Source organism: Spirosoma terrae (assembly GCF_010435915.1).
Classification (GTDB): domain Bacteria; phylum Bacteroidota; class Bacteroidia; order Cytophagales; family Spirosomataceae; genus Spirosoma; species Spirosoma terrae.
In genome coordinates, this window is sequence record NZ_JAAFZH010000006.1 from 230687 (window position 1) to 288357 (window position 57671).

Annotated in this window: 42 protein-coding genes and 1 riboswitch (2 of these 43 running past the window's edge); of the genes, 17 read left to right on the plus strand and 25 right to left on the minus strand. The window is 50.2% G+C overall.

Annotated elements, in window-relative coordinates; translation table 11 throughout:
• Positions 1-2252, plus strand: the 3' portion of a protein-coding gene (gene polA, locus GK108_RS15770; protein WP_163950232.1) for a DNA polymerase I. 808 nt of this gene lie to the left of the window's left edge; 2252 of the gene's 3060 nt are visible here — the last part of the coding sequence; its start codon lies off the left edge, out of view; its stop codon occupies positions 2250-2252.
• A 66-nt stretch (positions 2253-2318) separates the two neighbouring features.
• On the opposite strand, the gene adhP is transcribed toward polA, so the two are convergent.
• The gene (gene adhP, locus GK108_RS15775; protein ID WP_212592813.1) at positions 2319-3404 is read right to left on the minus strand and encodes an alcohol dehydrogenase AdhP; all 1086 of its coding nucleotides are present in this window, start codon (positions 3402-3404) and stop codon (positions 2319-2321) included.
• Between the two features lie 307 nt (positions 3405-3711).
• Between adhP and GK108_RS15780 the strand changes: the two genes are divergently transcribed.
• Entirely contained in the window at positions 3712-4887 is a 1176-nt protein-coding gene (locus tag GK108_RS15780) for an MFS transporter (protein WP_163950235.1), read from the plus strand.
• A 90-nt stretch (positions 4888-4977) separates the two neighbouring features.
• Positions 4978-5931 (plus strand): SPFH domain-containing protein, encoded by a 954-nt coding sequence (locus GK108_RS15785; RefSeq protein WP_163950238.1) that lies wholly within the window; start codon positions 4978-4980, stop codon positions 5929-5931.
• Between the two features lie 69 nt (positions 5932-6000).
• Here the strand turns inward: GK108_RS15785 and GK108_RS15790 are convergent, their stop codons facing one another.
• Entirely contained in the window at positions 6001-6483 is a 483-nt protein-coding gene (locus tag GK108_RS15790; RefSeq protein ID WP_163950241.1) for a hypothetical protein, read from the minus strand.
• Between the two features lie 178 nt (positions 6484-6661).
• On the opposite strand from GK108_RS15790, the gene GK108_RS15795 reads away from it, so the two are divergent.
• The 4 genes from GK108_RS15795 to GK108_RS15810 all read left to right on the plus strand — a co-directional run bounded on the left by GK108_RS15795 (position 6662) and on the right by GK108_RS15810 (position 20145).
• A complete protein-coding gene (locus tag GK108_RS15795; RefSeq protein WP_163950244.1) occupies positions 6662-7390 on the plus strand; it encodes a universal stress protein in 729 nt (242 codons plus the stop codon).
• A gap of 261 nt (positions 7391-7651) precedes the next feature.
• Entirely contained in the window at positions 7652-11758 is a 4107-nt protein-coding gene (locus GK108_RS15800; RefSeq protein ID WP_163950247.1) for a hybrid sensor histidine kinase/response regulator transcription factor, read from the plus strand.
• 185 nt (positions 11759-11943) lie between these two features.
• Positions 11944-12348, plus strand: a complete 405-nt coding sequence (locus GK108_RS15805) for a LytR/AlgR family response regulator transcription factor (RefSeq protein WP_163950250.1) — start codon at positions 11944-11946, stop codon at positions 12346-12348.
• Positions 12349-12393: 45 nt separating this feature from the next.
• The gene (locus GK108_RS15810) at positions 12394-20145 is read left to right on the plus strand and encodes a beta strand repeat-containing protein (RefSeq protein WP_163950255.1); all 7752 of its coding nucleotides are present in this window, start codon (positions 12394-12396) and stop codon (positions 20143-20145) included.
• A gap of 41 nt (positions 20146-20186) precedes the next feature.
• On the opposite strand, the gene GK108_RS15815 is transcribed toward GK108_RS15810, so the two are convergent.
• The 4 genes from GK108_RS15815 to GK108_RS15830 are packed head-to-tail and all read right to left on the minus strand — an operon-like array spanning position 20187 to position 22301.
• Positions 20187-20669 carry an OsmC family protein gene (locus GK108_RS15815; RefSeq protein WP_163950258.1) on the minus strand — a complete coding sequence of 161 codons (483 nt, stop codon included), beginning with the start codon at positions 20667-20669 and terminating at the stop codon, positions 20187-20189.
• A gap of 14 nt (positions 20670-20683) precedes the next feature.
• Positions 20684-21019 carry a cupin domain-containing protein gene (locus tag GK108_RS15820; RefSeq protein ID WP_163950261.1) on the minus strand — a complete coding sequence of 112 codons (336 nt, stop codon included), beginning with the start codon at positions 21017-21019 and terminating at the stop codon, positions 20684-20686.
• 14 nt (positions 21020-21033) lie between these two features.
• The gene (locus tag GK108_RS15825) at positions 21034-21666 is read right to left on the minus strand and encodes a LysE family translocator (protein ID WP_163950267.1); all 633 of its coding nucleotides are present in this window, start codon (positions 21664-21666) and stop codon (positions 21034-21036) included.
• Positions 21663-22301: a pyridoxamine 5'-phosphate oxidase family protein gene (locus GK108_RS15830; protein ID WP_163950270.1), complete on the minus strand. Its 639-nt coding sequence runs from the start codon at positions 22299-22301 to the stop codon at positions 21663-21665. Before GK108_RS15830 ends, GK108_RS15825 begins: the two co-directional genes overlap by 4 nt.
• A gap of 243 nt (positions 22302-22544) precedes the next feature.
• On the opposite strand from GK108_RS15830, the gene GK108_RS15835 reads away from it, so the two are divergent.
• Complete coding sequence (locus GK108_RS15835; protein ID WP_246224920.1) at positions 22545-24083, plus strand: aminotransferase-like domain-containing protein; 1539 nt, start codon at positions 22545-22547, stop codon at positions 24081-24083.
• Positions 24084-24111: 28 nt separating this feature from the next.
• On the opposite strand, the gene GK108_RS15840 is transcribed toward GK108_RS15835, so the two are convergent.
• The 3 genes from GK108_RS15840 to GK108_RS15850 form a co-directional block, all read right to left on the minus strand.
• On the minus strand, positions 24112-24378 hold the full coding sequence (locus GK108_RS15840) for an Ada metal-binding domain-containing protein (protein ID WP_163950273.1): 267 nt from the start codon (positions 24376-24378) through the stop codon (positions 24112-24114).
• On the minus strand, positions 24375-25070 hold the full coding sequence (locus GK108_RS15845) for a 2OG-Fe(II) oxygenase (protein WP_163950278.1): 696 nt from the start codon (positions 25068-25070) through the stop codon (positions 24375-24377). Before GK108_RS15845 ends, GK108_RS15840 begins: the two co-directional genes overlap by 4 nt.
• 61 nt (positions 25071-25131) lie before the next feature.
• Positions 25132-25983, minus strand: a complete 852-nt coding sequence (locus tag GK108_RS15850; protein ID WP_163950281.1) for a methylated-DNA--[protein]-cysteine S-methyltransferase — start codon at positions 25981-25983, stop codon at positions 25132-25134.
• Positions 25984-26196: 213 nt separating this feature from the next.
• Between GK108_RS15850 and GK108_RS15855 the strand changes: the two genes are divergently transcribed.
• Positions 26197-26493: a YtxH domain-containing protein gene (locus GK108_RS15855; protein ID WP_163950285.1), complete on the plus strand. Its 297-nt coding sequence runs from the start codon at positions 26197-26199 to the stop codon at positions 26491-26493.
• An 87-nt stretch (positions 26494-26580) separates the two neighbouring features.
• Here GK108_RS15855 and katG read toward each other — a convergent pair whose 3' ends face one another.
• A complete protein-coding gene (katG, locus tag GK108_RS15860) occupies positions 26581-28875 on the minus strand; it encodes a catalase/peroxidase HPI (RefSeq protein WP_163950288.1) in 2295 nt (764 codons plus the stop codon).
• Between the two features lie 118 nt (positions 28876-28993).
• Positions 28994-29710: a lysoplasmalogenase gene (locus GK108_RS15865; RefSeq protein WP_317166535.1), complete on the minus strand. Its 717-nt coding sequence runs from the start codon at positions 29708-29710 to the stop codon at positions 28994-28996.
• Positions 29711-29945: 235 nt separating this feature from the next.
• Here GK108_RS15865 and GK108_RS15870 point away from each other — a divergent pair, with 235 nt between their 5' ends.
• From GK108_RS15870 to GK108_RS15880, 3 genes are all read left to right on the plus strand, one after another.
• The gene (locus GK108_RS15870; protein ID WP_163950291.1) at positions 29946-30248 is read left to right on the plus strand and encodes a hypothetical protein; all 303 of its coding nucleotides are present in this window, start codon (positions 29946-29948) and stop codon (positions 30246-30248) included.
• Between the two features lie 406 nt (positions 30249-30654).
• Positions 30655-31029, plus strand: coding sequence for a YtxH domain-containing protein (locus GK108_RS15875; protein ID WP_163950295.1), 375 nt, complete (start codon positions 30655-30657; stop codon positions 31027-31029).
• A 113-nt stretch (positions 31030-31142) separates the two neighbouring features.
• Positions 31143-32195 (plus strand): phage holin family protein, encoded by a 1053-nt coding sequence (locus tag GK108_RS15880; protein ID WP_163950297.1) that lies wholly within the window; start codon positions 31143-31145, stop codon positions 32193-32195.
• A gap of 117 nt (positions 32196-32312) precedes the next feature.
• On the opposite strand, the gene GK108_RS15885 is transcribed toward GK108_RS15880, so the two are convergent.
• From GK108_RS15885 to GK108_RS15900, 4 genes are all read right to left on the minus strand, one after another.
• Complete coding sequence (locus tag GK108_RS15885; protein WP_163950300.1) at positions 32313-32630, minus strand: DUF3817 domain-containing protein; 318 nt, start codon at positions 32628-32630, stop codon at positions 32313-32315.
• Positions 32631-32648: 18 nt separating this feature from the next.
• Entirely contained in the window at positions 32649-33116 is a 468-nt protein-coding gene (locus GK108_RS15890; RefSeq protein WP_163950303.1) for a hypothetical protein, read from the minus strand.
• A 91-nt stretch (positions 33117-33207) separates the two neighbouring features.
• Entirely contained in the window at positions 33208-34128 is a 921-nt protein-coding gene (locus GK108_RS15895) for a helix-turn-helix domain-containing protein (RefSeq protein ID WP_246224921.1), read from the minus strand.
• Positions 34125-36695, minus strand: coding sequence for a M1 family metallopeptidase (locus tag GK108_RS15900; protein WP_163950306.1), 2571 nt, complete (start codon positions 36693-36695; stop codon positions 34125-34127). The genes GK108_RS15895 and GK108_RS15900 overlap by 4 nt, the downstream gene beginning before the upstream one ends.
• An 87-nt stretch (positions 36696-36782) precedes the next feature.
• Between GK108_RS15900 and GK108_RS15905 the strand changes: the two genes are divergently transcribed.
• On the plus strand, positions 36783-38051 hold the full coding sequence (locus GK108_RS15905; protein WP_163950309.1) for an asparagine synthetase B: 1269 nt from the start codon (positions 36783-36785) through the stop codon (positions 38049-38051).
• Between the two features lie 61 nt (positions 38052-38112).
• Here GK108_RS15905 and GK108_RS15910 read toward each other — a convergent pair whose 3' ends face one another.
• The 3 genes from GK108_RS15910 to namA form a co-directional block, all read right to left on the minus strand.
• Positions 38113-38829, minus strand: coding sequence for a Bax inhibitor-1/YccA family protein (locus GK108_RS15910; RefSeq protein ID WP_163950312.1), 717 nt, complete (start codon positions 38827-38829; stop codon positions 38113-38115).
• Positions 38830-38964: 135 nt separating this feature from the next.
• Complete coding sequence (gene ypfJ / locus GK108_RS15915; RefSeq protein ID WP_163950315.1) at positions 38965-39828, minus strand: KPN_02809 family neutral zinc metallopeptidase; 864 nt, start codon at positions 39826-39828, stop codon at positions 38965-38967.
• A 163-nt stretch (positions 39829-39991) separates the two neighbouring features.
• Complete coding sequence (gene namA / locus GK108_RS15920) at positions 39992-41071, minus strand: NADPH dehydrogenase NamA (RefSeq protein WP_163950317.1); 1080 nt, start codon at positions 41069-41071, stop codon at positions 39992-39994.
• A gap of 183 nt (positions 41072-41254) precedes the next feature.
• Here namA and GK108_RS15925 point away from each other — a divergent pair, with 183 nt between their 5' ends.
• Positions 41255-41512, plus strand: coding sequence for a DUF6582 domain-containing protein (locus GK108_RS15925; protein WP_163950320.1), 258 nt, complete (start codon positions 41255-41257; stop codon positions 41510-41512).
• A gap of 98 nt (positions 41513-41610) precedes the next feature.
• Here the strand turns inward: GK108_RS15925 and GK108_RS15930 are convergent, their stop codons facing one another.
• From GK108_RS15930 to GK108_RS15955, 6 genes are all read right to left on the minus strand, one after another.
• Complete coding sequence (locus GK108_RS15930; protein ID WP_163950323.1) at positions 41611-42687, minus strand: alpha/beta hydrolase; 1077 nt, start codon at positions 42685-42687, stop codon at positions 41611-41613.
• A 70-nt stretch (positions 42688-42757) separates the two neighbouring features.
• Positions 42758-45523 carry a T9SS type A sorting domain-containing protein gene (locus GK108_RS15935; protein WP_163950326.1) on the minus strand — a complete coding sequence of 922 codons (2766 nt, stop codon included), beginning with the start codon at positions 45521-45523 and terminating at the stop codon, positions 42758-42760.
• A gap of 147 nt (positions 45524-45670) precedes the next feature.
• The gene (locus GK108_RS15940; RefSeq protein ID WP_163950328.1) at positions 45671-46066 is read right to left on the minus strand and encodes a DUF190 domain-containing protein; all 396 of its coding nucleotides are present in this window, start codon (positions 46064-46066) and stop codon (positions 45671-45673) included.
• Positions 46047-47399, minus strand: a complete 1353-nt coding sequence (locus GK108_RS15945) for a voltage-gated chloride channel family protein (RefSeq protein WP_163950331.1) — start codon at positions 47397-47399, stop codon at positions 46047-46049. Before GK108_RS15945 ends, GK108_RS15940 begins: the two co-directional genes overlap by 20 nt.
• A 37-nt stretch (positions 47400-47436) precedes the next feature.
• Positions 47437-47505, minus strand: a riboswitch (Fluoride riboswitch).
• Positions 47506-47705: 200 nt separating this feature from the next.
• Entirely contained in the window at positions 47706-50480 is a 2775-nt protein-coding gene (locus GK108_RS15950) for an outer membrane beta-barrel protein (protein ID WP_163950334.1), read from the minus strand.
• A 20-nt stretch (positions 50481-50500) separates the two neighbouring features.
• The gene (locus tag GK108_RS15955; RefSeq protein WP_163950337.1) at positions 50501-51307 is read right to left on the minus strand and encodes a GLPGLI family protein; all 807 of its coding nucleotides are present in this window, start codon (positions 51305-51307) and stop codon (positions 50501-50503) included.
• Positions 51308-51446: 139 nt separating this feature from the next.
• Between GK108_RS15955 and GK108_RS15960 the strand changes: the two genes are divergently transcribed.
• Both GK108_RS15960 and GK108_RS15965 read left to right on the plus strand, forming a co-directional pair.
• On the plus strand, positions 51447-52922 hold the full coding sequence (locus tag GK108_RS15960; RefSeq protein WP_163950340.1) for an ATP-binding protein: 1476 nt from the start codon (positions 51447-51449) through the stop codon (positions 52920-52922).
• Positions 52923-52930: 8 nt separating this feature from the next.
• On the plus strand, positions 52931-53614 hold the full coding sequence (locus GK108_RS15965) for a response regulator transcription factor (protein WP_163950342.1): 684 nt from the start codon (positions 52931-52933) through the stop codon (positions 53612-53614).
• 648 nt (positions 53615-54262) lie between these two features.
• Here GK108_RS15965 and GK108_RS15970 read toward each other — a convergent pair.
• Complete coding sequence (locus GK108_RS15970; protein WP_163950347.1) at positions 54263-54448, minus strand: hypothetical protein; 186 nt, start codon at positions 54446-54448, stop codon at positions 54263-54265.
• A gap of 569 nt (positions 54449-55017) precedes the next feature.
• On the opposite strand from GK108_RS15970, the gene GK108_RS15975 reads away from it, so the two are divergent.
• Positions 55018-57671 carry the 5' portion of a hybrid sensor histidine kinase/response regulator transcription factor gene (locus GK108_RS15975; protein ID WP_163950351.1) on the plus strand. Its footprint extends 1312 nt past the window's final position, so the window shows 2654 of its 3966 coding nt (coding positions 1-2654); it begins with the start codon at positions 55018-55020; its stop codon lies beyond the right edge, outside the window.

The following is a 57671-nucleotide window of genomic DNA, read 5'->3' on the forward strand; positions in this document are numbered from 1 at the left end:
ACAAACCCAAATTAGCCGCTCTGCTGGACGAACTGGAGTTTCGGCAGATGAAAACACGTCTGCTAGGGGCCAGTTATGACGAAAAACCATTGCCCGATGCCTTTAAAAAGTCTGCATCCGGGCAAATGAACCTGTTTGATTCGTCTGGAGCTTCCACTCCTGGCGCTGACTCCCCCGCCTTCTTACCGCTTCCCAATGCATCCGGAGCCGATGATTTACCGTTTGACTTCGGCTCTTCTACGTCCTCAGCCACTGGTAAGTCCAAAAGCAGGCAAACCACGGTCAAAACGCCAATAGCCTCAGGTTCAGAAGCTACTCCCGGCGTTGTAACCGATTCGACTTCTATTGAAGGCGGTGAGCGTGTTCAATCCGGTGATCAGCCTGGCTATCTGGACGTTTATCCCGATCAGGCCATCGACCCTGTTCAACCCGAACGTAGGCAAACTGTTCGTTCGGTCAGGCACGATTACCGGCTGGTCGATACACCCGAGTTACGCGCTAGTCTGGTGCATTACTTAAACTGTCAGGATAGTATTTGCTTCGACTCCGAAACGACGGCCATCGATCCCGTAGAAGCGGATTTAGTCGGCCTGTCGTTTGCCTATCGTACGGGCGAGGCTTACTACGTGCCTGTTCCTGAAGATCGCGCCGAAGCGCAGGCCATTGTCGATCAGTTCAAACCCGTTTTCGAAAATCCGAACATCGAAAAAATCGGTCAGAACCTGAAATACGATTTGCTGATGCTGAAAAAGTACGGCGTCGAGGTTCAGGGAAAAATGTTCGACACCATGCTCGCGCATTATCTCATCGAGCCGGAAATGCGCCATAATATGGACATTATGGCCATGACGTACCTTAACTATGAGCCGGTTGACATTGAGTCGCTGATCGGTAAAAAAGGGAAGGGGCAATTAACCATGCGCGACGTTGAGATCGAAAAGATTGTCGAATACGCAGCCGAAGATGCCGACGTAACGCTGCAACTCAAGGAAGTTTTTGCCCCCCGACTCGAAAAAGATAATCTCCATAAACTGTTCGATCAGGTTGAAATGCCACTGGTACGTGTGCTAACTGATCTGGAACTGGAAGGCGTAACCATAGATACTAACGCCCTGGCAGATCTGTCGGCCACGCTCGATACGGATATGAAGCAGGTTCAGCAGGAGATTTTCGAGATCGCCGGTAGTTCCTTTAACATCGGCTCACCTAAACAGCTGGGCGAAATTCTTTTCGACAGACTAAAGCTGGATAAGAACGCCAAGAAGACGAAAACGGGGCAATATGCTACGGGTGAGGAAGTGCTTTCGAAACTGGAAGAAGAGCACGAAATTGCCCGGAAAATTCTGGATTATCGTGAATTGATCAAGCTAAAAAATACGTATGTAGACGTATTACCAACGCTGATCAGCAAACGTACCGGCCGAATTCATACCTCCTTTAATCAGGCAGTAGCCGCTACGGGTCGATTGTCGTCGGTAAATCCGAACCTGCAAAACATTCCGATACGTACTCCCCGTGGTCAGGAAATCAGGAAAGCATTCGTGCCGCGAGGGCCGGAATTTCTGATTATGTCGGCCGATTATTCGCAGATAGAGCTACGGATCATGGCTGCGTTCAGTGGCGATAAAACCATGCTCGATGCGTTTAACAACGGCATCGATATTCATACCCAAACGGCCAGCAAAGTTTTCCACGTACCCGTTGGCGAGGTAACAGGCGATATGCGCCGGAAAGCCAAAACGATCAATTTTGGCATCATTTACGGCATTTCGTCATTTGGTCTGGCTCAGCGCCTGAAAATACCGCGCAAAGAAGCTGCCCAGATCATTGACGAGTATTTTGCGGAATTTCCGGCGGTGAAAGGTTTCATCGACATGAGTGTTGAGAAAGCACGCGGTTTTGGGTATGCCGAAACCATACTGGGCCGCCGTCGGTATCTGCGCGATATTAACTCCCGTAACCAGACCGATCGTATGTTTGCCGAACGTAACGCCGTCAACGCGCCCATTCAGGGTAGTGCCGCCGATATGTTGAAGATAGCGATGATACGTATCCACGAATTCATGCAGGCCGAACAGCTAAAGTCTAAAATGATTCTGACCGTGCATGACGAATTGGTCTTCGATGCTCACCGCGACGAAATAGCCCTGCTTAGCGAACGCGTTGATGACATCATGAAAAACGCCATTCCGATGGCGGTCCGCATGGAAACCGGTATTGGAACGGGAGAAAACTGGCTACTGGCCCACTAACGAATAGTGTTCAGTCATTCCGACGACAGAGCCGAAATGACTGAACACGCCCTGATTCTAACGCTATCAACTCAACTCCACTACGGTTGCAGGCTCAGACTGGGTTGCTGACAACGATTCCACGCCCTCCATCGTCAGCACAACGCGGCCGTCTATTTTCCCCTGGGTCATATCGGCCAGCACCTGATTGATATTGTCAAGTTGGTCGGTTCGGTAATGCACTTTTACCTTTCCGCTTGCTGCAAACTCGAGACTTTCGACAAGGTCTTGCCGGGTTCCTACAATAGACCCCCGAACTGTTTTCCGAGTTAGCACAATGTCGAAAATATTCAGGTCAAAATCACCGGGGGGTAATCCGACCAACGCAATTGTACCGTGACGACGTAGCATACCGACTCCCTGGGCAAAAGCAGATCGGGAAACTGCGGTAACCAAAACACCATGCGCCCCTTTTATTCGTTTCTGAATGACAGCAACCGGATCTTCTTCAGCTGCGTTAACGACCAGCTCAGCCCCTACTTGCTGGGCTAGCCGGAGCTTATCTTCCTGAATATCAACCGCAGCGACCCGCATCCCCATGGCTTTGGCATACTGCACAGCCAGATGACCTAGTCCACCAATGCCCGAAATAACAACCCATTGTCCGGGTTTCACTTCAGTCTCTTTCAATCCTTTATACACGGTGACGCCCGCGCAAAGAATAGGAGCCGCTTCCAGAAACGACAGTGAATCAGGCAAATGGCCTATATAGTTGGGGTCAGCCAAAACATATTCGGCATAACTCCCATGAACCGAATAGCCCGTATTCTGCTGGCTCTCACATAAGGTTTCCCAACCGGTAAAGCAGTGCTCGCAATGACCACAGGCGGAATAGAGCCAGGGCACACCCACTCGATCCCCGATATTGACTTGACTTACCCCTTCTCCTATCGCTACGACGGTACCGACACCTTCATGACCTGGAATAAGTGGCAGGGTTGCCTTAACAGGCCAGTCGCCATTGATAGCATGCAGGTCGGTATGACAAACGCCACAAGCCGCCACTTTAATTAACACCCGCCCTGGCGTAACAGAAGGGACTGGAACATCTTCGATCTGAAGAGGCTGACCATAAGCTCTCGCTACAGCCGCTTTCATGGTAGTTGGTATCATAGTCAATAGGGTAGTTTTGGACAATCTGCATGGAGTAGCAGACTCAATCAATAAGGCAAAAGTAGGGCTGGCCATCACAACGATTCATGAGGAAAATCAGTGGCAAAAAAAACTTTTGTCAGGCATTCAGAGCCGCTGCTACAGAGTCATATTGTATCTACACATCAATAAATTAGAACATTCATAGAAGCGGGAACAAATTTGTACTTTTTCCATTTCACCAATCATATACAACCTGTTTTAATAGCTGTATTGTGAATTTTCCAAGACAAAGATTCATAATCTGTTACTAGTAGAAAGCGGCAAAATGAAAAAGAGCTTATTACCTCTCACCATCGGAGGCTTCGGCATTGGGATGACCGAATTTGTTATGATGGGGATCTTACCGGACATCGCTAATTCATTACATATCTCCATTCCCGTTGCCGGACACCTTATCTCCTCGTATGCCCTTGGCGTCGTATTGGGAGCCCCGTTACTGGTGGCCATTGCCGGGAATTATCCGCCCAAAAAAATTCTGTTGGGCTTAATGGCTCTTTTCACCTTCTGTAATGCGCTGTCGTCATTCGCGCCGAACTACGAAGCCATGATGATCACCCGGCTTCTGTCGGGGCTCCCACACGGTGCCTTCTTCGGGGTGGGTGCGGTAGTTGCCAGCAGATTGGCGGGAAAAGGAAAAGAAGCGCAGGCAATATCGATGATGTTTGCCGGGCTAACTGTCGCTAACATTATCGGTGTTCCGCTCGGGACCTATATCGGGCATACTATGAGCTGGCGGATAACCTTTCTGATTATTGCCGCTGTAGGTCTGATTACGATGGCCAGCATTCAGAAATTCCTGCCCGCTATGCCGGTTGTTGGCGAGTCTAATCTACGTAAAGACCTGAAGCTGTTTACGCACGTTGAGCCCTGGATGATTCTGGGTATTACGGCCATTGGCACGGGCGGCTTATTCGCCTGGTTCAGCTACATAGCCCCTTTGTTGACCGAAGTAGCCCATTTTAGTAACAATCAGCTCACCTGGATTCTCGTACTGGCGGGTGTGGGGATGGCCGTTGGCAATCTGGTTTCCGGCCGCGTAGCCGACCTTATCTCCCCCATCAAAGCCACGGCATTATTCTTGCTACTGATGGCTACCAGCCTCGTGATTGTCTATTTCGTAGCGCCTTTCCAGGTACCGCTGCTCGTCATGACGTTTATTACGGGAGCCATTTCGTTCTCGTTGGGAGCTCCCATTCAGATTCTGATGATTCGGGCCTCCAATGGTTCCGATATGCTGGCGTCTTCCGTCAGTCAGGCCGGATTTAACATTGGCAATGCGTTGGGTGCTTACCTGGGCGGCTTACCCATTGCGGCCGGTATGGGCTACGCATCGCCCCAGTGGGTGGGTGCACTAATGGCCATTACGGGTTTCTTTATGGCAGTGATTATGTACTTCCGTCAGAAGAATGCCGTAGACTATGGATTGGCCACTGGTCACTAGATCTTACCGATCTGACAATATGTTAGGAAGTGTATGAACGGATTCTGTAATTTAACACAGAATCCGTTTTCTTTTTAATCCTAGCACCCTATGCCATTTCTCACCATTCTTTTCGTACTGCTGCTGGTTGTCGGCTTTCTGTCTATTGTTATCGTTCAGCAGGGCACCGTCGCTGTCATTACTGTTTTCGGTAAATACGCTCGTGTTATGGCCCCTGGCCTGAATTTCAAAATTCCGTTTATTGAGACGATTTACCGGCGTATCTCTATCCAGAATCGCTCCGTCGAATTGGCATTTCAGGCCATTACTGCCGACCAGGCCAATGTCAACTTCAAGGCAATGCTTGTGTATTCTGTGCTCAATCAGGCCGAAGAAACCATTAAGAACGTAGCGTTTAAGTTCATTGACGAAGCCTCATTCATGCAGGCGCTGGTACGTACCATCGAAGGATCGATCCGTAGTTTTGTTGCCACCAAACGGCAGTCGGAAATTCTGTCGTTACGTTCCGAAATCATCGAACACGTTAAATCTCAAATCGATACGTTGCTGGAGAGCTGGGGCTATCACCTGATTGATCTTCAGTTGAACGACATCGCTTTCGACGAAGTCATAATGCGGTCAATGGCGCAGGTGGTGGCCTCATCGAACCTGAAAGCAGCCGCCGAAAACGAAGGGCAGGCTTTGTTAATTACCAAAACAAAATCGGCCGAAGCGGAAGGGAATGCCATCAAAATTTCGGCCGAAGCCGAAAAAACTGCGTCGCAATTACGCGGACAGGGCGTAGCGTTGTTCCGGGAAGAAGTGGCCAAAGGGATGGCAGAGTCGGCCAAAGTCATGACTGAAGCCAACCTGGATGCGTCGTTGATCCTGTTTTCGATCTGGACCGAAGCGATCAAGCATTTTGCGGAGAACGGTAAAGGCAACGTAATATTTCTGGATGGCTCAACCGAATCGATGGATAAAACCATGCGGCAGTTACTGGCTATCGAGAAAATGAATAGTAATGCCGACGACGATCAGCAAAAAACTCCTCCTAAACGATAAAGCGGGAAAGTTTTGTGAGGTCAGATTTTCTAGTGATGCCGACTTTAAGAAATCGGCATCACTAGCTATTTACAGAAAACACAGCAAATGATCCCGCTGCGTGAAACGCCACGCGCCACGGGTCCTAAATCGCCCGCCATTAGGGTCCATGATATTGACATCGCCATTCGCCCCATTCTGGTTTAGGCTATGAATGATAACGGCATGAAAGCCACTCACTTCCGGCTCGTAATAACCTAACAATACGGGGCTCCGCGTCAGCTTATCTTTCACAAACCCTTTATCGAATTGTCGTTTCACGGTGTAGGTCATTCCAAACCGGTTATCGGCAACAATCTTGACCATATTTTCGGGGGAGACGGTCCCATATTCCGGTCCATCTTCCTGATTCCAGTAAGCACTGAAAACGTTGATCAGATCGAGTTGCGAAACAACGGTCCGAGCGGGCTGCATACTTCGTAACCACCATTCAAGGCTGGCAGCCCAGCAGGCGGTTGGATCAAATTGAGCCACAGGGCGTGGAAAGTTGACAGAGTTTGTTGGCCAGGCCATATAAAATTGATAGTCAAAGGTTAATAAATTAAACTTAATCGATTTGACAGGTTAGTCGCTAAATGAATCAGTGAGCGGAACAAAGGGTTGAGTGAACGGTAAAGGAGAACAAAAAGATAAAAGCTCGGGAACGTTGGGCGTTTTATTTGTTGATCTTACAAATCACTGTTCACGCAACATGACAAACCTGCTTTTTCCTACTGACTTTTCGTACAGTGCAACAGCAGCCCTTGAGTGGGCCCGGCTTTTTGCTCACAAAACCGGAGCAACCATTACGCTGCTGCACGTTTTTCAACCCATTATTCCCGACACTACGTTACCGACCGTTGGCGATCCTGGTCTGGGCATACTCGCTTCTCAGGAAGTAGAAGAAATTACCCGCCAGCGACTCAACAAACTGGCAACCGATCTCAGTGCGGAAGGCTTTTCCGTTCGGGCGGAGTGGCGTATTGGCCTGGTCGACGATGAAATTCTGGATCTCGCCAAAGAACTCATGGCCGACCTGATTGTGATGGGACGTAGTGATCTGAGTACGTTTTTTGATCGGCTGGCGGGAAGTGCCGCTACTGACGTAGCCGACGAAGCTGTTTGCCCGGTACTGATTGTTCCGATTCCACCCGAAGGACAGGCAGTGCATCCGGCTCAGGTCAGAACGATAGCCTACGCCATGCAGCCCCAAACGACCCAGAGTCTGGTATCAACACAAACCGATTCATTGGTGGAAGCATTCGACGCCGAGTTATTGATTTTAACGGATGAACAGCTCGACAACGCTCACCCCGATCTGATTGTCATGCAGCTTTATCCAGAAACAGGTTTCCTGGATAAATTGCTCCACCCCAACCATACGGCTCGGCTGATTGAAAAGTCTGAGGTTCCCGTATTGGTATACCACCAGCAGAAATAAAGAAGCAATTCTAAATTGCTACGTATCATTCAATACAGATCCAGAGCCGGCGCCCACGCGTCGGGTTTTGTTTTGTAGCCGGTATAACGTTTCAATAGTTGGCACTCATTCAACTCTGCATTCCAAAATAGTACGACTAACCTGTAACGAGCGAACTGATACGTTCAAGCGGACGTATCAAGCATAAATTACAAATACGGGTAAAGGAATCTAGTGTACTTCCTTTTACGTATTATTTTAGCAGTGAATTTACATGTACGAATGCCCTTCCTCTACGTATTAATACTTTTCTTTTTCCCTTTTTCTCTCTATGCCCAGCAAACGGGCTGGCAGGAACTTACTATTTCAGATGGTCTGTCGCAGGGGATGATTTTTGATCTGCTACAGGATCAAAAAGGGTTTATCTGGGTGGCTACCAAAGATGGCCTCAATCGCTATGATGGCCACAATTTCAAAGTTTTCACCCACGACCCCTACAATCAATACAGTATATCGGACAATAACTGCTCCGCACTTTTGCTCGATAGTAGAGGCTGGATATGGGTAGGAACCCCCAATGCTGGCCTCAACCTTTTCAACAGAAAGACGCAGCGTTTTTACCATATCCATATTCGCAGCAAGACAGCGGCCAAAGCGGGGAACTACGCTGTCGACCGAATTTTTGAAGACCCAGAAGGGAACATATGGGCAACAGAAAATGGGAACATACTGATTAAAATTACGATACCGGCTTCTCTTCAGAAGAGTTTTCCAGACAACGCACTGATCGCGACTCAATCGCAAACAGTCCAATTACCCATTGCGCTTCAGAGCAATAACTCTATTTCCAGCAACTATCTCAGTTTTCATAAAAACGGACAGGCACTAGCCATAGGCGAATTAGGCTCCTTTTCATTCAACTGGAAATCACCCAACCAACCAGGGCATTACCAACCCTACACGAATGAACTGGCGGGGCTAAATGGCCTCTACAATAATCTCCCTCAACAAAGTTTTATAGTCGCTTACGGCCAAAAACTCGTCTTTCAACTTCATAACCAGCGAAAAACAATTCAATTACCAACGGGGAATGAAGCGCATCTTGCTGTTAAAGCATTTGACGCAAAAACACTGGCCATTGCTACCGACAAATTCCTCTGGCTCATGACGCCCGAAGAATTATTCCGCCACGACAGCCTTACGGCGCATAATGCGTTCATAACCTTACCCCCCAATCTCTATGCTGTTACCAGCCTACTCCGCGATCAAACTGGTAACATCTGGGTAGGAACCAGTGGCTATGGTTTGCGTAAATTCAATCCTAAAGTCAAACAGTTCCACTCATCGCTTCCGAACAATACGCTTTCCTACCTATACGCCGACAAACAGAATCGGGTGTATGTGCGTCATGAGTTTGCTTATGATCAGCTCAATGCTACGGGCAATCAACTGAAGCCATTTCTGAGTAACAATTTATCGGCTGCGGACAAACGTGCCCGGTATATGATACAGGATCGGGAAGGTATATTTTGGGTGTCGAACACCAATTTCCAGACACAACAGATGAGCTTATTCAAGTTCTCCACGGACTGGAAACTGCTGAAAAAATACCCACTGCCCCCCAAAACTAGTTTTGGCTTCTATCAGAACCAGACCGTAGACGATACAACGGGCAACATCTGGATTGGCGCTACCAATGGCAAGTTGCTTCGGTTCAATCCTAAAACAGAAACGTACCGCGTTTTCTCCTACCAATCGGTACTCCCACAGAAAGGAGCCGACATTGAAACAACGGCTCTTTATTTCGATCAGTTGGGTACACTCTGGATCGGTACAACGGCGGGGTTACTACGTGCCGATCATCCGCTCAACAACCCCACCTTTTCGATCTATAAAAACAGTACGGCCAATCGCCAGAGCCTAAGTAGCAATCTGGTTTCCAGTGTCATCGACGACCCTTATCAACCCAATCGATATCTATGGGTAGGAACAAAGGGTAATGGGCTGGATCGGCTCGATAAGCAAACCGGCCAGTTCGACCACATCACCGAAGCGCAGGGGCTACCCAACAAAGTCGTATATGGGATTTTGTCCGACGAATTCAACAACCTGTGGCTGAGTACCAATCGCGGACTGGCTCAATTCAATCCCAAAACCCAGAAATCCCGAAACTTCACCAAAGCCGATGGGTTGCAGGATGACGAATTCAACACGGGCTCGTTTTTTAAAGCGCCGTCGGGCAAGCTACTATTCGGCGGAGTACACGGGCTAACAACCTTTAGAGCCTCTGATTTGATTCAATCGAAAAGCTCAGCTCCACAGGTAAACCTCATTGGTCTTAAAATCAACAATGAAACCGTTACCGTTGGTAGCCCCGATGGCATCCTGAACGAAGGGATCGACTACATCCAACGGATCGACCTGTCGCATACGCAGAATCTGCTGACACTCGAATTTAGCGTCATGGATTATGCAAACTCGGCTAAAAATCAATATCGGTATCGCTTACTGGGTATTGACGATAACTGGGTCGAGGCAGGCACCAACCGATTTGCTAATTATGCCCAGCTCCCTACAGGCCATTATACGTTTCAGGTTATGGGGTCCACCGACGGGCAGATTTGGAGCCAACCTACTACGTTACAGGTGCAGGTACATCCGCCCTTCTACCGAACCTGGTGGGCCTACCTGTTCTACGTCGTACTACTGGCGGCTGTGGTATGGCAGCTCTATCGGTTTCAGACGCAGCGACTGTTGCTCGAACAACGTTTTGCCTTTGAGCAGCAAGAAGCCAGCCGGCTGACCGAACTGGATGGATTAAAGACCCAGTTCTTCACCAATATTTCTCACGAAATCCGAACTCCGCTCACGCTGATTCTGGGGCCCATTGACCAAGCCGTTCAGGACTACGCACACGATGCCCGTTTTCCGCTCATTCAACGAAACGCTAATCGGCTGCTCAGCCTGATCAATCAATTACTCGACCTGAGTAAGTTGGAAGCGGGACAACTCAAAGCCGAGCTGGTCCCCGGCGATATGGCTACTTTTTTCCGCATCATTAGCAGCTCGTTTGAATCGCTGGCCCAAAGCCGCCAAATCAACTTCGTCTTTGAGCAATCGGCAACTGAGTGGTGGGCCAGCTTCGACCGCGACAAACTGGAAAAAATTGTCACGAATCTCCTATCAAATGCACTCAAGTTCACTCCACCCGGTAAGGAGGTTCGGATAACGGTTTATTACCCGGTAGACTCCGCTGGTGGAGATATGCGGTTTATAATTCAGGATACGGGCATCGGCATTGCTCCCGACCAGTTAAATCATATTTTCGAACGATTCTATCAGGTCGATGCTAAGATCAACCGAGCCTATGAAGGCACCGGTATTGGTCTGGCGCTGGTTAACGAGCTCGTCAAGGTCCTGAACGGAACGATTACCGTAGCCAGCACCGAGGGCCAGGGAACAACCTTCACCGTAACTCTTCCTATACACGTAACGAAAGTCGGACTCGCCGATTCTTCTGAGGAATCTAAAGAACTGTCTCTATCTACCCACGTAGTAAGTTCCACAACCGTATCAGCTACTGCCGCAACTCGTTTACCAGTCAGCGAAGATCAGCCGGTACTGCTCGTTATCGACGACAACGCCGACATTCGCGCCTACATACGTAGCATTTTTGAAACCGACTACCAGGTTATTGACGCTGTCGATGGCGAAGAAGGGTTACAGTTGGCCACCTCTACCCTACCCGATATTGTCATCTGCGATCTGATGATGCCCCGTCTCGATGGGTTTGGCTTCTGTCGGGCACTAAAAACACAGGAAGCGACAAGCCATGTTCCAGTAATCATGCTCACGGCTAAAGCAACCCTAGCCGACCGGATTGAAGGGTTTGGACTAGGGGCCGATGATTATATCACCAAACCATTTAACAAAGACGAATTAACCGTCAGAGTCCGTAATCTGATCCAACAGCGAAAACGACTCTATGACCGGTTCAGAACGAGTCAGCCTAACGAAACACCCGAGGAGCAGGCGCCCCCACTGCTCACTGCCGAACAGCAGTTTATCGAGCGTTTATCATCCGTTGTCTATCAGCACATAGACAACACGGCCTTCTCGGTCGAAGAGCTGGCCGAAGCCGTCCATTTAAGCCGCGTACAACTTCATCGCAAACTCAAGGCCGTTGCCAATACCACCGCGTCCCAGTTTATCCGCGACATCCGACTCGCCAAAGCCGCCCAACTCCTAACCGACGGTGAGCTCAGCGTAACCCAGGTGGCCTATGCGGTTGGCTTCGATAACCTCTCCTATTTCGCCAAAGTGTTTCAGGAACAATACCATGTTCTGCCTTCTCAATACGGCAAGCCAAATCTGCCCATCCCTAACTAATGTTTGTTGCATTGACGCCTAAAGCCTGATTTTTCAGGCTTTTTTTTGGGCATGTAACATGAGTGGTAACGAATGTAACGAGAGTGTTAGCGCGGGTCTGTAGGCTGCCGTTACTTAGCGGGCAATTCCGATCCGGCAGTCGAGCTACCTTACCGGCCTGATCGTTTCCCTTGACTCTTACAACCATGCTCCTCTGTCCACTCAACCAAGCCGCCCCGATGCTGCATATGCACATTACCAATACGGGCAAAATTAGCCTTCCCGTAACCAACCTGATTTACATCCAGGCCACGGGTAATTATAGCTGGCTTCACTGGAACGATGGCCAGCGTATACTAATGCCCCGCACCTTGAAATTCTATGAATCACAGCTGTCAGCTGGCTGGTTTGTGCGCACGCACCGCAAATGCCTGATTAACCTGCACTATATCGAACGGATGCAAGCCTATTATCCGGCCAACCGGGGCGGACTGATTTACCTGCGTTCGGGGGAGGTGCTGCCGGTGTCGCGTCGGCGATGGGTAGCCATCCGGGCCATTTATAAGCAACTGCCCAAGGCTACTCGCTACGTACCAACCGCTCAGGCTTGAGCTACCTAAAGTATACCTTACTCAATCTTAATACCTTCTTCTTTTATGAAACGATACGTATACCTTTTCTTCTCACTTATTACTTTAGTAAGTACGTTAGCTGAGGCTCAGACAACCTTCACGGTTACAAATACCAATAATGCGGGAACAGGCAGCTTACGGCAGGCTATGCTCGATGTAGCTGCATCAGGTTCGGCTGGCCCTTTCACCATCACGGCCAGCGTGAGCGGCACAATTAATACTACTTCGTCCCTGCCGCCCATCACTAAGAATCTAGCAATTGTTGGCCCAGGAGCCAATCAGCTCACCATTAGTGGACAGACCAATACCCACCAACTTTTTACTGTAGTTGGGGATAATTTATCTATTAGGTTTTCAGGACTAACGCTTACCAAAGGTGGGAGCGGCAACGGGAATGCTGCGGCTATTGAGATAAGTTCAATTACCACAGCATCTATTTCATCGCTATCGCTCATAGCCTGTAACCTGGACAATAATTCTGCATCCTTAGGGCAGATTTATGCCTACAAATGCAATTTGTTTATTCAAAATTCAACCATTAGTAACAACTCGGCAGGTGATGGCATTGATCTTGAATACGGACAAGCAACTGGTTTTTCAGTAGTCCTGGAAAACTCAACTATTAGCAACAATTCGTATGCGGGTATTTACCTGAATAATAATAATACAGTTTCTATAACTTCTACTAATTCGACATTTGCAGGCAATTCGCTGGGTTTTTATGCAGGCGGCAATACGGTATTCACTCTATATTTCAAAAACAGCATCTTAGCTAACAATATTCAATTTACCGGCGAAGGGACTAGCGTGATTGTATCACAGGGTAATAACATCTGTAGAGATGCTTCGTTGACACCTACTGCCTCGGGTGACCTGATCAATACAAATCCGCTACTCGCTCCGCTAGGCAACTACGGAGGTACGACCCAAACCCACGCCTTGCTGCCAGGTAGCCCAGCCATCAATGCCGGTACGTCCAGCGGTGCCCCCACTACTGACCAGCGCGGCATCAGCCGGGTGGGTACTACCGATATCGGATCATTTGAGTCGCGGGGCTTTAGTATGGTCTCAAGTAGTGGCAATAACCAGAGTGCTACGGTTAACACAGCTTTTGCCAATCCATTAGTGGTTACGGTGAGTAGTACCAACAGTGAGCCGGTTTCGGGCGGTGTTGTTACGTTTACGGGTCCAGGATCGGGGGCCAGTATCAACCCTGCTTCGCTGACAGCCAGTATTGCCGGAACAACAGCCTCACGCTCGGTGACAGCCAATGCGACGGCAGGAGGGGCTTATAACGTAGCGGCTACCACCAAAGGCGCTAGCCCAACCGTCAATTTTTCCCTCACTAATACAGTAGTTCCTCCCAGTTTCACGACTAACCCAACGACCAAAGCCGTCTGTACAGGCAATGGTACTACGTTTACAGTAGCCGCGTCAGGCTCGCCGACCTATCAATGGCAGGTAGATGCAGGGAGCGGCTTTACCAATCTATCCAACAGCGGAGTTTATTCGGGGGCAACCGATGCTACGTTGACTATCAGCAACGTAGCCGGGCTCAATGGTTATCTGTTTCGTTGTGTAGCTACCAATGATGGCGGATCGACTAATTCCAGCGCAGCTACGTTAACGGTCAGTTCGCTACCCACGGCGGGCGTTAGCCCTTCCAGCACCACCATCACCTGCGCTAACCCAACCGTGACCCTGACGGCCAGTGGTGGAACCACCTACCGCTGGGACAACAATACAACCAACGCCATACGGAGCGTTACTACTGGGGGTACTTATTCCGTCACCGTAACAAATGCCTCCGGCTGCACCGCCACCGCCAGTCAGACCATTACCACCAACACCACGCCCCCCACACCCGGTATCAGTCCATCCGGCACCACCATCACCTGCGCTAACCCAACGGTGACCCTGACCGCTTCGGGTGGCACTACCTACCGCTGGGATGACAACTCCACCAACGCGACTCGCAGTGTCACCACCGGCGGCACTTACTCGGTCACCGTAACAGCCGCCAACGGCTGTACCGCCACCGCCAGTCAGACCATTACCACCAACACCACGCCCCCCACGGCGGGCATCAGTCCATCCGGCACCACCATCACCTGCGCTAACCCAACGGTGACCTTAACGGCCAGTGGCGGAACCGCCTATCGCTGGGATGATAACTCCACCAACGCCATACGCAGTGTCACCACGGGCGGCACCTACTCGGTCACCGTAACAGCCGCCAATGGTTGTACCGCTACGGCTAGTCAAACCATTACCACCAACACCACGCCCCCCACACCCGGTATCAGTCCATCCAGCACCACCATCACCTGCGCCAACCCAACCGTGACCTTAACGGCCAGTGGCGGAACCGCCTATCGCTGGGATGACAACTCCACCAACGCCATACGGAGCGTCACCACAGGAGGTACCTACTCGGTCACCGTGACAAATGCTTCCGGCTGCACCGCCACGGCCAGTCAGACCATTACCACTAATACTACGCCCCCCACACCCGGTATTAGTCCTTCCGGCACCACCATCACCTGCGCTAACCCAACCGTGACACTCACCGCTTCGGGAGGCACCACCTACCGCTGGGATGACAACTCCACCAACGCCATACGGAGCGTCACCACAGGAGGTACCTACTCAGTCACCGTAACAGCCGCCAACGGTTGTACTGCTACGGCCAGTCAGACCATTACCACTAATACTACGCCCCCCACACCCGGCATTAGTCCATCCAGCACCACCATCACCTGCGCTAACCCAACCGTGACCTTAACGGCCAGTGGCGGAACCGCCTATCGCTGGAATGACAACTCTACCAACGCCATACGGAGCGTCACCACAGGAGGAACCTACTCGGTCACCGTGACAGCCGCCAACGGTTGTACCGCTACGGCCAGTCAGACTATTACTACCAACACCACCCCACCCACACCCGGTATTAGTCCATCCGGCACCACCATCACCTGCGCTAACCCAACGGTGACCCTCACCGCTTCGGGCGGGGTGAGCTACCGCTGGGATGATAACTCCACCAACACCATACGGAGCGTCACCACGGGGGGGACTTATTCCGTCACCGTAACGAATGCGTCCGGCTGTACGGCCACCGCCAGTCAGACCATTACCACCAACACCACCCCACCCACACCCGGTATTAGTCCTTCCAGCACCACCATCACCTGCGCCAACCCAACCGTGACCCTCACCGCTTCGGGAGGCACTACCTACCGCTGGGACAACAACTCCACCAATGCTATACGGAGCGTCACCACCGGCGGCACTTACTCGGTCACCGTAACAGCCGCCAACGGCTGTACCGCCACGGCTAGTCAAACCATTACCACCAACACCACCCCACCCACGGCGGGCATCAATCCATCCGGCACCATCATCACCTGCGCTAACCCAACGGTGACCTTAACGGCCAGTGGCGGAACCGCCTATCGCTGGGATGACAACTCCACCAACGCCATACGCAGTGTCACCACGGGCGGCACCTACTCGGTCACCGTGACAGCCGCCAATGGTTGTACCGCTACGGCCAGTCAAACCATTACCACCAACACCACGCCACCCACACCCGGCATTAGTCCTTCCAGCACCATCATCACCTGCGCCAACCCAACCGTGACACTCACCGCTTCGGGCGGGGTGAGCTACCGCTGGGATGACAACTCCACCAACGCCATACGCAACGTCTCAACGGGCGGAACCTACTCGGTCACCGTAACAGCCGCCAATGGTTGTACCGCTACGGCCAGTCAAACCATTACCACCAACACCATACCCCCCACACCCGGTATCAGTCCATCCAGCACCACCATCACCTGCGCTAACCCAACCGTGACGCTGACGGCCAGTGGCGGAGTGAGCTATCGCTGGGATGACAACTCCACCAACGCTATACGCAACGTCTCCACGGGCGGCACCTACTCGGTCACCGTGACAAATGCATCTGGCTGTACGGCCACAACCTCGGTGCTGATTCAGCAGGATAACACCGTGCCAACGGTCAGCATTTCACCCAACTCCGCTACGTTGACCTGCGCCAATCCAACGGTGACCTTGACGGCCAACGGCACCGGTACGTATCAGTGGAGCACCGGCGCTACCTCCCATACCATCACCGCTAGCTCGTCGGGAACTTACTCGGTAACAGTGACCAGTGATAACGGCTGCTTCGCTAGCGCATCTATCCAGATTCAGCAGGATAATTCCGTACCAACGGTGAGCATTTCGCCCACCTCCGCTACGCTCACCTGTACCAATCCAACGGTCACGTTGACGGCCAACGGCACCGGTACGTATCAGTGGAGCACCGGCGCTACCTCCCATACCATCACCGCTACGTCAGCCGCTCTCTATTCGGTTACACTGACAGGCAGTAACGGCTGTACCAATACCGCATCGATTTCGGTGGCCGCCGATCAGGCGACCCCACCCCTGAGCCTTACAGCCTCCCAGACGCTGCTGACCTGTGCCAGTCCAACCGCCAGCCTGACAGCGCTGGGGACGGGAACATGGCGCTGGTCGACAGGCTCGACTGACCCTCAAATTCAGGTCAGCACCGCAGGCACCTATTCGGTGACGCTGACAGCCCCCAGCGGTTGTACAACCTCGACCTCAATCACCATCAATCAGGATATTGACCTGCCAACGGTCAGTATCAGTCCTAGTTCTGCTACGTTGACCTGCGCTAACCCAAGCGTTACACTCACCGCAAATGGAACCGGTACGTATCAGTGGAGCACCGGCGCTACGTCTCAGACGATTACCGCTAGCTCGACCGGTACGTATTCAGTAACGCTGACAGGCAGTAACGGCTGTAGCAATACCGCATCGATTTCAGTAACGGCGGACCAAACCGCGCCTTCGCTCAGCATCAGTCCCAGCTCAGCGACACTTACCTGCGCCAACCCAACCGCTACGTTAACTGCGCTGGGCACGGGCTCAGTACGCTGGTCGACAGGCTCGACCGACCCCCAAATTCAGGTCAGCACCGCAGGCACCTATTCGGTAACGCTCACAACGCCGGGCGGCTGTACGGCCACCACCTCGGTGCTGATTCAGCAGGATAACACCGTACCAACAGTGAGCATTTCGCCCAACTCCGCTACCTTGACCTGCGCTAATCCAAGCGTTGCACTTACCGCCAATGGCATAGGTACATATCAGTGGAGCACGGGCGCTACCTCCCAGACCATCAACGCTAGCTCGGCCGCTACCTACTCGGTGACAGTGACCAGTGATAACGGCTGCTTCGCTAGCGCATCTATCCAGATTCAGCAAGATAATTCCGTACCAACGGTGAGCATTTCGCCCAACTCCGCTACGCTCACCTGTACCAATCCAACGGTCACGTTGACGGCCAACGGAACCGGTACGTATCAGTGGAACACCGGCGCTACCTCCCACACCATCACCGCTAGCTCGGCCGCTACCTACTCGGTGACGCTGACGGCTGACAATGGCTGCCAGGCTACGGCCAGTAGCACCATCGAGCAGGGAACCGATCAAACCATCGGCTTCAGCCAGCAGCCAGCCTCCACCTCGTCGGTCACCGTCGGTAGCACTGTCACCACCCAGGTCGTGGTTTCGGGACAACCCACCAGCTACCAGTGGTATAAGGACAACCTCAGCCAACCCCTGGCTAGTCAGACCGCGGCCCAACTCACACTCACCAATGTCCAGCTTAGTGACGCAGGGAGCTATTTCGTGGTGGTGACCGGCCCCTGCAACAGCCTGACCTCGACGGCCTTCACCCTCAGCGTCACCAACCCCGTTACATCGCTCTCGCTGACGGCTTCGGTGAGCCCCAATCCAGCTCAGGCCGGTCAGGTGGTTACCCTGACTGCAGCGGTAGTGGGCGGCACCAGCCCCTACAGCTATAGCTTTAGCGGGCCAGGCAGTATCAATCCGACGGGCAATACGGCCACCGTTTCAGGGCTGTCGGCCGGGGTCTATAGCTTCACCGTCAAAGCCTCCGACAGCGCCCTGCCGACCAACCAGCAGGCCACCAGTGTGGTCAGCCTGACGGTGACAGCGGTCGAAACGGCTCCCTTTGCCATCACCGGGGTGACCACCATCAGCTGTTCACCCATTACCCCCAACCGCTTTAGTGTCAGCTTTGATCCCCGCTACAGTGGTCTGAGCGGACAGCCCGTCAGCTTCTCAGTAGCCAATGAGATGCTGCCAACAACACAAGCGGGACCCTATACCATCCAGCTCTACACCGATAACCCCACCATCACCCTACAGGCCCGCCAGCAGGGGGCAACTACCAACTTCGGCTACAACTGGCTGGAGGCCTGTCGCACCTCGGAGAGCCCCAACACTCCCCCACGGGTGGTGAGTGGCTTACCGAGCCAGACGGCCAAAGTGGGCGACTACTTCACCTATGTCATTCCTGAAGGCACCTTCACCGATTCGGAGACACCCCTGAGCCTACGCCTGTCAGCCACAGGTTTACCGGCGGGACTGAGCTTCTCAGGGGCTACGGTGAGTGGTACGCCTTCGACCACGGTGGGCTCCCCCTTCACCGTCAGCATCACGGCCACCGATCCGGGCGGACTCTCAGTGAGCACCCCGCTGGTAATCACTGTGCTACCTGCCACCGGTCCCGTTGAGCCAACCGCTCCCTTTGCCATCACGGGGGTGACCACCATCAGCTGTACACCCATCGCCAATCGGATCAACATCAGCTTCGCTCCGCTCTATAGTGGACTGAACGGCCAGCCGATTGCCTTCGAAGTCGTCAATGAGCGGGCACCCACCACCGATCCGGCTCCTTACTCGCTGACCTTATATCGGGATAATCCCGTGATCACCCTGCGGGCTCGTCAGACCGGCAGTGCACAGGTGGCTAGTTTCAGTTATAACTGGCTGGCGGCCTGTTCGACGGCGGGTCAGGACAACACCCCTCCAAGGCTGAACAGTCCGGTGGGCTCCCAGACGGCCACGGTGGGCAAATCGTTTAACCTGAATCTGGCCAACACGTTTGCCGATCAGGAGACCCCCAACCAGCTCACCCTATCGGCGCAAGGGTTGCCAGCGGGTCTGGTATTGGTGGGGACTGCCATCAGTGGTACGCCCTCGGTGAGCGGGGTCTCGACCGTGGTGTTGACGGCGACCGATGGGGGTGGCTTGAACAACACGACCAGTTTCGAATTGACGGTGAGCCCCGCCAGTTCGACGACGGTGACCCCGCCCACTGGTTTTGCCATCACAGGCGTGCAGACACTGAGTTGTGTAGCGGTGAGTGGGGGCTTGCGATCAGTAACCTTCCAGCCCCAGTATGCAGGTGTAACTGGCCAGGCCATCAGTTTCCGGGTAGAGAATGAGCTGGCGGCCACCACGGCGTCAGGTCCCTACACGCTGAATCTGTACACGGATAATCCGGCCATTACCTTGAAGGCTCAGCAGGCGGGCAGTGGTGGTGAGGTTAGCTACCGCTACAACTGGCTGGCGGCTTGTTCAGCTCCCGCGCGGGTAGGTACCGGTGAGCCAGAACACGGTCTGGAGGTGACCGTATTGGGCAACCCGGTGGAAGGTGAGTTTGTGGAGATCGAGATTCGGGGTGCTGCCCGGCAACCCATCCATCTGGATGTCACGGATCTGCAAGGCAATCGGATCAGTCACAAAACCATAGACTCCGAACTTGGCCAGCAACGGGTATCGGTACGGCTTGGCTCCGAGATAGGAACCTATCTGCTGCGGGTTAGTACCCCCACTCAGCAGCAAACCATTAAAATTATCCGACACTAGTTTAAAAAGGCCCATCTCCAATTGAGATGGGCCTTTTTAAATCAATCCATTTTTTCTACAACCCGGCAACTGGGTACGTGATGTACAGGAAAATTGCAGGAGTTGGCGATGAAACAAAGTTTGTTGGCCTGGTAGTGTAATTCATTGGCTTTTTCGATCATCGATACGTCAGCAACCACTACTTCAGGATAAAGCGTTACGTGGCTAAAATGGCCGCCACCATCGGCTGTTTCAACCATCGTGCCCGTTGCTTTGTCGGTGTAATCAACCACCACAATTCCCGCTTCGGAACACAAATGCAGATACCAAAGCATATGACAGGACGATAACGAGGCAACCAGCAGCTCCTCAGGATTATACCGGGTTTTATTGCCCCGAAACGATGGGTCCGATGAGCCCGGAATGTCGGGTTTATTGTCGGCCATCAATACGTGGTCGCGGTCGTAGGCGCGGTAATTTCGGGTGCCTTCGCCTTTGTTGCCCGTCCATTTGGTCGTCAATACGTAGTGATGTTCTTTGGCCATAAAACGAGGTGTCGTTAAACAGATGATGATTTTTCTCCGCCAACCGGGCCGTAAAATAAGACCCACGTAGCGAAATCGTCGGTAAAGCCCTCAAAACGGTGGTCGACACCAGCCGGTACAAATAGCAAATCGCCCGATTTAAATGGTGTTCGTTCACCATCGTAAACAAACGTACCACTTCCCGACGTAACGACGTATACTTCATCGCGTTTGTGGGGCTGCTGGCGATCAATTTTGTCGGGTTTGTAATATTCGACAACCAGACTGCCATGCGCAAGCAACGTAACAAACTCAGTCGGAACGCTCTTCAGTAACGTAGCACCTTCCTGTGGCGTAAATTGAATTTTCATGCTTGAACGGCAAATTACTTTCCTTTATCCAGTGCCATACGTACTGCCAAACCGGTCAGTATGCTGGCCATCAGCCATTTTTGGATTCGAACATATACGGGTCGGGCCTGAAACCAGTTGGCCATCCGGGCTGCCGACAGAATGATTACCGTGTTTACCAACGCGCTGATTGTGAGCTGCGTCAGACCAAGCTGGATGTTCTGAAGGAACAACGAACCGTATTCTGGATGGGTAAACTGCGGAAAAAACGACAGATAAAACACCGCTACTTTCGGGTTGAGTGCATTGGTTAGAAAGCCCATCCGAAACAATTTACCATCTGAATCATGCGCAAGCTGGCGCGTTTGAAACGGCGATACACTGCCCGGCCGAACGGCTTCCCAGGCCAGATACAGCAGGTAAAGAACACCTAGCCAACGCAGTAGCTCATAGGCCAGCGGAATGGCCATAAACACCGCCGTAAGCCCAAACGATACAAGCAAAATATGGCCAAGAAAGCCGACCACTACGCCTAGTAACGAGATAAGCCCAGCCCGTTTTCCCTGCGTAATTGATCTCGAAATCAGATAAATCATGTTGGGTCCTGGACTCAAGACGAGTCCTAAGGCGGCTAAGGCAAAAAGGAGCCATTCCTGAGTGGGTATCATGTATTCTGTGGGTTGATTAAGTAATCGGGCAGTGGCGTATCGTTGTTGTAAGGAGCCGGAACAGGTGTTTGACGTACCGTTTGCAAAGGAATTACCCCCGCCCAGGTGGGTCGGTTTTCGTCGTCGGGATCGTCGCTGGGACCACCAGCACGCAATTTAGCCGACGCTTCGGCCAGCGAAAAAACCAGTACGGTAGTTTTCCGCATTTCGCTGGCGGTTGTTGGGCGAAGATCGTCCCAACGGCCCGGAATCAGATGATCGGTAATCAACGCCAGGGCTTCCATACACTCAGCCTCGTCGGTGACCTTTTCGGCGTTGGCAAAAATCACAACCGAACGATAGTTTACCGAGTGATGAAACGCTGATTTGGCCAGCACCAGTCCATCGGCCAGCATCACCGAAATGCAAACGGGCGCACCATTTTCGATCGTACGAATAAAATGACTACCCACGGAGCCGTGAATATACAATTTGTTGCCTTTCCGGGCGAAAGCGGTCGGTATCGCCATCGGCTGGCCATCAACGGCAAAGCTAACGGTGCAGAATAGGGCTTCGTCCAGAATTGGGTGAATGGTGGCTTCGTCGTAATGAGCACGTTTCGCTAAACGGCTTGGCGTTGTACGCGTAGTTTGCATAGGATTTTTAGAGAATGGAATATACCCCGCCCTACGGGCTAATCTTGTAAGGGTTTCACGCGGGTGGTAAATTTGGTTTCTTTTACGCTATTTACCACCCCCAACCCCCTCCTAAAACAGGAGGGGGCTTTAGACTCTAGAGCTTTTTTTAGCCCCCTCCTGTTTTAGGAGGGGGTTGGGGGTGGTCAGATTGAAACTCATACAAGATTAGCCCGTCGAGGTTGGGGTTCTTTTTCAAAACAAATGTCGAATTTTGCCGGACTATGCAAATCGTCCGATTTTAAGAATATAGCTAGTCCGGTTATGATTCCTTTTAAGTCGTTAATTCAGATAGATAAGTCATCGGCAGTGCCTGTATTTTTACAGGTGAGTAACCAACTGGCGCACTTTATTCGGGCCGGAACGTTGCTGGCGGGCCAACGATTGCCGGGAACACGCCAATTGGCTGAACTGTTGACTTTAAACCGCCAGACAATCGTAGCGGCTTATGACGAAGGGTTAGCGCAGGGCTGGCTCGAAAGCAAAACGGGCAGCGGTACCTACGTAGCGGCCCATTTCCCGGAAGTAAAACCTCAGGCTCTGACACTAGATTCTACCGCGCCTTCTCCTCAAACAATAGCCAGCAAAACACCCGGCTATACGTTTGAGTCCATTCCTTTTTTGCATCGGCCTATTCTGACGCAAACCACGGGTCTACATCTCGACGATGGCTTTCCGGATATTAGACTGGCTCCGATGGACGAACTAAGTCGGGCCTATCGCTCCTATTTCCGCTGGGGAAATCCGCAGGCGCATTTTGGCTATGGCGACACCAAAGGGCATTTGCTGCTGCGTGAACAATTATCAGCCCACCTCAATGAAACCCGTGGGCTACGTACTACGTCCGATAACATCCTGATTACGAGAGGCAGTATTATGGGTGTACATCTGGCGAGTCAGGTGCTGCTACGTCCGGGCGACGTAGTGGTAACGGGCGAAACCAATTATGTGGGTGCTACGATGAATTTTCAACGAGCGGGTGCTACGTTGGTCACGGTTCCGGTTGATCAGCATGGGCTGGATGTTGAAGCACTCGCTCAGGTTTGCGCCCAGCAAAAGTCGATACGCATGGTCTTTGTGACGCCCCATCATCATTACCCTACCACCGTTACGTTACGTCCTGATCGGCGCATCCGACTCTTGCAACTGGCTGAACAGTATGGCTTTATTGTACTGGAAGATGATTACGACTACGATTTTCATTACCTCAGCCGCCCAATTTTACCACTGGCCAGCGCCGACCCCAAAGGCATGGTCGTTTATATTGGTTCGCTGACCAAGTCGGTGGCGCCCGCTTTCCGAATCGGCTACGTAGTGGCTCCGTCCGAGCTGATTGACGAACTGGCCCGACTCCGACGGATCATCGACCGGCAGGGCGACCCCATGCTCGAATTTGCCGTCGGGCAACTGTTTAAAACCGGCGATCTGAAACGGCATTTCCGCAAAGCGTTACGTACCTATCAGGCCCGGCGTGACCGTTTCTGCGACTTGCTCACGAACGAACTGGCTCAGTACGTTCAATTCGCCAAACCCGATGGCGGCATGGCGGTCTGGGCACGTTTCGACCCGGCAATCGATCTGGAAAAACTGGCGCTACGTGCCGGGCAACAAGGATTATTTTTCTCGAATGGTGTCTCGCATAATCCGCCGGGACAACGCTTAAACTGCACCCGATTTGGCTTTGCCTCAAGCACCGAAGATGAGCTGGAACTTAGCATAAGAGTATTAAAGAAAATTCTTTGAAAAACGTCAATTGGTTGGGTGCTGTTTACTAAGTAGCGCAAGCCCCTTTCCACGCCCGATATTGCTTTGGCAGACAAACGGCACAGGGGCGATAACCCTGCTGCTTCGCTTCGGTTTCGTCCCGAAAAAAGATCCGGTTCGTCAACTTCATTCGTTTACCAGCTCGGCAATCCAGCCGACCGTAAATTTTGCCGGGACGATGGCCACCAAGCGAAATCTGGCCTGCGTGTATTAAGGCAACTAGCTTACGATTTCGGGCGAAATCAGTGATACCCAGGTCGAGATGACGTATCATGCGGCATCGTGAAAAATTAGCCCCAGATTGATCCGTTGCCCCGTATGAACGTCACTGACGCCGTGGCGCATCGCTGTTCTGTAATACCCTCGGGCGCTTTTGGCAGGTCTGTATCTGGTGGTAAACACCAGAATCTGCCCCTGATGGGGCTGCAAAACCGTTGCTTTCGATTGCATTCGTGGACGCTGTTCTGTCATTATAAACTCGCCACCCGTGTAGTCGACGCCGGGCTGACTCAGAAACAAAACAGCCTGAAAAGGGAAATACAACTCACCGTATAGATCCTGATGAAGCGCGTTCCAGTCGCCGGGGCCGTATTTCAGCATGAGCGGAGTTGGTCGATTTTGCCCGGCTTGGTGGCAGGTTTCCAGCCATTCGTCGAGGTTGTCCGGATAACGTAGCGGAAGGCCCAGCCTTGCATTCCAGTCGTTGGCAACGGGAGCCAGTTGCGTAAACAAATCATGACGTAGCTGATCGACAAGGGGCGGTAATGGATAGCTGAAATACTTGTATTCGCCACTGCCGTACCCATGTTGCTGCATCACAATTGTTTTGCGATACAACTCAGTCGCATCGAACAAGTCGGCTAATTCCTGGCATTCTTTTTTTTGCAGGATCGATGGCAACAAGCCAAACCCTGTTTCGGCTAGGTTCGCCTGGTACGTAGGCCGGTCGAGGTTAGTAAGAATCATTTTGAGGAGTTATAAACTAACGTTGACAAAGTTCAAAACTTTGTCAACGTTGATCGTTGAATTATTGGTCAACGCGGGCGGCTTCCCAACCCAGCATGGCCTGCTTGCGGTCGGAACCCCACCGATACCCACCGAATAAGCCCGTCTTTTTGATAACCCGGTGGCAGGGAATCAAATAACCAACCGGATTCGAACCAATGGCCGTCCCGACGGCGCGTGAAGCAGTGGGCTGGCCGATGGCTTCGGCAATCTGGTCGTAACTCGCCAGTTGGCCTTCCGGTATTTTCAACAATGCTTCCCAGACTTTCAATTGAAACACTGACCCACGCAACAATACCGGTAAAGGCTTCGTAGGTAGCTGGCTGAATTCGCCCATAACCGGAAAAATCTGATCGGCCAGTGGTTTTATTACGTCCGGTTCGTTCCGTAACGTAGCTTCGGGCCATGCTATTTTCAGGATTGTTTCGGGTTCGTCAACGTCGTTCAGGAAGTGCAGCAACGCGATTTTTCCGTTTATGGCCCCCAGCACGTAACGCCCAAACGGACTATCGAACAGGCCATACGACAGCACTAAACCCGAACCAGCCTGCTTGAACTGACCCGGTGTTACGCCTTCGATGGTGACGAATAAATCGTGCAGACGCCCCGTTCCCGAAAGCCCTGACTCATGTGCTACGTCGATCAGCGGAGCACCACTACGTAGTTTGTTCTTGGCATGTTCGAGGGTCAGGTACTGGCTGAACTTTTTGGGGCTCACACCCGCCCATTCGGTGAAGAGTCGCTGAAAATGGAACTCGCTCAGGTTGGCTTTGTCGGCTAATTCGTTCAGTGATGGCTGTTCGCGAAAATTGGCGGTGAGATGCTCAATCGCTCGTGCAATCTGCTGATAGGTGTAGGTGCTGTTGGTTGTCATTGTAGTTGCCGTTTAGTGATACAAAAGTCGCTATTCCTGCTGTGCCGTAAAACCCGATTCTTGCGGAGTTTTCGGCATTTCATTATGGTAAAGCACACCATTCAGCGCCTTGAATCTGCCGTATAAATAACGTAGCATCTGCCGATGTATTTCCGAATCGTTTTCGGGAAAATGTTGGTTAGCTTTCGCCCAGCAACATAACCTGCTACAACAATGTCAGTAAACGCAAAACACTTAGCAACATTCATTCTGGGCGCGGCTGCCGGCGTAGCGCTTAATAAATACGCCCAAACCGAAGAAGGTCAGAAAATGGTGGCCGATCTGAAAGAAAAAGGATTGCAACTGAAATCAGAGGCCGAAGAAGCGGTCGATAATGCGCCCGAGTATTTCGAGAAGTTAAAAAATCAACTTGCCGAGATGCTGAAGACCAATTTTCCGGATGCCGAAGCGACCATCAATGACGTACTGGGCAGAAAACCCAATCCATCACAACCCGAAAATCAGGGGTAATCATAGCAAAAAGTAACGTAGTAACGTAACAAGGCCCGACTGTACAGCCGGGCCTTGTTACGTTACTACGTGTTGACAGCTTGTCTATTAAGCCAGTTCAAAGCGGTCAAGGTTCATCACTTTAGCCCAGGTCGCTACGAAATCCTTCACGAATTTCTCCTGAGCATCTGAACTGGCGTACACTTCAGCCACGGCCCGCAGCTCTGAGTTTGAGCCAAACACAAGGTCAGCGCGGGTGCCCGTCCATTTAACGTCGCCCGTTTTACGGTCGCGGCCTTCAAATACTTCTTTATGATCGGCAACAGCTTTCCAGGCCGTGCTCATATCGAGCAGGTTAACGAAGAAGTCGTTGGTCAACTGGCCCGGACGGTCGGTAAAGATACCCAGATTCGAGCCGTCAAAGTTTGCATTCAGGGCTCGCAACCCACCGATCAGAACCGTTAGTTCTGGCGCCGTCAGCGTTAGCAGTTGTGCTTTATCGATGAGCATTTCTTCCGTCGATACGGTTAGTTTGGCTTTCAGGTAGTTCCGGAAACCGTCGGCCAACGGCTCCATGACGGCAAACGATTCTACGTCGGTCTCCTCCTGCGAAGCATCCATCCGGCCCGGTGTAAACGGAACCGTTACGTCCTGACCAGCATCTTTAGCCGCTTTCTCGACACCAGCGTTACCCGCCAGTACAATCAGATCGGCCAGCGACACTTTTTTACCAGCCGACTGGGTGCTGTTAAATTCTTCCTGGATGCTCTCCAGAATACCCAGCACCTTAGCCAGTTGCGTTGGATTGTTTACCGCCCAATCCTTCTGGGGAGCCAGACGAACACGGGCACCGTTGGCACCACCGCGTTTATCAGAACCACGGAACGTAGAGGCCGACGCCCAGGCTGTTGATACCAATTCAGAAACCGACAAACCAGACGCCAGAATATTCGCTTTCAGCGCAGCCGCGTCGTTCTCGTCAATCAACGCATGATCAACGGCTGGAATTGGATCTTGCCAGATCAGAATTTCTTCTGGCACTTCTGGACCCAGATAACGGGCACGAGGGCCCATATCGCGGTGCGTCAGTTTGAACCAGGCACGGGCAAACGCATCGGCAAACTCATCTGGGTTTTCAAAGAAACGTCTCGAAATTTTTTCGTAAGCCGGATCGAAACGTAGTGCCAGGTCGGTTGTTAGCATGGTAGGCCGATGGCTTTTCGACGAATCATGCGCATCGGGAATGATGTTACCAGCATCTTTCGCTACCCACTGGTGTGCACCACCGGGGCTTTTGGTCAGTTCCCAATCGAAACCGAACAGGTTCTGAAAGAAGCCGTTGCCCCACTGCGTTGGCGTAGTCGTCCAGGTAACTTCCAGACCGCTGGTGATGGTGTCACCGCCTTTACCCGAACCGAAGCTATTGCTCCAGCCGAAGCCCTGCAATTCAATAGCAGCACCTTCTGGTTCTGGACCAACATGGTCGGAGGTAGATGCACCGTGGGTTTTACCGAACGTATGACCACCGGCAATCAGCGCCACCGTTTCTTCGTCGTTCATAGCCATGCGGCCGAACGTATCCCGAATATCTTTAGCCGCCTTAACTGGATCGGGATTACCGTCTGGTCCTTCGGGGTTTACGTAGATAAGCCCCATCTGCACAGCCGCCAGCGGATTTTCCAGATTCCGTGAGTGAACATCGCCGTCGGCATTATCGTCAGAGACCAGTACACCGCCGTCTTTTTCGACGCCATCAGAGCCATGTGCGTAGCGAATGTCGCCACCCAGCCAGGTCCGCTCAGCGCCCCAGTACACGTCGAGTTCAGGTTCCCAAACGTCTTCGCGACCACCCGCAAACCCGAACGTTTTGAAGCCCATCGACTCCAGTGCTACGTTGCCGGTCAGAATCATCAGGTCGGCCCAGGAGATTTTCTTACCGTATTTCTGCTTGATCGGCCACAGCAAGCGACGTGCTTTATCGAGGCTCACGTTGTCGGGCCAGCTATTGAGGGGTGCAAAACGCTGTTGACCAGCACCCGCACCACCACGGCCATCGCCCGTCCGATACGTTCCGGCACTATGCCACGCCATCCGAATGAATAAAGGACCGTAATGGCCAAAATCGGCAGGCCACCAGTCCTGAGAGTCGGTCATCAGGGCGTGTAAGTCTTTTTTTACGGCCTCCAGATCAAGGCTTTTAAATTCTTCAGCATAGTTGAACTGCTCCCCCATCGGGTTCGACAGCGACGAGTTCTGACGAAGAATATTAACTTTTAACTGATTGGGCCACCAATCGCTGTTTTGGGTTCCGTTACCAGCGACACTAATTTTCTGCGCTTCACCATTTTTAGGCGTTCCGCTGTGAAATGGACACTTGCTAATGTCACCTGAATAATTTTCCATAGAAAGATAAATAGAGTTAAAAGGGTTACGAACCAATTTGCACCTGCAAGATTAACCAGTGTTCAACTATAAATCAAATTGATTTAATTTATAATCTAATCGATAAACACTATAAGACTTATGGATGGATAGACACGCGATGGGCTACCGACTGTTCCTGCTCAACCACACCTGTAACGATCAGGTACTGGGCGGCCGCATACGTAGTCATGATGATCCAGGTAGCAGCCGGAACAGGCTGAAGAAACTTATCGACCGCAATGGCTGAATCAGAGAGAATAAAGAGCACCGCCCCAATTGCCACCTGATCGATACGGGGCGAGCGGCTGCGCAGAAAAGCCAGGATACCCATCAGACTTAAACAAAAAACATAGGCGACTACAGGCCACCAGAGCGGGGTCAAATCCGAATTCCGGAAAAACGGGCGCTTGAGCAGGAATAAGAAAACGCCATCGTACAGCACAAATGGTATGGCCGTCAGGGAAATGGTTCGTGGGCGAATCACTGCGTTACGTTCCCGCATTGACAACCAGAAAGACCGGCTGTAACAAAGCTGCATGATCAGAAATGAGCCCAAGCCCAGCGCAAACAGATCGACCTCCCGAATCATCAGAAATACATCGCCCAGGAGGGCAAACGCCATACCTACAGTTAGCCAACGTAGTGTGGCGGTAAAGTTTCCCGCGTGGGCTCGTTGCCAGACATAAACTAGCAACAATCCCATAATCAACGGTTTACAGGCGTAGTGCAACCAGGTTATAGCTAACGTATCGCCCAGCATTTCGAGCAACGTAACGCTCACAAATAGCAGGATAAACGTACGGGACGAATTCACAAACGTATTGGTTTAGGCAGTCGGGCATCGCGCCCGTCAGCAAGATTAACAAAAATGGTTTAGGCCTCCAAGACGATCGGTTTATCGAAACGTTACGTTCATCCAATTGTCTACCCTTGAACTACTGGTAAGTCGCATTGATTGGTAGCAAAACCTAATAAATCAGAGAAATTTAAAACCTTTGATGTACCGTTTAGTTTATAATTGAGCACTCAACAAAAATTGAATTACCATTATGGATAAGGCACAGAAATTTGAGTTAATGAACAAAGTAGTTCGTGAACTGGAAGATCTTCAGAATAGCCAGACGGCGCTCATTACCAAAATTAGCCAGATCGAAGTCGATAATATGAATGGGCTAAACGACAGCCGACTGGAAAAAGATTTAAGTGAAATGCATTCTAAAATTGCGGAAAACAATGATGCTATCACGGAAATCTTTGCCTACTTCGAAAACAAACGGGATGAATATGGCGAGAAAAATGGCGCAGCCATTGCCGCTATTGAGGCAGCAGCCGCTGTTGAAGCCGTGAAATAAGTATAGATTTTGTTTTAAACGGGGCAGGCCGGGCGTATAGTCCGGCCTGCCCCGTTTTTGTATATAGCTACGCTACGTAACCAGTTTAGGCCTGCTCAGCCGTGGCGGGCAGATGTAAAGATCTTCCTGTAATAAATCAACTCCATGTTTATCGGTTTACTACAAAACTTTTAATTAAGTCTTCCGGCACATCAATCCATCCCCTAAGAAGTATCTGCATTAGCGTGATGAGTAATTACTACACAATTGAGTAAAATTACCTACAAACTATAGATCAACCAGAAACTCCGTTTCTTTTAATCACCTAATAACCAGCACCTTAAAACACTATTATTTTTGGCCTGATTTTTTAGTAAGTGAAAGAAAGTATATTTTTTTAGTCAAAGCATATAAACTTATTACTACAATGTTTTCACTACGTAACAATTATCCCCAGGACTACTTCAAGGATCAATCGTATTTGACAGGCGTTCTGACAGGTCTGGATGCTGGCCTGGCCATTGGTTTTTTGCTAGCTCCCCGATCAGGGAAAAAACTGCGTAAGCAAATTTCCGGCGTTTTAGGCGACCAGACTAAAAAAGCAAAAAAGCACTGGGATAACACCAAACATGAGACCAAACATGCTGCCCGGGATTTGAAAAATAGTGTGATTTCAGCGGCCGATAAGGCAGAAGATGGCATTAGTGAATATGCTCATCAGGCAGAAAAAAAAGCCGGGCAACTTACTGATACTCTTAGGAATGGTCTTGACAAAGCAAAAGAAGCGACCGGTCTGAGCTAATTAGGCGCTTCTGTCAATTTTCTTGTTGAGGTGGCAAACTTACCTCAACGAGAACAAACAAACTTACCAACGTACTGACAAGCTTTTCTTTTCAACTCAACAAAACCACTAAAATGGAAGGTGAATACTTACATTCGAATGCGTTCATTAACGAACGAAATGGCTTAATGAAACGCATTTCCTGGGGCGCTGTTTTTGCGGGCGTTCTGATTGCCATTGTGACCCAAATTCTGCTGTCGCTATTGGGCGTAGGTATTGGACTGGGAACAATCGATGCCATCGAAGAACAGAACCCAACGGCTGGCCTGGGTATAGGAAGCGCTGTCTGGTATATAATCAGCAGTTTGCTGGCACTTTTTCTGAGTGGCTGGGCAGCCGGTCGACTGGCTAGTGCTCCCCGCCTGTTCGATGGCGTCATTCATGGCGTTCTTACATGGAGTCTGGCCACCCTGCTGACTATTTATTTCCTGACAACAACCATCGGTAGTCTGATTGGCGGAGCAAGCCGACTGATGGGTAGCCTCGTCCGTACGGCAGGTTCTGCTGCGGGTACGGTTGTTTCGGCGGCTGGTCCCGAGCTAGGGCAGGCCGTAAAAGATAAACTGGCCGAAAACGGCGTAGACATTAGCAACGTTGATTTAGGCGATCTGCGTCGCGAAGTGGATACAATTCTGCGTCAAACGGGCAACCCCGCGCTAAACCCCGATCGGCTGGAACGCAAGGCCGAACAAGCTGGCGATCAGGCTAAATCAGCCGCTGGCAAAGCGGCCGAAAATCCACAGGCAGCCGATGACCTGGCGGGCGGTCTGTTTGACCGACTTTTCAGACAGGGTCAGGCTACGGTTAACAGCGTAGATCGGGACGATGCTATCAACGTAGTGATGAAGCGAACGGGAAAAAGCCGGGCCGAATCCGAGCAAATTGTCGACAACTGGATAAACTCCTATAAACAGGCAGTAGTAAAATTCGAACAGACCAAGAAAGAGGCAGAACTAAAGGCGCGACAAGCCGCTGATGCAACGGCCTCGGCCGCTTCTAAAGCGGCTATTTTCGGATTCTTTGGTTTGCTGATCGGCGTTGTAGCTGCCGGATACGGAGCCAAAATGGGAACGGAGTCACAAGATGATTATAACCGCTACGACCGTCCTGTAGGAGCTGGTCGATAAGCGAAAAGGATTGCTTAGCAATTAAACTGGGGGTGTTTTGATGAGTTTTCAACTCATCAAAACACCCCCAGTTTATAGAGAGCATGTATATCTAGTGATTAGATAGTTAACACACTTTTATGCCTGTTCAGACGTAGCTGGCAAATCGCGGAAAACTTTGTAGTCGGCGTAGAACGTACCGAAAGGAATGATGGACGCTAGCAGGGCCATAAATGTTTTGCCCGCGGGCCAGTTGTATTCGGTTTTAGCCTGAATAATGGTCAGTACGTAGAGCACAAACAGCAAGCCATGGATTGGCCCCAGAATCTGCACCGCTTCCGGGTGGCCGCCAATTCGTTTTAGGGGAACAGCGATGAATAATAGCAAAATATAAGACAGACCTTCGCCGAAGCTGATCAGACGGAGTCGAATTTTAGGGGAGTTAAAAAAGTGCATGGTCAGTACGTTGACGGTTTACAATGTGCGATACAAAGGTCGGGTTGCCAGCGGAGAAAACGGCCACGGAATGGCTATAAAAATAATCACCAGCGCAATGGCAAAGTAAATTACCGTTGTCTTAAACTTCTCAGAAGCCAGTTTCTGGCGTTTTGCCTTGCTCGAACCAATCGTCATAATGACAACGGCAGCAATCATCAGACTGATATGAATCAGGCTGAAAAATGGAAATTCCTGGGCGTCAGCAAAGGTTGGATGCGCTTTCCAGTAATAGCTCACAATGGGACTTTTGGCATACAGATAAAATCCCACCAGGAGCTGCGTATGCGCAATAGACGTAGCAACAACACGTAGCGTCTGGTCAAGTGGTTGATAAGTTCGCTGACGTACTAGCCCGGAAAAACTCATTCCGAGCGAAGCCAGCAAACTGCCGACAACTAGCCAGCGTAGTGCATTATGAATAACGAGTAGAATTGAATAAATCATTGAATCGATACTCAACATTGATCGCTGCAAAGTTCGGAAGGACGTCTGAAATTCGATTCGTCGCAAACCGGCCAAAACTCGTCAAAATCAATCATTCGAACGTAGCATCGACGTACTGATTCCGGAAAGCGGTGGGGCTCATCTGAGCGTACTTCCGAAAAAGCTTCCCAAAGGTCGACGGATCACTAAAACCCATCTCCTGCGCAATCTGCGTTACGGTCAGATCGGATTGAAACAACAACACCTTTGCTTCCAGCACAACCCGTTCATCGATCCAGACCGAGGGCGATTTACCCGTGCGACTTTTTACCACTTTATTCAGATGATTGGGGCTCACATTCAGCCAATCAGCAAATTGACTAGCCGAACGGGTTTCGCGAATACGGATCGTGAGCAAATCCATAAAGCGCTGCACGAGCCGGTCTCCTGCGTCGGTTGTGGCAGTTATCGTACCGACGTAAACCCGATTGATTTCGGCAAAAAGGGCCAGTAAATACGGACGAATCAGGTCAGTCCGGGCGGCACCACTCTCCTGATAATCAATCACAAGCCGATTCAGAATCGTTTTAACGTAGTGTGTCTGCGCATCCGGTAACGTCACGTGCGGATTGCCGGTCAGCTTCAGAAAGTCGAAATCGCTTTCTCCCGACGTAGTGAGCAGCAACTCCTGACTAATGAAACTCATGAACCCAATGGAATCTTCCCGAATGGCATGAATCGTAAAAATTTGCAGGGCAGGTACAATGACCAGTTCCTGCGACCTCAGCGTATAGGCCTGATGGCCAACCGTTACGTCGACCTGTCCGCTTTCGACCACAATCAGCGCATGATTACGGGTGCGCGAAGGCGGCAAGGGCAGTTTAATCACCGGCCAGCTGTATTCAAGCGGAGCAATGATAAACTGGTTGAAATTTTCCTTAAATCGCTCGGCCCACGATGCATCTTTGATCAGAAAACGCTCACGGGCCATTTCGGGACTTATGGCCGGGAAAAAGTCACTGGGTGTCATCATTTATACAACAACGTACTGGCCCGGAACGTAGCGTCGGCCGCCTGCAACAACTTGGCTCTTAAACGCGGGTTGTACGTGGGGCGGTCAGACAGAAATTTGCGAACGAGTTGCGTTACGTTCGGCGTCTGGTAGCTCGACAAGGTCGACCGGAGCCACGATTCGGGGAAGAAAATATCGCCGGTACGCTGTATTTCTTCCAGTAATTCCAGACTTTTCGGTAGGTACTTAACCGAGGTTTCGGCCCGTAGCGGGTGGTGCAGATAGCCGAGTGCAGCCGTTACCCAGGCCTCGCGTTCGCGATTGCTGTCCTGAGCCAGCGACGCAAAAAACTGATCACGTTCCGCTACGTTTCCCGACAAGGCAGGCATCATAAATTCCAGCCGCTTTTTCCGATCCGGGTTTTTGATACGTAGCAACTGTTTCGCTAGAATTCCTTCGGCCGGATAGTCGCGGACGGCCAATGCCAGTGCTAAACTCGTGTAATCGTCTTCGGTCAACGTAACACCGGTTGGCGCTTTCTGATCGTTCCAGATGGCGTAAAGCCGATCGCGGGCTTCCTGACTCAATGCTACGTTCTGATACAATCGAAATAAAAGCTTTTTCTTACCGGGCGTCGGCTCTGCTTCCATGGCCTGCCATGCGGCCTGTTCAACGCTATTTGCCAGCGCCGAACGATTGGCTGGGAGCGTATAATTCCAGACAATATCCGACAGCTGACTCGTCAGTAACCGAAGATTTAGCTCTTCTGATTCATTACCAAGTACTTGTTGATAAACCGCTGCCAGTCGGGCGGGCGAAATTACCTGACCAGCCAGCATATTTTCGTAGAGATTGATATACGTAGCGGCCCGCGTTACGGGATTTTTCAGCGAGCCCAACTGCGTAATCATCGCCGTATCGACCGGAAACACGCCGTAACCCTGCCCGGATGAATTAAATACAACAAATTGTGGAGCTGGTTTGCCAACCGCTTCTGGTAACGTAACTCGAGCCTGATTCATGTTCACCGTCAATTCCTCTACGTGGTCGGGATACACCAGCGCGACCTCAAAGCCCTGCGGCCACACTCGGCTGGACCCATCTTCGCCTTTCTGCTCAATTACGAACCGGCTGATTTTATCGCCCTGTTTTTCCAGTTGATACGTAAACCTGGGTCGGCCTGTTTCGCTTACCCATACTCGGTTCCAGGTCGCCAGATCAAACGGTGTTCGCGCGTCCAGAATCGCAATCAGATCGGCCCACGTAGCGTTGCTGAATGCGTATTTTTTAAGGTATTCACGCAGGCCATCACGGAGCGCCGGTTTGCCCATCAGTCGTTCTAGTTGCCGCATCATAATCGGGGCTTTGTGGTAGATAATACCGCCATAGAGCGTTCCGGCTTCCTGCAAATTGGCTAGCGGCTGACCAATCGGATTAGCGCCTTCGGTACGGTCGACGCCATAGGCCGCCGGAAAATGATCGACCACAAACTGAAGATCGTAGTTAGCGTCAGGACTCGATACTTCCGTGATTTTGTCGGCCATGAAGTTGGCGAATACTTCCTTCAGCCACACATCGTCGAACCACCGCATCGTCACCATATCGCCAAACCACATGTGCGCCGTTTCGTGCGAGATCAACGTAGCACGCGATAATTTCTGGTCGCGGGTGGCCCCATTGTCCAGAAACAGACTCGCCAGCTTATAATCAATAGCCCCAACGTGCTCCATGCCACCGTATTGAAAATCGGGAATTGCCGCGAAATCGAACTTTTGAAATGGATACGGAATCTGCGTGTATTCTTCCAGAAACGTCATCGCATCGGCGTGCAGGTTGAAAATCGGGTCGAGGCTCAGCCGGATTTTAGTGGTATCGGTTTCGCGGTGCAGCAACGTCATTAGTCGCTTCCCCATTTGCCGACTAATAGCTGTGAACTTTCCGGCTACAAACGAGAACAGATACGTAGGAATCACTTCTGACTGACGAAAGTTAATCGTGATCCGTTGGCCGGTTACGGTGGAGTCTTTCACGGCTGCATTAGTCATGGCCTGCCACCCGTTGGGCACCGTGAGCGACAGTTGAAATTTCGCTTTCAGATCCGGCTGGTCAAAGCACGGAAACACCGTTCGGGCGCGGTCAGGAACAAGCAGCGTGTACAGAAAATCGTCGTTCCGATTGAGTGATAAATTACCAGCCGTAAACTGAATCGAAATTGTATTACGTCCGGGGGTTAAAAAAGCAGTAGAAATCAGTATATGTTCGTTTTGAAAAACAATAGGAACCATTTTCTGATTAACCGAAACAGCCTGCAAATGAGATCGTTCCTCTTTAAAATCAAGTTGCAGAGAGGATGCATTTTTGACCCAGTCGAACGTTATTGATTCAGTGGCTGGAATAGGCTGGTTTTTTTGCGCCGGAATGTCGAACTTTAACGTATATGCCAGATTACTAATCGTTTTCTTTCGGGCCTTAGCCAGAATCTGCGATACGCCCGTTTCGACAGAAGTGTAGTTGGAGGGAGTAAGCTGGGCGTTGCCGCTCATGGTCAGAAAAAATAATAGGATTGCCGTAATACCGTAACGAGTCATAAGAGCGAGTAGCAGGGTGGTTGTTAGTCTCAATCAGGGGCCGTCAACCGGAAGTTTGTGAGTCTTAGGTCAAAAATAAGGTTCGAAATGAAACAGCACCTATCTTTTTTACTGGTATTACTGGCCGTGCTCAGTCAGGCAACACCAAACTGGGCCAGTTCCATCCTGATTCCGATGGATGATCAACAATCCAATCACCTCAAAGCGTATGGTATTGCCTACAAAATTCTGAAAGATGACATGGAGGTCGACTGGCTGCTGAACTACCGGGGCGGCAGCTTTATGGTTAAACAAACCCAGGCGGCAGAAACAGAATGTCGTGTTCGTGGCGTTTCGTTCGAAGTCATTTCAGATGCCAAAGCCGCTTCCATCAAGCAGCAGCTGGCCGACCCCGACCTGAATATGAACGTAGTGACACTCCAGAAAGCGGCCAAGATCATTGTCTACTCTCCCATCAAGGTCAGTCCTGCCGAATTTGAAAATACAGATGCCGTGTTGCTGGTGCTTACATACGCCGAAATTCCGTACGAAGTCATTTACGATGAAGAAGTGCTGAAAGGCGATTTACCGAAATACGACTGGCTCCACCTGCATCACGAAGATTTTACGGGCCAATACGGCCGGAATATACACCGGCAATCGCTGGCCGACATTAAGGTACAGGAAGATATTGCCCGCAAGTATGGCTATTCGAAAGTTTCCCAGATGAAGCTGGCTGTTGCGAAAGGAATTAAAGAATTCTGCGCAGGGGGCGGCTATTTGTTTGCGATGTGTTCGGCGGCCGAAACACTCGATATTGCGCTGGCGGCCGAAGGCGTAGACATTGTTAGCAGCGCCTACGATGGCGATGGTGTTGATCCTGATGCGCAGGAGAAACTTGATTTTACGAAGACACTGGCCTTTGGCAATTTTACGCTCGAAGCGGATAACGGGTATCGGGGCTTTTCGACTTTTTCGGATATTAACTCCGCCGGTGCCCGTGGTTACGATCAGCCGAGCGGCTTTTTCGAACTGTTCAATTTTTCGGCCAAATGGGACGTAATACCATCCATGCTAACCCAGAACCACGAAAATATCATTAAAGAGTTTTTCGGGCAAACAACCGCTTTCCGCAAAGGAGCCGTTAAGCCAAGTAGTCTGGTGATGGGCGAAGGCAAAACCTCGGATCGGTATATCTACGGCGAAGTGGGCCGTGGCCAATGGACATTCTACGGCGGTCACGATCCCGAAGGTACGCGCGGAGGAGGATTTCGGAACCCAACGGATTTAAAACTACATCCGCACTCGGCGGGCTACCGATTGATTCTTAACAACGTATTATTCCCATCAGCCCGCAAAAAGAAGCGCAAGACGTAGCACCAGTCAAAAAAAAAGCACTCCGGTAAGAGTGCCTTTTTTTTTGACTGGCTATTGAATTCTATCGACGGCGACCAAACAAACGTAATAGATAAAGAAACATATTGATAAAGTCCAGATAGAGACGTAGTGCGCCCATGATGGCTTCTTTCCGATCTTCGTCCGTTCCGGCATTACCGATGATATTCATCTCCTTGATTTTCTGCGTATCATAGGCGGTCAGTCCAACAAAAATCAACACGCCCGCATAGGTCGAAACCCAGTAGAGCGTTTCATTCTGCCAGAACAGATTGACGAGCGATGCAATGATCAGTCCGATCAACCCCATTAACAGAAACCCGCCTAACGACGTCAAATCCCGTTTTGTAAAATAGCCATAGGCGCTCATAGCTCCGAACGTACCGGCCGTCACAAAAAAGGTAGACGCAATAGATCCGCCAGTATAGAGCAGAAAAATAGAGGCCAGCGTAAGCCCATTCATGATCGCATACCCTAAGAACATAAGCGTTGCGGTACGAGCCGACACCCGCTGCACGGCCGCTGACAATGACATTACCAGCACGAACTCACCAATTAATAAACCGTAAAAAACCAATCGATTGCCAAAGATCAACTCCAGAGCCGTAGGCGAGTTAGCTACCCAAATGGATACAGTCGCTGTCACCAACAGCGCTACGGTCATCCAGCCGTAGACCTGGGTCATAAAAGCAGCTTGCTCCTGCTTTACTTGTTCGGCCGTTAGAAAATGGTGTTTTTCAGGATAGGATTGTGATTCCATAGAAGCATATCAGTTTAGGCCAGAAAGTAAGCTAAACATCAGAATATACGCAAGTACACGGCCAACAATGGCAAAAGCCGGAACATGACTAGTTCCGGCTTTTACCATTATTAATAGACTTTGTGTTGCTTTCTGTTATTGCAGATTAGCGTCTTCGCGGCTGTTGAACGTATCACCCTGATTCAGATCACCCGTTTTAAGACCTTTTTTGAACCAGTAAACGCGCTGAGCCGACGAACCATGGGTAAAGGCATCGGGCACAACACGTCCCTGCGTTTCTTCCTGGATTTTATCGTCGCCGATCGCGTTAGCTGCCGTAATAGCCGACTCTACATCGTTGGCATCGAGCACAAAGCTTTGGCCCTGCGCGTGATTGGCCCAAACACCAGCAAAGAAATCGGCCTGTAATTCCAGCCGGACAGATACTTTGTTGTAATCCCGCTGACTCAGCCGATCCCGCAATGCATCGGTTTTTTTCATGATGCCGAGTTGATTTTGCACATGGTGGCCAATTTCATGGGCGATTACGTAAGCCATGGCAAACTCGCCCGGCGCCTGAAAGCGTTCCGCCAGCAAATCATAGAACGAAAGATCGATATATACTTTCTGATCGAGGGGGCAATAAAAAGGGCCCATTGCTTCCTGAGCCGTCCCGCAACCCGATGTTGTTGTGCCCCGGTACATGACCAGAACCGGTTTACGATACTGGGCTCCATTCTGAGCAAATATCTCCGTCCAGACCTTTTCGGTACTAGCCAATACTTGTCGCGTAAAGCGGGCAGCCTCATCATCGGCCTGTGGCCCAGTTGGCGCCTGACTAGCCGTTTGCGACTCATCGGGGGCCGTCTGATTGAGAATATCGGACGGGTTTCCGCCCAACAGCATCACAATGATGGCAATGACAACCGTTCCTATGCCTCCGCCAACAACTAGGCCGCCCCTACCACCGCCCCGGCGGTCGTCGACGTTTTCGCTTTCATCCTGATTTAACCAACGCATGGTAGCTACTAAATTTTAATGATGTTTAACTAGTTCGATGTTTGACATGTTGGCCGCTCTATAAATCCAGAAAATCAATAGATTAAACAGCGAAATCACGAAGCAAACAGATTTTATGTATGTAACATCAAAGTAAATAAATCGGCTTATTTCTACGATAATTTTACTTATGCATCTTTGGTTTTGCTCGTTCATACTGCAACGGCCAGGCAATATCTTCGCCCAGATCATGAGCCGCATGAAGCGGGAAATAAGGGTCTCTCAGAAACTCACGAGCCAGCAATATCAGATCGGCCTGCCCCTGCTCCAGAATAGCCTCTGCCTGGTTTGCGTCTGTAATCAGTCCAACAGCGCCGGTCATGATCTGCGCTTCTTTTTTCACTTTTTCGGCAAACTGAACCTGATAGCCGGGCCCCACCGGAATCCTGGCATGCGCTACGTTACCGCCCGTAGAACAATCGACAACATCAACACCTTTGCTTTTCAGGATCGACGCCAGCGCTACAGAGTCATCATCCGTCCAGCCCCCTTCGGTCCAGTCGGTAGCTGAAATACGAACAAAGAGCGGATATTCTTCCGGCCAGACAGCTTTTACGCACTCCACAATGTCCAGCACCAGGCGAATGCGGTTTTCAAACGAACCGCCATACTCATCGGTACGCTGATTGCTCAGTGGCGATAAAAACTGATGCAGCAAGTAGCCATGAGCCGCATGAATTTCAGCGACCTGAAACCCGGCCTCTACAGCCCGCCGGGTGGCCGCCTGAAAATCAGCCACTACGTTCTGAATGCCTTCTTTCGTTAGCGTCAGTGGCGCAGGATCTACCTCACTGAAGGGTATGGAACTTGGCGCGACGGTTTCCCATCCATTGGCTTCGCCCGAGGTAATGGCTTTGCCGCCATCCCAGGGACGATGGTGGCTAGCCTTACGTCCGGCATGGGCCAGTTGAATACCGGCAATTGAGCCCTGCTGATTTATAAATTGCGTAATGCGCTTCAGTCCTGGAATATGGCTATCGTTCCAGATGCCGAGGTCATGTGGCGATATACGTCCTTCGGGCGATACGGCAGCGGCTTCAGTAATGATCAGCCCGGCCCCGCCAACAGCCCGGCTTCCCAGATGAACCAGATGCCAGTCAGTGGCCAGCCCGTTCTCACTCGAATACTGGCACATGGGCGATACGACAATACGGTTTTTGAGCTGTATGCCCCGAATGGTAATGGGCGAAAAGAGTAATGACATAGATGAATTGTGTATGATCGGACGTCAGATCGGTTGATCAGAATCGAGATAATCTCCGGTTAAGCAACAAGCAGCCATAGGGCTTGGTTTGTGCCGACGCCCATTTTCTCACATGTAGCCGCCTGAAAAAACAGTTTCCAGCACAGACGGTTGATTTTACCAGAACAAACCAGCTCAACGATTATGACAAAAGACCCGAAAATTGATCGGCGTGACGACGTCAGGCCGAGCGAAGGACAGCACAAATACGGAGACGTGGATTTTGCGGATCGAACTAATAATAAATACCCAATCGATACCCCGGAGCACGTTCGGGCGGCATGGAGCTACATTAACCACAAAGACAATGCAGCGAAATACGATGCCAGTGAGGTTAAGGTTATAAAAGAACGGATACGGCAGGCAGCCAAGAAGCACCACGTCGATATTGACAGTGATTAATCGTTCAATCTTCCCGATGAGAAAAGCCGCCAGACGTAGCTCGATCTGGCGGCTTTTCTGTCTTACAGTACCAGCAAGTATGTAGCAACGTAGTAAAACTACTTATTGAGAAATCCACGAACGGCTTTCTTTACATTGTCTTCTTCGCAGGACGTCGCCAGATGACCACATTCGCCGGTAAGCTCTACGAATGGGACATGCAGGAAGGTAGCCAGTTCGGTAGCCATGCCGGGCGTTACCATGTGATCCTGCTTAGCCACTATAATCATCAGATTTGCTTTAATTGTAGCTTTCAGCTCGGCCATTGATTTTCCCCGGTAAATGTCCTGACCGATCATGGCCCGCAGCTGCGACGCCCAATTGTAGGGATTGGTGTTAGCATAACCGTTCTCTTTCTGCTGCACAAAGCTGGGTTCATCTTCCGGCTTCAGATGGCCCATAAAATAACCGGGTGTCGTCAGATTCAGCTCGTGTAAATCACCAACCGTTTTCATTGACTCGGGCGAAAAACTGCCCCGCTCCAGAATCGTCAGTTGCGTTCCCCAGAATAACCGGTCATAGCTGCTTTGCTTCGGCGTTCCGACAATTGGTACGACCTTATCCATAAAATCGGGGTACGATACCATCCACTCAAACGACTGCATCCCGCCCATCGAAATACCCATTACGGCAAACAAATGAGTCAAGCCCAAGTGCTTCGTTACCAGCTCATACTCCGAACGTACCATATCCCGGATCGTAAACTGCGGGAACTGAGCCCCAGCCTGCGCAGCACTGTTCGACGGCGACGACGAAACACCATTGCCCAATGCATCGACAACAATGGTAAAGTACTGAGTACTATCGGCAATACCGCCCGGATTAGCCACAAATGCTTTCTGCTGCGACGTACCGCCAAACCAGGTTGGTACCAAAATAGCGTTTGAACGATTCGCGTTTAAACGCCCAAACGTCCGGTAGCCCAGCCGACAATTCTGAATAACCTGCCCACTCTCCAGCTGAAAATTGCCCAACTCGACAAAGCGTTGCTGGGCAATAGCCGGAGAAACAACAAAGAGATAAATAAATGCAAAGAATAGTTGTCTGGATTGATACCGATACATGGAGGCTACTTTTAGCTGATAAGCCAGTAACGCTACGTTCTTACTTTTAGATCGCAGATTTGTTATAACCATGCATAAGTGTCACCCCGGTCAAAAGTCTGTAATGAATACCCAGCTGATAGGCCCGGTAGTATCTATACTATTAATTTCCTACTCCGATCAGGACACGTTTTGCGACAGAAAATGAGGGCGAACGAACCCAAAGTACGTAGACACCAGAGGATAAGTTGGGAAGGTCAATGACTTTTTGTTCATTCAGATTACCTACCGCAAAGAAAGCTACCTCCTGGCCAGTCATGGTATAGATTCGAATTTCTGCATTCGTCAGTTCCTCTTGAGTTTCAATCGTTATTCGTTTCGTCAGACTGGGGTTCGGGTAAATGCTAAGTCCCTGATTGGTTTCGTCAAGTGTAAAGAGAAAGTCGGCGGAAAAAGAGGAAGCACAAACCAGCGACGAATCATAGCGAATAAATGCCTGAGCAGAATACGTACCCGTCCGGGTAGCTCTCAGTTTAGTCGATTGCCGGGTGATTGTATCCTGATCGATTTGCCACCCATAATACTCACCGGGCAGTGTTCCGGTAGCTTCCAGCGTATAAGTCCCAACCTGCTGAATCGTTGGTGTACTCGGTACGGGTTTTACAGCGATTGGTATAGCCGGAGCAAATGGGGAAAAACATCCGAACTGATCCTGAACACGTGCTGAATAATCGCCCGTTTGTTTTACCGTAATTTGCCGTGTAGTGTTACCGGTTGTCCAGAACAAAGGCAGAGCACTAGTGGCTGTCAATACCACCTGGCCGCCGTCGCAAAATACAGTTGGTCCTTCGGCCCTCACGGTCGGTTCAGTAGGTAGTGACCGAACCATAATGGTAACAGGAGTAGACAGAGCCGAAAAACAGGAAAACTCATTCTGAGTGCGTACAGTATAGGTTCCACTCCGACTAATGGTTATGGCTGAAGTCGTTTGCCCCGAACTCCATACGTAGCGTTGTTCAGCACTAGCCGTTAAGGTTACCTGCTGATCAGCGCAAAACGTTGTACTTCCACTTGCTGTAATGACTGGCGTAGCGGGTAATGGATTGACAACAACTCGAAGCGGATCGGAAGACGGCGATAGGCAGCCCTGCGCACTAACAACCCTCACCGTGTAATCTCCAGACTTACCAACCTGAATTTTTTGCCCGGTTTCTCCGGTACTCCATCGATACCCCGCCTGTTCATTGGCCATCAACTCCGTTGTTTCGCCCTGACAAAATGTAGTGGTTTTTGCGGCTGTAACCGTTGGTTTGGCCGGCAAAGCATTAACCACCACCGACACGGGATCAGAGGTAAACGTACAACCACTGACATCCTGGGTCTGAACCTGATATTGCCCCGACGATTTCACCGTTAACGCTGAATTTGTGGACTGGGTCGACCAGCGAATAGGACCTGTGACCGAGACTTGTAAGCGAACACTGTCCCCTTCGCAAAAAACAGTCGAGCCACTCCTGGTGATGGTTGGTTTTTCGGCTACCCGTACAAACGGTGTGATCAGTACGTTTCCCAACGCATCTTTTACTTTAGCCCGGTAAAAACCAGCTCCTTTCGTGATCGACTGACTCGTTTCGCCCGAACTCCAGGATACCGAAGCGTAGTCTCCGTTGACTTTCAGCGCCAGTTGATTGTTCTGCGTACAGGAAACCGAAATATCAGGAGCCGCTACCGGAAGAAAAGGTGAGGCCGACCGAAAAAAATTATCGCTTAAACTCGTATTCCAGGCCTGGGCCACTTCCGCTAAACCTATAACATCAAAATGAACGTCATCAAAGGTCGCGGCTGTTCTGGGCGGTCGCTGACGCGGAATTTGAATACCATCGGTATTAGGACCGGCAAATACGTTCGATACGGTAGCAATAATCTGGTTTTGTGCCCGTATAATGTCGGCACGGGCTCCTCTGGAGTCGCCCGAATAGGAATCACGAGCAACTACCCAGGCTACAGCTTTACCGGTTTCCCGCCGACTTTGGTTAATAACCGTCTGCAAATCGGACACATAGCTATCGAACGTCGAATTGGTAAAACCCTCCGCTTCACCCTGTTGCCAGAGTACAGCGCGAACGCCCAGCATATGCGTATAAAATTGTAAACTGACGCGTAAATTGGCATAGGGTTGACCAGCAGCATAATAAGAACCTGATTCATAAATGCTCTCGGTTCGACCGAGTTCTGCACTTTCCCGCCAGTTTTTAATGGCAGTACCCTCATAGCCAGCATTAAAAAACAGGATTGGCACATTGAAACGTTGTGCCAGCAAATCGCCTAGTTTTCCCCAGCACCAACTACCCAGACCACGCGGAGCAATTCGCCCCCCCTGATCCAGATGAGAAAATCGATTCAGCACATCGATCGACGGTTCCTGTGCAGATTGAGTCTGATCATAGTAATTGACGGCATTAACCCGATCATCAGCCGCACTCGCCATGTCGTCGTACATTCCCTGTGCATTGGATTGCCCGGCAATGATAAATACCTCACCGACCCCAATACGTTCTACACGAGTGGTGCTTACGGTCTGATCCTGTTGTATGCCTCGCAGCTCCAGATCGTACCAGCCTCCCACGGCCGGTAAATCTCCGGAAAACGTACCACCGGTCAGCTCCCGGTCTATAACAACCCATTCCGAGGATGTTCCCTGTCCATTGCGCGCCTGTATCCTGGCTTCTATTCGATCCATTGGCTGGGCAATGTACCCATTGATGTGCAACGTTGCTGTATTGTTGGCCGAGCGCTGAAATACAGCCCGGCTAACGGGGAAACTAACAACGATTTGAGCGTAGGCAAAGGCAGGTAAACTCCAGATAAATAACAGGCAAACCAGCGTACGAAAGGAGGATAAGCGTATTGTGAATAACCGTTGAGACATGGTGACGCAACTAGAAAATAAAGAAATGAGCATGGTTATGGGTAGACCGCTGGCTATTGGTTCGATCTATTGGCTGTAGCCTGACTGGCTGCAATAGCATTTGAAGGTGTTTATCAATAAAAAAGGCGAATTGCATAATCCCGTAATTTATGGATTGTTGGTCGGCGCTTTGTCCATCCGAATTTGTTGAAAGGCTTCGGCATGCAGTAAGACTGTGGTTGTCTCCTGGAGCGTCTGCTGATTAGTGACTAAAAATGTTTGAATCATGTCGGGGGTATCGATCAGCTCCAGACACAAAGGATGCTTAGCCGGTGTAGTTTCGGCAAAATGATGACTAATGGTTTCCTTCTCCAGGTAGCCTGCCCGGGCATGAAACAAAATCGCCTGGTGGATACCCTGCGCTTTGGCAGCCCTTAACAGATCCCCCCCCAAACTACGGCCAAAATAGCGATGCCAAAATCGGTTTCGGGGAAACGACTGATGAAATGCTACGTAGATACGTAGTATAGTACGTTGCGACCAATCAATGGGAGGCATCTTCATGGGATACAGCTTTCGTTGGTTTCTTTTTAGAACGATGATGAGGAAGCTCAGCTAACCGCTGGCCCTGATGACGGCTCCAGATCAGGTGTTTGGATTGACCGATAACCTGCGAGCTATAGATCCCCCGGTGGCCCGAGAAAAAGTAGGCCATAATACAGGCAATACCCGCATAAGGACCGCACTCCGCTCCAAACAATTCCATCGCCATGAACGTGCAGGCCAGAGGAGTATTAGCCGCCCCGGCAAACACCGCGACAAAGCCCATTCCCGCCAGTAGCCCCATCGGTAAAGGGATAACTAAAGAGAGCGCATTCCCCATTGTTGCCCCGATAAAGAACAAAGGAGTCACCTCTCCACCCTTAAAGGCGGCTCCAAGCGTAACGGCCGTAAACAAGATTTTTAGGGCAAAATCGTAGGGCGGTAATTGTATGCTAAAGGAATCAACAATGGTAGGAATGCCCAAACCTATGTATTTGGTTGTGCCCATTGCCAATACGGCTAAAGCCACCAAAGCCCCTCCTAAAACCGGACGGAATGGAGGATAAGCTACCTGCTTTTTAAAGAAACGGCTAATGCCATGCGTTAGACTACTAAAGACGACCGACCCGAGCCCAAAAACGATGCCCGCTACCATCGCCCATACTACATGGGAGATTGAAAGCGGAGGCACGAAAGGAATGTGATAATGAGTATGCCCCACCCCCCAGGCGCGCGTTGTCAGATCGGCAAAGAAAGAAGCGGCAAAGGCTGGAAACAGACCAGCATATTGCAAGCGTCCCAGCAGAAAAACTTCCAGGCCAAATATGGCTCCGGCCAATGGTGTGCCAAATACCGAACCAAAGCCTGCGGCAATGCCTGCAATCAGGATCAGACGTCGGTCGCGGGGACGTAGTGTCAGCACGTAAGTGAACTGATCGGCGATAGATCCACCTAGTTGCAACGCCGTACCTTCTCGCCCCGCCGATCCACCAAACAGATGAGTCGTGATTGTGCCGATGAGCACAAAAGGAGCCATTTTCAGCGGAATAACCCCGGATGGCCGGTGAATAGTATCCAGTAACAGGTTATTACCCGACTCTACATCCTTGCCAGCGTAGTGATACAGCGAACCGATCAGAAAGCCAGCAATCGGAAGTAGGGCAATGATCCACTTGTGAGCTTCCCGCCAGTTGGTAGCCCATTCGAGAGCAACTAAAAAGAAAGCGGATGCAGAACCAACTAACAGGCCAATAAGCGCAGCTAGTAGCAGCCATTTTACCCAGAAAAAGAAGATAGGGTAGCGCCAGAAAAGCGGGGTAAGCGAACAAGGAATGCGAAAACGGAACGATACCATATAACAATACCTATTAGCGCGCTGAATGCAGCGTTTTGATCTAATAGGCGCCATCATCCCTACAAGCGGGCAGTTGGATCAGGAAGACACCATTTCCCGTACTGGCTGCAAAGATAAACCTTGAATCGTAAATGGCAAATAGTCATTTTAGTCCCAACTGTCTACTGGCATCAATCCGATCCTTTGGCGTGACTACTGCTTTTAAAATCGACCCCCTACTCTATTTTGTAAACTTTCACGTTCCAAGCCCTCCAGCACCGTGCATATACCAAGACACTCATCGAAAAACATAGAAGTAAGGGCGTGTTACGTACCAAACTTCCGCAAATTATACACAAAACTGAGCAACGCATACTGACGTAGCACCCGGCTTTGTACATCTTCGATATACGTATCGGTTGTGTTACGTATCAGGCTCTGGTTTTGATTGAGCAGATCAAACAGTTGTAGTCGAACTTCGCCCGTATTGCCTTTAAAAAACTGCCGGGATACGGCTACATTCCAGAGTGCGAATTGCTGGTTATACCCTGCTGCCCGGCCGGTGGTGGCGGTATAGGTCAGATCGCTGGTTAGCACAAACCGAAAAGGCAGTTGCCAGTGCATATCGGCCGTGGCATAATACGCCCAGAACGAGGTGTTTTGCTGAGGCAATAGCGAATACGTAGCCCTCTGATAGGTTACAGTACCGCTTAATCCATACTCAAACCTATCGTTGTAATTCGACTGAAAACGAAGGCTCTGCCCTATGCTGCTGGTATGCGCAATGTTGGCCTGTTCGTTAATCAGACTAAGTGCCCGCGACATAGTGGCGTTTGTTGTTAAGGTAACATTCAGTTTGATGGGCGCAATTCGGCGATTCAACGCCAGGGTTCCGTTTCCGGCCCAGTACCCACCCACATTAATGGGCTGCGTTGTTTGTACACCCGCACTACTGATCGTCGTGGCAGTGGCAATTCGATTATTACTCTGATTGAAACCAGCAAACAGAAACAGGCTTTTACCATCCAATGAACCCGAACTAGTATACGTTAGCGTAACGGTGTTGTAGTATTCTGGTCGCAGCATCGGGTTCCCCAATCGCCTATTAAGTGGATTCGTATTATCAACAACTGGCTGCAACTGCGTGATCGGTGGCGCCGTTATTCGCGTCCGATACTGAAGGCGAATACTACGATTTCCGGGAAAGGAAAACGACAATAAGGCATTGGGCAACACATTCAGATAGGCGCGACTCAGGCTTGTATCGGCCGAGCGATTTTCGACCTGCAATTCGGCCTGCTGAACCGCAACTCCCAGCGCATAGGTGTATCGCAACCGACGGTTCTGGAGGGTCGCACCAGCCTGATGCGTAGTAAAGACACTACCAAACTGATTGCTTAACGGCAGATTCGGGTGGTCGTACGCCTTTGTTGACTCATTAAAATCAGCAACATCGCTGGCGGCCTGGTTTCTACTGGTTGAGTAGGCATAGTTAAACTCAAGCTTCCGAGTCAGCGACAACGGATCGGTATAAGAGACGGTCAGCGTGTTTTGAAGCCCATACGTAGCCTGGTTGTTGCGCTGATCGAGCCGAATTGTGTTTGAATGTCCGCCCGTTGAATCATACAACGTATTGACCGACCGATTAAACGCTTCCGTTGGCCCATCCGAAAACACCGTATTCAGATTGGCCGACAACGTACGCCCCTCCCGCCGGAACTTCCGCATCAGCAGCAGATTATTGTAAATACTACGTCCATTCCCCGTCGAATTAGATTTCGTCTCGCCGGTATTAAGCAGTTGACTATCAGCCATAGATAAACCTGGCAAGTACGAACGACTAACTAACGTACTGCCGTAACGAGTTCGTTGCCAGGAAATGGTAGGTGTCAACCGCAAACTGGTCAATGAATCAAGCTGCCAGTCAAGGCGGCCATTAAACCGATGAGCTGTCTGTCGATTCTGCGCATAGTTTCGCTGATCGGTAATGAACGACTGATCGGGTAAAATACTTTGCCGACGACTCTGCTGATCTGTCGTTGTAATGGCCTGATTAACGAAGTAGCTACTGGCAATTTCAGCTTTTTTACCCATCTTATCTTTGTAGTTCAGGCCAGCCGCTTTTGTTTCGATAATCGTAGTCGGCGTCTGATTGATCGAAGGAGCCAGACCGCCCTGCGTGCCAACGACAATAGGAGCCCCATTTCCTCCACCAAGCGTAAAATTCTGTTGGTTGATGTTGTTTCCCTGACCAATAAGCGATAATTGTCGACCATTATCGAATCGATTCAGACTCAATCTACCCTGATAGCGTTTATCGTTGCCATCCCGATCAACACCGCCACCGAGCGCATTCTGACCGAAGTACCCGCGTCGTTTATCACGTTTAATGGTTAGGTTAATGGTACGTTCGCGATTACCGTCATCGATACCCGAAAACTGCGACTGATCCGACGACTGATCATATAATTGGACCTTATCGATAATGTCGGCCGGAAGGTTGCGGGTTGCCATCTTCGGGTCGTTTCCAAAAAATGGTTTTCCATCCACCAACACCCGATTTACGGTCTGTCCCTGTGCTTTTATTGTCCCATCCCGACTCACTTCAACGCCGGGGAGTTTTCGCAGAAGTTCTTCAACCTGGGCGTTGGGCTGCGTTTTAAACGAACCAGCGTTAAACTCCAACGTATCGCCTTTCACCGCAATTGGCGCACGTTCTTCTTTAACAACCACTTCGGTCAACAGGCTGGACTGTTCGGTCATCGCTATGGTTCCGGCATCGACCAGCGGATGTTCCCGATCAATACTGATACGTTTTGACCCATTTCGGTAGCCCACAAACGTAACGAGCAATCGATACGTCCCAGCAGCTACGTTACGTAGCAAAAATTGCCCATCGCCGTCGGTAAGTGTTGCCGTTACGTAGCTGGAGTCCTGTGCTTTTACCAACGACACGGAGGCAGATCGTAACGGTTTACCACTGATCGAATCGGTTACTATGCCCCTGACCTGCGTAATTTTCCCACCCGATACTATTTTTTGGGCAACAGAATAACTGGCCGCTCCGGCAAGAAGCGCAAAAAGAAGCAAAAACGTTCTCATGACTGCTAGCGATGAACTGGTTAATTTCGTTCGTTCATCAGTAGCTTCTGGCGGAAATCAGCTACCGCTTTCTCCCGAATTTCGGCTAGCTGGGCCGTTGTAACGGTTTCGGCGGTACCGGCAGGTAATACGTCTTTTTCGGCCACGACTTCTTTACTGACTTTAGTAGCCCGATATTGCTCACGACTGCTTTCCAGGAGCAACACCGTTCCTTTTTCCGGCGTCAGCTCATTAACTGGCGAATAAGTCATGGGTAGCTCGGTCGTAAACCATACCGTATAGGTTTCATTCCGGAAAGGGACAGTAGCTTTTCGGCAGGTATAGCCCGCAATCTTTTTGGTTTGATCGGTTATAGTCCAGTCCTTCGTGCGCTGGATTGGCGCTTCGGCTCGATAGCTTTTGGCTTCCTTGTCTTTGCCAACCGATAACAACGTAATTACTTTCTGATTCGCCAGGTCAACAAAAATCTGTTCGTCAAAAGGACGCCCTACGTTGGTCTGCTGCCCCGCACTGGAGCCACCTCCTACTGAAACAAAGGTCCGAATTACCTGATTCTCACCCTCCCGGCTCACTTTGGCGTTGCTCCCGACAATTACTGTCTTCTGCCCAAATGTCCGCGTATCGGGAATATCGCCCGGAAAATTAGGGTCACCGGGTTTAACCTGCTCACCATTGATCACGATCCGAATACTACTGGGATCGACCTTGCGAACGACTTCATACGAAATCTGGCCAGACCACTGATCAGCGGATGTCTGCGCAAAAATGGGTAATGAATTGGCGAAGAGGAGCGCCAGTATGAGTGTTGCTAAGGATAGTGTTTTCATCGATAATCGCTTGATTTAAGTTGATGGCCGTAACGAATGACCGTTCAAAGTTCAGGCGACCGTTTGTAACGTACTGCTATTTAGTGTTAAACAGTGTTAACGACAACGTAACGAGCGGTCGTTCGGCGTAGCTTTGTCTATGAATCGACGTATCCGCTCCATTTTCTGGTTGATGACGATCTGCATCATTGCCATTAATGCCTTTCAGGGATACTGGCTATGGAAAACCTACCAGATTAACCGTCAGCAATTTGCCTCCACGGTTCAGTCGGCTTTGTTTCAATCATTGGAAGATCAGCAGGTTGGCGATGCGAAACGATTGTTTATCCGAAAACAGAAGGCCGACTCATCGTCACGGATGGTTATCCATCGGTTCGATTCGATGGGGAGTCGCCATGTGCGCGTTTTCGTTAATAATCGTTCCGATAGCATTAGTCGCATCCGAATTGAGTCGGAACAGCCTAAACGCATCGTAGTTACGTATGATACCCAGAAACGTACCACAGGCGCAAACCCACTCCCTGCCGATTCGATAGCCAAACGAATTTCCAGCCTTGTTTTGCTCGACTGGACGGACCGTAAACGGGTTAACTTAGCCAAACTAAAAGCGGCTTACCGATCTGAGCTTATCCGGCGCGATATAGACGCTACGTTTCAGCTGGATACCCTAACTAGTAAGCCCCAAAACAGTCTGGGCAATTTTGTCTTTTATCGTAATGGTGATCAGCTGACAACTGATGATATTATCCAGACATCACCCGTGCCTATCAACCCCATCCAGAACTTGTTTGTACAGGCCACTTTCGCAGCTCCAGAACTTTATCTGTTACGTCAGATGGGATGGCTGCTCGGTGGATCACTGTTGCTACTGATTCTAACAACAGGTTGTTTTTTGTTCATGCTGTCGACCATTATGCGGCAGAAAAAGCTGTCAGAGGTTAAAAGCGATTTTATCAATAATATGACGCATGAGCTAAAAACGCCCATTGCTACCGTAACAGCCGCCGTAGAAGCATTGCAGAATTTTGGAGCCCTGAACGATCCGCAACGAACCCAAACGTATCTGGCTATCTCGCAAACCAACCTGCAACGCTTATCGGATCTGGTCGAAAAAGTATTGAATCTGGCGGTCGAAGAAAAACGGGAATTAGTGCTACATCCCGAACCAGTGCATTTGGCAGACGTAACCAATGAACTGATCACCAATCACCGACTAAAAGCCACGAAACCCGTCATTTTCGACACGTCGATTTCACAGGATGCGATTGTCGTTGTCGACCGGGTTCATTTTGGAAATGCACTTAACAACCTGATCGATAATGCGATCAAGTATTCCCGCGACAAAGTAACAATTCAGCTCTCGTTTCGGGGAAATATAGACAACTGGCAACTAACCGTCAGCGATAATGGCCTTGGCGTTCCCAAAGCTTATCAGTCGGCTATTTTCGACCGCTTTTTTCGTGTTCCAACTGGCAATCTCCATCCGGTTAAGGGATTTGGACTTGGCTTAGCGTACGTCCGACAAGTTGTTGAGCGGCATGGCGGCACCATTACCGTTCAGAGTGAACCCGGAAAAGGCAGCGAATTTACAGTACACCTTATCCGGCGCGATTAATTTACGATATGCCCACTGTTCTACTCATCGAAGACGAAGCCGCTCTAGGCATGATTGTCCGCGACAGTCTGGAAGTACGCGGTTTTAGTGTTCGCTACGCGACTAATGGCGAAGATGGTCTACGCTTGTTTCGGGAAGAACGCCCTGACATTGTTGTAGCCGACGTAATGATGCCCGAAATGGACGGTTTTTCGCTGGTCGAACACATTCGAAAAGACGACGCCGACACGCCGGTGATTTTTCTGACGGCTCGTTCGCAGACGGCCGATGTTGTGCGCGGTTTTGAATTGGGCGGAAATGATTACGTAAAAAAACCATTCAGCCTCGACGAATTGATTGTTCGCATCAATGCCCTCCTCCGACGTAACGTAGCCATCCGACCAGCGCCTGTCTCATCGGAGCAGTTATCAATTGGCCGGTATCGATTCGATCCACCCAAACAAAAACTACTCATCGACCAGCGGGAAGTTTTATTGTCGTATCGGGAAGCCGAACTACTCCGGCGACTATATGAACAACGGAATCAGGTTCTCGAACGTGCAAGTGTGTTAATAGAGATCTGGGGCGATGATTCCTTTTTTAATGGACGTAGTCTGGACGTATTTATTACCCGACTCCGTAGACACTTACGTGATGACCCCCAGATTCAGATTATAAATGTTCGGGGCATTGGCTACAAACTAATCGTTTAAGTCCGTCGGTGTTCTCCCCTACGATTCGATATCCTGCTATTCGCCTATTTTCTTTCTGAGTATGAAACGCCAGCTCATCTGTTAGCGTATGGGCTAGCATAGGACTATCCGGCGAACTCAGAGACGACGTATATCCGCTATTGTTTAAGTAGAGTGTGGTACTAAAACGTCGGGTCGTTTTGAATCCGACGTTTCTTTTGTGTTCAATTAAACCAGAATTTACGGCTTGTTACGCAACCATTGCGCCTTGTTTTGCGTACTGGCCAATACCATGACGCGATCATCAGGATACGTCATTGGGTAAATGTAAGTAGTTGACAAACGCCTGGTCTGTAATGAGCCAGGCGTTTGTTTGCCAGCAAGGTTGTTAAATTCAAATTAAAAAGCAGCGTTTTAACAAACAACTTACCCCACTAAAACGTCTTATACACAAGACAATTTGGTAAGGCAGAAAACGCCCGGACGTAGGAGCTGGGCGTTTTTTGTTTGATAAGCAACGTAAGGCGGCTTAGTTGCGTATCCGATAAAGATTGTAGGCACGTACAGTTTAGTTGCCTAACTATTGTGTGGATATATCAATAAACGCCGGGCCGTATGTGTTCGGCGTTTTTCAGTTTATAAAAACCGAATCGTCTTCCGAACCATTACTTACGGCCGTTTATAATGATGTTTATCCGTAACCGACTGGTTATTTTGGGGCTTAACCGTATCTGTTAACGCATCAGCCACCAGTCGTGCTCGCTCCAGTTCTTTGTTATCAACATAACCCGACTCGGCGAGTTCTATATAGCGTTTAGCAATATCAAGACGTATGCTGTCGAACTGATCAGTCATAATGATACAGTTATACAATGTATAAAGGCGATATCAGCAATTCAGGTTATTTGCACAAACGTACATCCACCAACTCTACCAAGCCAATCTATTTAGTCAAAGTTAATGACAATTACTTTAACAGCATATTTATTGCGAAGAAATTAATTTTTCAAATTAATTATAGGACTTAACCAGCCCATGGCCATACAAAATGCTGTCTAAGCGATATCAACTGCTACATTGTGCTTTTTTACCGATAGAATTAGTCCCCTATAAATACGATGAACAACATCTGGCCCATCTTTTGAGACCTTATCTATTTTCAGCATCAATTGACTTTCAGCCTAAACAATCCTATCTGAAAAGTTAGCTAAGTAATCAGTTTTTGCAAAACATTAAAATTCTTAATACATCTGTTTGTTTTTTTGTATATACTAACAAAAAAACTATCTTACCAGTCAGCCATTACTAGTTCGCTAACCCTCTTGCCTTTACCCATTGACTATTAGAAAGTTATTTCTGAGTATTAACGTAGCGGCTTGCTAAACGTATTCATGCGATCGGGATTTATCCATTATCGGTACGTTATGTTACTTGTGCTTCTATTAACGACTCTGTTCGTTAGTTCACTTTTAGCGCAGGTGTCGACGTCCACGTTACCTCAACCAGAATCGATTACGTATCGCCAGGGGTTACCACAAGCGTTCGTCCCTTCTATTATACAGGATCGGCAAGGTTTTATCTGGATGACTACCCGCGATGGGTTATGTCGGTATGATGGGGTAAATTTTAAGGTTTTCCAACCCAATTCAGATGGAAAACCAGGCTTAAGCTCATCAAGTCTTTTTGGAATAGAACTGGACCGCCACGGCAAAATATGGATTTTCAGTGACGAGAACGATGTCGATATACTCGATCCGGTGACGGAGAAATTCACGAATATTTCGCGCCAACCTTTCTACAGAAAGCATTTTGGCCGCGAAGTCATCAGCACGTTCTTTGTAGATAAGCAGGACCGCTTATGGCTCAGCTTTCTGTCAAACAAGGTCGTTTGCATAGAACCCAGAACCAATCACATCCACCATTATAACCGTCCACCCGTTCCTGGATACCTTCCTACTTTTGATAGCTTCCTACAGGACGCCCAGGGCACTGTCTGGATGTCCAACAAAACGGGGCTCTATCGATTAGATCAGTCTCAGGATCGCTTTATCAGCTACGCCCTGCCAGACAACGATATCCGGGGAATGCACCTGCGCCCAAACAACCAGCTTTTCCTGGTATCGCCACGATCGGTTATGCTTCTCCAGCCCACAACAGGTCAACTATCCCGTATTCCACTACCGGCAAATGTCAACGTAACAGACCTCTGGCACCATACCCAAATTACGGCTGATAGTAAGGAAAATGTCTATTTTAATATTTACAATCAACTCTTTCGCTTCAATGAAAACAAGCGATTCGATTTACTGACCGAGCTGGATGCCAAGACCGAATTTCGTGGTTTGTTTGTAGACAAGTCAGACGTGTTATGGGCCGGAACCCACCGCATTGGCCTTCTGAAATACAACCTAAACGTAAATTCGTTTAAAGCTGGTTCTTACCGTACCGGGTTTTATCAGGATTTATTCGTACAGAATCTGGGCTTTCCGGCCAGTCCGATTTATAAAATCGCTAAAAACGAATCGCCTTATTTCTTTCGCTATACCTTCGACAAGGCGGGGAAACTGTGGTTCAACATGGGCAATAACCACATTTACCAGGCTGACCTGTCCACAAAACAACTTACCGAGATACCCTTTCCAATTGAACTATCGCTCCGTCATTTATGGAACGACCCGGTAACGTCGATGGCCACCGATCCGTCAGGACATATATGGGTGCTAACCGATTCATTAGCTGTATGGTATGAAAATGGTCAGTGGAACCCCTTCCCCCATCCTATCCGAACGCCAACTCAGCACAATAACGTATCGCAGGCAACACGTATAACGCAGGGAATGGATGGCCCAATGCTCCAGTTAGTCGTTGACGAACAATCGCTCTGGATAGCGTCAAAAACGAATGGTCTTTATCAGGTAGATCGAAAAAATGGCCAGATCAGACAATACAGGCATCAACCTTCAGATCTGACCTCACTCAGCAGCAATCAATTGTTCTGCCTGGCTTCCGACCCTGTTGACAAGAGTATTTTGTGGATCGGAACATTTGGAAACGGTCTTTGTCGGTTTAATAAACGTACCGGAAAGTCAAGGCGCTTCACCAAGCAGGACGGCCTTCCCAACAATGTAATTTATGCCGCCATACCTGACCAGCAGCATTTTTTATGGATCGCAACGAATCAGGGCATTTGTCGTCTGAATCGCCAAACCTTCCAAACCCGCACCTACACCCATGAAGATGGGCTTTGGGAAGACGAATTCAACCGATTCCATTTTCTCCACCTCCCCGATGATCAGATCATTATGGGCGGGCTAGGGGGAATTACCTCATTCTATCCCCGGCAGCTCCGCGACGACAACTATCAAACGCCTGTGCAGATAACGGGTATCGAAGTAAATAATCAGCCCCTCAAACGTAGCGCGCAGTCAGACTCGTTGCCTGTTCAGAGTATTCAGACGCTCGAACTACCGTACAATCAGAACTTTTTAACAATCAACTTTGCCGCTCTGCAATATAACAGCCAACCTAAGCTTCGTTACCGTTACCAGTTAGTGGGCCTTAACAACAACTGGGTTGAAACACCCAGACCAGTTGCCGAATATACCGATTTACGCTGGGGAACCTATAGTCTCCGGCTCAATGCATCAAACACATCGGGGATATGGAGTAAGCATATTCGGGTACTCACGCTTATTATTCATCCTCCCTGGTGGGCAACATGGTGGGCTATTCTCCTGTACGTATTAGCGTTTATCGGTATCGTTTACGGCATAATACGTACCTACTTAACGGGACAGGAGGCTAAGCAACTCCGGGAAATTGATGCACTTAAAGCACGCTTTTTCACGAACATAGCTCATGAGTTCAGAACGCCCCTAACGCTAATTCTAGCCCCTACCGAGAACCTGCGTAATCGGTTAAAAACCCCCGAAGATCATCGTCAGCTTGACCTGATCAATCAGCATGCGAACCAGTTGCTAGGACTCGTTAATCAGTTGATGGACCTGGCCAAAGCCGAGGCACACGTCTTGAAAGTCAATGAAGTGCAGGGCGACCTGGTTGAGTTTTTAACTCGGCT

Coding starts and splice junctions, on each gene's coding strand:
- adhP (WP_212592813.1), bottom strand. CDS start 3,404: ATGATACCAACTACCATGAAAGCGGCTGTAGCGAGAGCTTATGGTCAG.
- GK108_RS15780 (WP_163950235.1), top strand. CDS start 3,712: ATGAAAAAGAGCTTATTACCTCTCACCATCGGAGGCTTCGGCATTGGG.
- GK108_RS15785 (WP_163950238.1), top strand. CDS start 4,978: ATGCCATTTCTCACCATTCTTTTCGTACTGCTGCTGGTTGTCGGCTTT.
- GK108_RS15790 (WP_163950241.1), bottom strand. CDS start 6,483: ATGGCCTGGCCAACAAACTCTGTCAACTTTCCACGCCCTGTGGCTCAA.
- GK108_RS15795 (WP_163950244.1), top strand. CDS start 6,662: ATGACAAACCTGCTTTTTCCTACTGACTTTTCGTACAGTGCAACAGCA.
- GK108_RS15800 (WP_163950247.1), top strand. CDS start 7,652: ATGCCCTTCCTCTACGTATTAATACTTTTCTTTTTCCCTTTTTCTCTC.
- GK108_RS15805 (WP_163950250.1), top strand. CDS start 11,944: ATGCTCCTCTGTCCACTCAACCAAGCCGCCCCGATGCTGCATATGCAC.
- GK108_RS15810 (WP_163950255.1), top strand. CDS start 12,394: ATGAAACGATACGTATACCTTTTCTTCTCACTTATTACTTTAGTAAGT.
- GK108_RS15815 (WP_163950258.1), bottom strand. CDS start 20,669: ATGGCCAAAGAACATCACTACGTATTGACGACCAAATGGACGGGCAAC.
- GK108_RS15820 (WP_163950261.1), bottom strand. CDS start 21,019: ATGAAAATTCAATTTACGCCACAGGAAGGTGCTACGTTACTGAAGAGC.
- GK108_RS15825 (WP_163950267.1), bottom strand. CDS start 21,666: ATGATACCCACTCAGGAATGGCTCCTTTTTGCCTTAGCCGCCTTAGGA.
- GK108_RS15830 (WP_163950270.1), bottom strand. CDS start 22,301: ATGCAAACTACGCGTACAACGCCAAGCCGTTTAGCGAAACGTGCTCAT.
- GK108_RS15835 (WP_246224920.1), top strand. CDS start 22,545: ATGTCGAATTTTGCCGGACTATGCAAATCGTCCGATTTTAAGAATATA.
- GK108_RS15840 (WP_163950273.1), bottom strand. CDS start 24,378: ATGATACGTCATCTCGACCTGGGTATCACTGATTTCGCCCGAAATCGT.
- GK108_RS15845 (WP_163950278.1), bottom strand. CDS start 25,070: ATGATTCTTACTAACCTCGACCGGCCTACGTACCAGGCGAACCTAGCC.
- GK108_RS15850 (WP_163950281.1), bottom strand. CDS start 25,983: ATGACAACCAACAGCACCTACACCTATCAGCAGATTGCACGAGCGATT.
- GK108_RS15855 (WP_163950285.1), top strand. CDS start 26,197: ATGTCAGTAAACGCAAAACACTTAGCAACATTCATTCTGGGCGCGGCT.
- katG (WP_163950288.1), bottom strand. CDS start 28,875: ATGGAAAATTATTCAGGTGACATTAGCAAGTGTCCATTTCACAGCGGA.
- GK108_RS15870 (WP_163950291.1), top strand. CDS start 29,946: ATGGATAAGGCACAGAAATTTGAGTTAATGAACAAAGTAGTTCGTGAA.
- GK108_RS15875 (WP_163950295.1), top strand. CDS start 30,655: ATGTTTTCACTACGTAACAATTATCCCCAGGACTACTTCAAGGATCAA.
- GK108_RS15880 (WP_163950297.1), top strand. CDS start 31,143: ATGGAAGGTGAATACTTACATTCGAATGCGTTCATTAACGAACGAAAT.
- GK108_RS15885 (WP_163950300.1), bottom strand. CDS start 32,630: ATGCACTTTTTTAACTCCCCTAAAATTCGACTCCGTCTGATCAGCTTC.
- GK108_RS15890 (WP_163950303.1), bottom strand. CDS start 33,116: ATGATTTATTCAATTCTACTCGTTATTCATAATGCACTACGCTGGCTA.
- GK108_RS15895 (WP_246224921.1), bottom strand. CDS start 34,128: ATGATGACACCCAGTGACTTTTTCCCGGCCATAAGTCCCGAAATGGCC.
- GK108_RS15900 (WP_163950306.1), bottom strand. CDS start 36,695: ATGACTCGTTACGGTATTACGGCAATCCTATTATTTTTTCTGACCATG.
- GK108_RS15905 (WP_163950309.1), top strand. CDS start 36,783: ATGAAACAGCACCTATCTTTTTTACTGGTATTACTGGCCGTGCTCAGT.
- GK108_RS15910 (WP_163950312.1), bottom strand. CDS start 38,829: ATGGAATCACAATCCTATCCTGAAAAACACCATTTTCTAACGGCCGAA.
- ypfJ (WP_163950315.1), bottom strand. CDS start 39,828: ATGCGTTGGTTAAATCAGGATGAAAGCGAAAACGTCGACGACCGCCGG.
- namA (WP_163950317.1), bottom strand. CDS start 41,071: ATGTCATTACTCTTTTCGCCCATTACCATTCGGGGCATACAGCTCAAA.
- GK108_RS15925 (WP_163950320.1), top strand. CDS start 41,255: ATGACAAAAGACCCGAAAATTGATCGGCGTGACGACGTCAGGCCGAGC.
- GK108_RS15930 (WP_163950323.1), bottom strand. CDS start 42,687: ATGGTTATAACAAATCTGCGATCTAAAAGTAAGAACGTAGCGTTACTG.
- GK108_RS15935 (WP_163950326.1), bottom strand. CDS start 45,523: ATGTCTCAACGGTTATTCACAATACGCTTATCCTCCTTTCGTACGCTG.
- GK108_RS15940 (WP_163950328.1), bottom strand. CDS start 46,066: ATGAAGATGCCTCCCATTGATTGGTCGCAACGTACTATACTACGTATC.
- GK108_RS15945 (WP_163950331.1), bottom strand. CDS start 47,399: ATGGTATCGTTCCGTTTTCGCATTCCTTGTTCGCTTACCCCGCTTTTC.
- GK108_RS15950 (WP_163950334.1), bottom strand. CDS start 50,480: ATGAGAACGTTTTTGCTTCTTTTTGCGCTTCTTGCCGGAGCGGCCAGT.
- GK108_RS15955 (WP_163950337.1), bottom strand. CDS start 51,307: ATGAAAACACTATCCTTAGCAACACTCATACTGGCGCTCCTCTTCGCC.
- GK108_RS15960 (WP_163950340.1), top strand. CDS start 51,447: ATGAATCGACGTATCCGCTCCATTTTCTGGTTGATGACGATCTGCATC.
- GK108_RS15965 (WP_163950342.1), top strand. CDS start 52,931: ATGCCCACTGTTCTACTCATCGAAGACGAAGCCGCTCTAGGCATGATT.
- GK108_RS15970 (WP_163950347.1), bottom strand. CDS start 54,448: ATGACTGATCAGTTCGACAGCATACGTCTTGATATTGCTAAACGCTAT.